At 72.3% G+C, this 54,629-nt stretch carries 59 protein-coding genes and 1 pseudogene (2 of these 60 running past the window's edge); 30 read left to right on the forward strand and 30 right to left on the reverse strand.

What is annotated here, in order from left to right; all coding sequences use genetic code 11:
* Together OG470_RS27785 and OG470_RS27790 are read left to right on the forward strand one after the other, a co-directional pair.
* A protein-coding gene (locus OG470_RS27785; protein WP_328416907.1) for an ABC transporter permease crosses the window boundary here: on the forward strand, positions 1–254 show its 3' end. 2,302 nt of this gene lie to the left of the window's left edge; 254 of the gene's 2,556 nt are visible here — the last part of the coding sequence; its start codon lies off the left edge, out of view; the stop codon is at positions 252–254.
* A 157-nt stretch (positions 255–411) separates the two neighbouring features.
* Positions 412–789 carry a carboxymuconolactone decarboxylase family protein gene (locus tag OG470_RS27790; protein WP_328416908.1) on the forward strand — a complete coding sequence of 126 codons (378 nt, stop codon included), beginning with the start codon at positions 412–414 and terminating at the stop codon, positions 787–789.
* Positions 790–833: 44 nt separating this feature from the next.
* On the opposite strand, the gene OG470_RS27795 is transcribed toward OG470_RS27790, so the two are convergent.
* Positions 834–1,487 carry an HAD family hydrolase gene (locus tag OG470_RS27795; RefSeq protein ID WP_328426645.1) on the reverse strand — a complete coding sequence of 218 codons (654 nt, stop codon included), beginning with the start codon at positions 1,485–1,487 and terminating at the stop codon, positions 834–836.
* Positions 1,488–1,608: 121 nt separating this feature from the next.
* Positions 1,609–2,349: pseudogene (locus OG470_RS27800) on the reverse strand (neutral zinc metallopeptidase); the annotation flags it as partial.
* Positions 2,350–2,506: 157 nt separating this feature from the next.
* On the opposite strand from OG470_RS27800, the gene OG470_RS27805 reads away from it, so the two are divergent.
* Positions 2,507–2,884 carry a hypothetical protein gene (locus OG470_RS27805; RefSeq protein ID WP_328416910.1) on the forward strand — a complete coding sequence of 126 codons (378 nt, stop codon included), beginning with the start codon at positions 2,507–2,509 and terminating at the stop codon, positions 2,882–2,884.
* Between the two features lie 4 nt (positions 2,885–2,888).
* Here the strand turns inward: OG470_RS27805 and OG470_RS27810 are convergent, their stop codons facing one another.
* Positions 2,889–3,098, reverse strand: coding sequence for a hypothetical protein (locus OG470_RS27810; protein WP_328416912.1), 210 nt, complete (start codon positions 3,096–3,098; stop codon positions 2,889–2,891).
* 275 nt (positions 3,099–3,373) lie between these two features.
* Here OG470_RS27810 and OG470_RS27815 point away from each other — a divergent pair, with 275 nt between their 5' ends.
* The gene (locus OG470_RS27815) at positions 3,374–3,766 is read left to right on the forward strand and encodes a YciI family protein (protein WP_328426647.1); all 393 of its coding nucleotides are present in this window, start codon (positions 3,374–3,376) and stop codon (positions 3,764–3,766) included.
* Between the two features lie 12 nt (positions 3,767–3,778).
* Positions 3,779–5,020, forward strand: coding sequence for an RNA polymerase sigma factor (locus OG470_RS27820; RefSeq protein ID WP_328426649.1), 1,242 nt, complete (start codon positions 3,779–3,781; stop codon positions 5,018–5,020).
* 41 nt (positions 5,021–5,061) lie between these two features.
* Here OG470_RS27820 and OG470_RS27825 read toward each other — a convergent pair whose 3' ends face one another.
* On the reverse strand, positions 5,062–6,162 hold the full coding sequence (locus tag OG470_RS27825; protein ID WP_328416914.1) for a calcium:proton antiporter: 1,101 nt from the start codon (positions 6,160–6,162) through the stop codon (positions 5,062–5,064).
* 169 nt (positions 6,163–6,331) lie between these two features.
* On the opposite strand from OG470_RS27825, the gene OG470_RS27830 reads away from it, so the two are divergent.
* Both OG470_RS27830 and OG470_RS27835 read left to right on the forward strand, forming a co-directional pair.
* Positions 6,332–6,694 (forward strand): metalloregulator ArsR/SmtB family transcription factor, encoded by a 363-nt coding sequence (locus OG470_RS27830; protein WP_328416916.1) that lies wholly within the window; start codon positions 6,332–6,334, stop codon positions 6,692–6,694.
* On the forward strand, positions 6,691–7,215 hold the full coding sequence (locus OG470_RS27835; protein ID WP_328416918.1) for an SRPBCC family protein: 525 nt from the start codon (positions 6,691–6,693) through the stop codon (positions 7,213–7,215). Before OG470_RS27830 ends, OG470_RS27835 begins: the two co-directional genes overlap by 4 nt.
* On the opposite strand, the gene mug is transcribed toward OG470_RS27835, so the two are convergent.
* A complete protein-coding gene (gene mug, locus OG470_RS27840; RefSeq protein ID WP_328416920.1) occupies positions 7,212–7,787 on the reverse strand; it encodes a G/U mismatch-specific DNA glycosylase in 576 nt (191 codons plus the stop codon). The two genes, OG470_RS27835 and mug, sit on opposite strands and share 4 nt — an antisense overlap.
* Before the next feature lie 104 nt (positions 7,788–7,891).
* Between mug and OG470_RS27845 the strand changes: the two genes are divergently transcribed.
* From OG470_RS27845 to OG470_RS27855, 3 genes are all read left to right on the forward strand, one after another.
* Complete coding sequence (locus OG470_RS27845) at positions 7,892–8,632, forward strand: SAM-dependent methyltransferase (RefSeq protein ID WP_328416921.1); 741 nt, start codon at positions 7,892–7,894, stop codon at positions 8,630–8,632.
* 122 nt (positions 8,633–8,754) lie between these two features.
* Positions 8,755–9,585, forward strand: coding sequence for a CPBP family intramembrane glutamic endopeptidase (locus OG470_RS27850; RefSeq protein WP_328416922.1), 831 nt, complete (start codon positions 8,755–8,757; stop codon positions 9,583–9,585).
* 27 nt (positions 9,586–9,612) lie between these two features.
* Positions 9,613–10,275 carry a class I SAM-dependent methyltransferase gene (locus tag OG470_RS27855; RefSeq protein WP_328416923.1) on the forward strand — a complete coding sequence of 221 codons (663 nt, stop codon included), beginning with the start codon at positions 9,613–9,615 and terminating at the stop codon, positions 10,273–10,275.
* Positions 10,276–10,294: 19 nt separating this feature from the next.
* On the opposite strand, the gene OG470_RS27860 is transcribed toward OG470_RS27855, so the two are convergent.
* The 4 genes from OG470_RS27860 to OG470_RS27875 all read right to left on the reverse strand — a co-directional run bounded on the left by OG470_RS27860 (position 10,295) and on the right by OG470_RS27875 (position 14,093).
* A complete protein-coding gene (locus tag OG470_RS27860; RefSeq protein WP_328416925.1) occupies positions 10,295–10,879 on the reverse strand; it encodes a hypothetical protein in 585 nt (194 codons plus the stop codon).
* Positions 10,880–11,018: 139 nt separating this feature from the next.
* The gene (locus tag OG470_RS27865; protein WP_328416927.1) at positions 11,019–11,810 is read right to left on the reverse strand and encodes a phosphatase PAP2 family protein; all 792 of its coding nucleotides are present in this window, start codon (positions 11,808–11,810) and stop codon (positions 11,019–11,021) included.
* Positions 11,811–11,985: 175 nt separating this feature from the next.
* Positions 11,986–13,629, reverse strand: coding sequence for an MDR family MFS transporter (locus OG470_RS27870; protein WP_328416929.1), 1,644 nt, complete (start codon positions 13,627–13,629; stop codon positions 11,986–11,988).
* Positions 13,626–14,093, reverse strand: coding sequence for a MarR family winged helix-turn-helix transcriptional regulator (locus OG470_RS27875; RefSeq protein ID WP_328416931.1), 468 nt, complete (start codon positions 14,091–14,093; stop codon positions 13,626–13,628). Before OG470_RS27875 ends, OG470_RS27870 begins: the two co-directional genes overlap by 4 nt.
* Positions 14,094–14,202: 109 nt before the next feature.
* Here OG470_RS27875 and OG470_RS27880 point away from each other — a divergent pair, with 109 nt between their 5' ends.
* The 4 genes from OG470_RS27880 to OG470_RS27895 all read left to right on the forward strand — a co-directional run bounded on the left by OG470_RS27880 (position 14,203) and on the right by OG470_RS27895 (position 18,726).
* Entirely contained in the window at positions 14,203–14,823 is a 621-nt protein-coding gene (locus tag OG470_RS27880) for a TetR/AcrR family transcriptional regulator (RefSeq protein ID WP_328416933.1), read from the forward strand.
* Positions 14,824–15,071: 248 nt separating this feature from the next.
* On the forward strand, positions 15,072–16,643 hold the full coding sequence (locus OG470_RS27885) for an MFS transporter (RefSeq protein ID WP_328416935.1): 1,572 nt from the start codon (positions 15,072–15,074) through the stop codon (positions 16,641–16,643).
* Positions 16,644–16,712: 69 nt separating this feature from the next.
* Positions 16,713–17,693 (forward strand): Lrp/AsnC family transcriptional regulator, encoded by a 981-nt coding sequence (locus tag OG470_RS27890; RefSeq protein ID WP_328416937.1) that lies wholly within the window; start codon positions 16,713–16,715, stop codon positions 17,691–17,693.
* Positions 17,694–17,805: 112 nt separating this feature from the next.
* Positions 17,806–18,726, forward strand: coding sequence for an NAD-dependent epimerase/dehydratase family protein (locus OG470_RS27895; RefSeq protein ID WP_328416938.1), 921 nt, complete (start codon positions 17,806–17,808; stop codon positions 18,724–18,726).
* 195 nt (positions 18,727–18,921) lie between these two features.
* Here OG470_RS27895 and OG470_RS27900 read toward each other — a convergent pair whose 3' ends face one another.
* From OG470_RS27900 to metH, 4 genes are all read right to left on the reverse strand, one after another.
* Positions 18,922–19,362, reverse strand: coding sequence for a VOC family protein (locus OG470_RS27900; RefSeq protein ID WP_328416940.1), 441 nt, complete (start codon positions 19,360–19,362; stop codon positions 18,922–18,924).
* Positions 19,363–19,637: 275 nt separating this feature from the next.
* A complete protein-coding gene (locus OG470_RS27905) occupies positions 19,638–20,063 on the reverse strand; it encodes a DUF6924 domain-containing protein (RefSeq protein ID WP_328416942.1) in 426 nt (141 codons plus the stop codon).
* Between the two features lie 61 nt (positions 20,064–20,124).
* A complete protein-coding gene (locus OG470_RS27910; RefSeq protein ID WP_328416944.1) occupies positions 20,125–20,484 on the reverse strand; it encodes a hypothetical protein in 360 nt (119 codons plus the stop codon).
* A gap of 272 nt (positions 20,485–20,756) precedes the next feature.
* Complete coding sequence (gene metH / locus OG470_RS27915; RefSeq protein ID WP_442931219.1) at positions 20,757–24,257, reverse strand: methionine synthase; 3,501 nt, start codon at positions 24,255–24,257, stop codon at positions 20,757–20,759.
* A gap of 275 nt (positions 24,258–24,532) precedes the next feature.
* Between metH and OG470_RS27920 the strand changes: the two genes are divergently transcribed.
* The 3 genes from OG470_RS27920 to OG470_RS27930 all read left to right on the forward strand — a co-directional run bounded on the left by OG470_RS27920 (position 24,533) and on the right by OG470_RS27930 (position 27,795).
* On the forward strand, positions 24,533–25,402 hold the full coding sequence (locus tag OG470_RS27920) for a PAC2 family protein (RefSeq protein ID WP_328416948.1): 870 nt from the start codon (positions 24,533–24,535) through the stop codon (positions 25,400–25,402).
* Between the two features lie 165 nt (positions 25,403–25,567).
* Positions 25,568–26,359 (forward strand): GntR family transcriptional regulator, encoded by a 792-nt coding sequence (locus tag OG470_RS27925; protein WP_328426651.1) that lies wholly within the window; start codon positions 25,568–25,570, stop codon positions 26,357–26,359.
* A gap of 776 nt (positions 26,360–27,135) precedes the next feature.
* The gene (locus OG470_RS27930) at positions 27,136–27,795 is read left to right on the forward strand and encodes a C39 family peptidase (RefSeq protein WP_328416950.1); all 660 of its coding nucleotides are present in this window, start codon (positions 27,136–27,138) and stop codon (positions 27,793–27,795) included.
* 238 nt (positions 27,796–28,033) lie between these two features.
* On the opposite strand, the gene mshC is transcribed toward OG470_RS27930, so the two are convergent.
* From mshC to OG470_RS27960, 6 genes are all read right to left on the reverse strand, one after another.
* A complete protein-coding gene (mshC, locus tag OG470_RS27935; RefSeq protein WP_328416952.1) occupies positions 28,034–29,272 on the reverse strand; it encodes a cysteine--1-D-myo-inosityl 2-amino-2-deoxy-alpha-D-glucopyranoside ligase in 1,239 nt (412 codons plus the stop codon).
* Between the two features lie 66 nt (positions 29,273–29,338).
* Entirely contained in the window at positions 29,339–30,157 is an 819-nt protein-coding gene (locus tag OG470_RS27940) for an SCO1664 family protein (protein WP_328416954.1), read from the reverse strand.
* The gene (locus OG470_RS27945; RefSeq protein ID WP_109819168.1) at positions 30,154–30,738 is read right to left on the reverse strand and encodes a DUF3090 domain-containing protein; all 585 of its coding nucleotides are present in this window, start codon (positions 30,736–30,738) and stop codon (positions 30,154–30,156) included. The genes OG470_RS27940 and OG470_RS27945 overlap by 4 nt, the downstream gene beginning before the upstream one ends.
* A 118-nt stretch (positions 30,739–30,856) precedes the next feature.
* The gene (locus OG470_RS27950; RefSeq protein ID WP_328416959.1) at positions 30,857–31,579 is read right to left on the reverse strand and encodes an MSMEG_4193 family putative phosphomutase; all 723 of its coding nucleotides are present in this window, start codon (positions 31,577–31,579) and stop codon (positions 30,857–30,859) included.
* A gap of 349 nt (positions 31,580–31,928) precedes the next feature.
* Complete coding sequence (locus OG470_RS27955; RefSeq protein WP_328416961.1) at positions 31,929–32,765, reverse strand: undecaprenyl-diphosphate phosphatase; 837 nt, start codon at positions 32,763–32,765, stop codon at positions 31,929–31,931.
* Positions 32,762–33,814, reverse strand: a complete 1,053-nt coding sequence (locus OG470_RS27960) for an LLM class F420-dependent oxidoreductase (protein WP_089021139.1) — start codon at positions 33,812–33,814, stop codon at positions 32,762–32,764. The genes OG470_RS27955 and OG470_RS27960 overlap by 4 nt, the downstream gene beginning before the upstream one ends.
* 187 nt (positions 33,815–34,001) lie before the next feature.
* Between OG470_RS27960 and OG470_RS27965 the strand changes: the two genes are divergently transcribed.
* The gene (locus OG470_RS27965; protein ID WP_328416966.1) at positions 34,002–34,973 is read left to right on the forward strand and encodes an aldo/keto reductase; all 972 of its coding nucleotides are present in this window, start codon (positions 34,002–34,004) and stop codon (positions 34,971–34,973) included.
* 13 nt (positions 34,974–34,986) lie between these two features.
* Here OG470_RS27965 and OG470_RS27970 read toward each other — a convergent pair whose 3' ends face one another.
* The 3 genes from OG470_RS27970 to OG470_RS27980 are packed head-to-tail and all read right to left on the reverse strand — an operon-like array spanning position 34,987 to position 37,294.
* A complete protein-coding gene (locus OG470_RS27970; RefSeq protein WP_328416968.1) occupies positions 34,987–35,895 on the reverse strand; it encodes a hypothetical protein in 909 nt (302 codons plus the stop codon).
* Positions 35,896–35,915: 20 nt separating this feature from the next.
* Entirely contained in the window at positions 35,916–36,965 is a 1,050-nt protein-coding gene (locus OG470_RS27975) for a WXG100 family type VII secretion target (protein WP_328416970.1), read from the reverse strand.
* The gene (locus OG470_RS27980; RefSeq protein WP_328416972.1) at positions 36,962–37,294 is read right to left on the reverse strand and encodes a hypothetical protein; all 333 of its coding nucleotides are present in this window, start codon (positions 37,292–37,294) and stop codon (positions 36,962–36,964) included. Before OG470_RS27980 ends, OG470_RS27975 begins: the two co-directional genes overlap by 4 nt.
* A 94-nt stretch (positions 37,295–37,388) precedes the next feature.
* Here OG470_RS27980 and OG470_RS27985 point away from each other — a divergent pair, with 94 nt between their 5' ends.
* The 3 genes from OG470_RS27985 to OG470_RS27995 all read left to right on the forward strand — a co-directional run bounded on the left by OG470_RS27985 (position 37,389) and on the right by OG470_RS27995 (position 38,914).
* On the forward strand, positions 37,389–37,808 hold the full coding sequence (locus tag OG470_RS27985) for a YbaB/EbfC family nucleoid-associated protein (RefSeq protein WP_328416974.1): 420 nt from the start codon (positions 37,389–37,391) through the stop codon (positions 37,806–37,808).
* Positions 37,805–38,602 (forward strand): SseB family protein, encoded by a 798-nt coding sequence (locus tag OG470_RS27990; RefSeq protein WP_328416976.1) that lies wholly within the window; start codon positions 37,805–37,807, stop codon positions 38,600–38,602. Before OG470_RS27985 ends, OG470_RS27990 begins: the two co-directional genes overlap by 4 nt.
* Before the next feature lie 120 nt (positions 38,603–38,722).
* The gene (locus OG470_RS27995; RefSeq protein ID WP_252414786.1) at positions 38,723–38,914 is read left to right on the forward strand and encodes a DUF5703 family protein; all 192 of its coding nucleotides are present in this window, start codon (positions 38,723–38,725) and stop codon (positions 38,912–38,914) included.
* A gap of 89 nt (positions 38,915–39,003) precedes the next feature.
* On the opposite strand, the gene OG470_RS28000 is transcribed toward OG470_RS27995, so the two are convergent.
* Entirely contained in the window at positions 39,004–39,666 is a 663-nt protein-coding gene (locus OG470_RS28000; RefSeq protein WP_328426653.1) for a hypothetical protein, read from the reverse strand.
* 58 nt (positions 39,667–39,724) lie between these two features.
* Positions 39,725–41,047 carry a M20/M25/M40 family metallo-hydrolase gene (locus tag OG470_RS28005; RefSeq protein WP_328416980.1) on the reverse strand — a complete coding sequence of 441 codons (1,323 nt, stop codon included), beginning with the start codon at positions 41,045–41,047 and terminating at the stop codon, positions 39,725–39,727.
* A 174-nt stretch (positions 41,048–41,221) separates the two neighbouring features.
* Between OG470_RS28005 and OG470_RS28010 the strand changes: the two genes are divergently transcribed.
* The 3 genes from OG470_RS28010 to OG470_RS28020 all read left to right on the forward strand — a co-directional run bounded on the left by OG470_RS28010 (position 41,222) and on the right by OG470_RS28020 (position 43,198).
* Positions 41,222–41,824: a hemerythrin domain-containing protein gene (locus OG470_RS28010; RefSeq protein WP_328416982.1), complete on the forward strand. Its 603-nt coding sequence runs from the start codon at positions 41,222–41,224 to the stop codon at positions 41,822–41,824.
* Positions 41,825–41,909: 85 nt separating this feature from the next.
* Complete coding sequence (locus OG470_RS28015) at positions 41,910–42,881, forward strand: LysR family transcriptional regulator (protein ID WP_328416984.1); 972 nt, start codon at positions 41,910–41,912, stop codon at positions 42,879–42,881.
* Between the two features lie 71 nt (positions 42,882–42,952).
* Entirely contained in the window at positions 42,953–43,198 is a 246-nt protein-coding gene (locus tag OG470_RS28020) for a hypothetical protein (RefSeq protein ID WP_328416986.1), read from the forward strand.
* Between the two features lie 53 nt (positions 43,199–43,251).
* Here OG470_RS28020 and OG470_RS28025 read toward each other — a convergent pair whose 3' ends face one another.
* From OG470_RS28025 to OG470_RS28035, 3 genes are read right to left on the reverse strand one after another with little or no spacing between them, the layout of a single operon-like run.
* Positions 43,252–43,602 carry a DUF3140 domain-containing protein gene (locus OG470_RS28025; RefSeq protein WP_328416988.1) on the reverse strand — a complete coding sequence of 117 codons (351 nt, stop codon included), beginning with the start codon at positions 43,600–43,602 and terminating at the stop codon, positions 43,252–43,254.
* On the reverse strand, positions 43,602–43,805 hold the full coding sequence (locus tag OG470_RS28030; protein WP_328416990.1) for a hypothetical protein: 204 nt from the start codon (positions 43,803–43,805) through the stop codon (positions 43,602–43,604). The genes OG470_RS28025 and OG470_RS28030 overlap by 1 nt, the downstream gene beginning before the upstream one ends.
* Positions 43,802–46,354, reverse strand: a complete 2,553-nt coding sequence (locus OG470_RS28035) for an ATP-dependent Clp protease ATP-binding subunit (RefSeq protein ID WP_328416992.1) — start codon at positions 46,352–46,354, stop codon at positions 43,802–43,804. The genes OG470_RS28030 and OG470_RS28035 overlap by 4 nt, the downstream gene beginning before the upstream one ends.
* A 141-nt stretch (positions 46,355–46,495) precedes the next feature.
* Between OG470_RS28035 and OG470_RS28040 the strand changes: the two genes are divergently transcribed.
* From OG470_RS28040 to OG470_RS28060, 5 genes are all read left to right on the forward strand, one after another.
* A complete protein-coding gene (locus OG470_RS28040) occupies positions 46,496–46,888 on the forward strand; it encodes a hypothetical protein (RefSeq protein WP_328416994.1) in 393 nt (130 codons plus the stop codon).
* Between the two features lie 152 nt (positions 46,889–47,040).
* Positions 47,041–47,301, forward strand: a complete 261-nt coding sequence (locus OG470_RS28045) for a hypothetical protein (protein WP_130400840.1) — start codon at positions 47,041–47,043, stop codon at positions 47,299–47,301.
* Between the two features lie 6 nt (positions 47,302–47,307).
* Positions 47,308–48,336, forward strand: a complete 1,029-nt coding sequence (locus OG470_RS28050; protein WP_328416995.1) for a hypothetical protein — start codon at positions 47,308–47,310, stop codon at positions 48,334–48,336.
* Positions 48,329–51,004 carry an FtsK/SpoIIIE domain-containing protein gene (locus OG470_RS28055; RefSeq protein WP_328416997.1) on the forward strand — a complete coding sequence of 892 codons (2,676 nt, stop codon included), beginning with the start codon at positions 48,329–48,331 and terminating at the stop codon, positions 51,002–51,004. The genes OG470_RS28050 and OG470_RS28055 overlap by 8 nt, the downstream gene beginning before the upstream one ends.
* Positions 51,001–51,666 (forward strand): hypothetical protein, encoded by a 666-nt coding sequence (locus tag OG470_RS28060; RefSeq protein WP_328416999.1) that lies wholly within the window; start codon positions 51,001–51,003, stop codon positions 51,664–51,666. Before OG470_RS28055 ends, OG470_RS28060 begins: the two co-directional genes overlap by 4 nt.
* 102 nt (positions 51,667–51,768) lie before the next feature.
* Here the strand turns inward: OG470_RS28060 and OG470_RS28065 are convergent, their stop codons facing one another.
* Together OG470_RS28065 and OG470_RS28070 are read right to left on the reverse strand one after the other, a co-directional pair.
* On the reverse strand, positions 51,769–53,043 hold the full coding sequence (locus OG470_RS28065; RefSeq protein ID WP_328417001.1) for a cupin domain-containing protein: 1,275 nt from the start codon (positions 53,041–53,043) through the stop codon (positions 51,769–51,771).
* 9 nt (positions 53,044–53,052) lie between these two features.
* Positions 53,053–53,358, reverse strand: coding sequence for a hypothetical protein (locus OG470_RS28070; protein ID WP_328417002.1), 306 nt, complete (start codon positions 53,356–53,358; stop codon positions 53,053–53,055).
* A gap of 156 nt (positions 53,359–53,514) precedes the next feature.
* Here OG470_RS28070 and OG470_RS28075 point away from each other — a divergent pair, with 156 nt between their 5' ends.
* Entirely contained in the window at positions 53,515–54,303 is a 789-nt protein-coding gene (locus OG470_RS28075) for a DUF72 domain-containing protein (RefSeq protein ID WP_328417003.1), read from the forward strand.
* 34 nt (positions 54,304–54,337) lie between these two features.
* Here the strand turns inward: OG470_RS28075 and OG470_RS28080 are convergent, their stop codons facing one another.
* Positions 54,338–54,629 carry the 3' portion of a DUF2267 domain-containing protein gene (locus tag OG470_RS28080; protein ID WP_328417005.1) on the reverse strand. It continues 137 nt past the right edge of the window, so 292 of the gene's 429 nt are visible here — the last part of the coding sequence; the start codon falls outside the window, past its right edge; its stop codon occupies positions 54,338–54,340.

Genomic DNA, 54,629 nt, shown 5'->3' on the forward strand with positions numbered 1-54,629 from the left:
CCATGGGCATGATCACCGTCGAGGCGGTGGTGATCTCGGTGTTCGGCGCGCTGCTCGGCGTGGTGGTCGGCACCGGCCTCGGCGCCGCGGTGGTCGAGGCGCTCAAGGACGAGGGAATCACCGACCTGATCCTGCCCTGGGGTCAGATGGGGGTGTTCCTCGGTCTCGCCGCGATCATCGGGGTGGTGGCCGCGGTGCTGCCGGCGATCCGGGCGGCCCGGATCAACGTCCTGGGCGCGATCGCCCACGACTGACCGGCTACCCCGAGACCCCCGGTGCCGCTCGCGGTGCCGGGGGTCTCGCACGTTCGGCCTCGGCTGAATCGTCCTCTGGGCCGACGCCGAGCTGCCACGATGGCGGTGCCGGCCGGCCAGCGGCCCCGGGCGGCGGTGGCGAGCCGGGAAGGGTGACATGACCGATCAGGACGCGTACCAGCAGGCCCTGGACAACGCCGAACGGCTGCTCGGTCAGCCGCTCGTGCTGCCGCTCGGCGCCGGCGAGCCCTCGGTGGGGCAGGATTTCCGCCGCCTGGCCACCGTGCAGACCTTCGGCGAGGCATGGCCCCGGGAGGGATTGGACCTGCGCAGCCGTTGCCTGGTCTCGGTGGCGATCGCCGCCGCTCTCGGCACCCACGAGCCGTTGCGCGGTCAGCTGCGCATCGCCCTGCAATCGGGGGTGACCAGGGAGGAAATCGTCGAGCTGTTCATCCACCTGGCCGCCTACGCGGGCGCCGCGCGGGCGTTCGACGGCTACCAGGTGGTCACGGCGGTCTTCGCCGAGCGCCCCTGACCCGCGCCGGTCGCGGTCAGTCCGTCGCGGTCAGCCGGCCTCGGTCAGTCGGTCGCGCTGGCGCGGTTGACCAGCAGCACGGCGAGCAGCTCCAGGTCCGCGCCGGTCAGGCTCTCCAGCTGACGTACGCCGGCCATGACGGGCAGCGCCTCCACGGGTACGGCCAGCACCGCCGCGCCGGCGGCGAGCGCGCTGGCCACCCCGGTCGGTGAGTCCTCGATCGCCACGCAGCGGCCGATCGGCACGCCCAGCAGCCGGGCCGCGGTCAGGTAGGGCTCCGGGTGCGGCTTGGCCGCGACGACCTCGTCACCGCAGACCACCGCGTCGAAGCTGTCCCGGCCCAGGGTGTCCAGGGCGATCTCGACCAGCGGCCGGCCGCTGGAGGTGACCAGCGCGGTGGGGATGTCGGCGGCCCGGACGGCGCGCAGCAGGGCGAGCGCCCCCGGACGCCACTGCAGCCCGGTGCGGAACAGCTCCAGGATCCGGGTGTTGATCCACGCCGCGCTGAGCGCCGGGTCACGTTCGGGCTGCCCCAGGTCGTCGTGCAGGATCCGCATCGAGTCGGCCATGCTGGTGCCGACGATCGACCGCCGGGCGGCGATGGAGAGTTCGCCGCCGTAGTCGCGCGCGAGTTCCTGCAGCGCGACGTCCCACAGCTTCTCGCTGTCGACCAGCGTGCCGTCCATGTCGAAGAGCACGGCGGCGGGGTGTTGGCTGCTCAGCGGATCCTCCAGGGTCGTGGCCGACACCGGCGATCCTGCCAGGGTCGGACGCGGCCGGTGGCGGCGGCGGCCGAAGGGGTGATCCGGGCAACCCCGGTCAGCCCAGGTCGCAGGCCTCCAGGGAGCGCTCGTAGCCGCGGAAGAACGACTCGGTGCGCTGCTCGGCGGTGCCGTGCGAGCCTTCCGCGAACCACGGCTGGTCCGGGTCGTCGCCGACCGCCGCCAGCCCTTCTCGGAACTCGTCCAGATCACCCTCGGCCAGGCTCAGGGCGCCGGAGCGCACCGAGTCACCGAGGTACGCCCCGGCCATGCAGTCGGCCTGCAACTCCTGCTGGATGGTGAAGTTGTAGCGGATGCCGAGCCGCACCTGGACGCCGTGCGCGTACTCGTGGCCGAGCAGGTAGAACACGAAGGCGTCACCGACCTGGCGGAACGCCGCCACCGACCAGGTGATGTCGTAGGCGATGAAGTCGCCCTGCGAGCAGTAGACCGCGTTGTTGCGCGGCAGCGGCTGGCCGCCGCAGGACACCTCACCCGCCCGCTGGTACGGGGTGATCCGGCGGATCGCCTGGAAGCTCTGCCCGGAGGCCTTGAACTGGGCCGCCCAGTACCGCTCGGCGATCGCCTGCGCGTCGGCGACGTCCTGCTCGAACTCGGCGACGCTGGTGGTGCTGTCGGCCCGGGTGGTGCTGGGCCCCGGCGAGGCCGCCGAAGGTCGCTCACCCTCCGGCTCGGCCAGCCCACCGCCGGCGCAGGCTGCCGACACCAGTACGGCGATCAGCAGGCCCGCCAGCGGACCCCACCCGTCGCGTCCTGACCGTGCCCACACTGCGCCTCCCTTGGTCGTCGGTGCTGCGCTGGCAGTACCCCGACAACACGACCGTAACGCCCACCATCACATTCACGCATGTCGGTGCCGGACGGTTCACATGTGCCGGACGGTTCACGGCGCGGCCGTCGGGCGGCCACAATGGGCCGGGGCGGGTGTCCGTCCGGTGAGGAGGGTCGTGGTGCACGAGCTGGGCAGCCGTCTGCGCAGCCAGCCTGCCCCGGCGCACATCGTGTGGCGCTCGCTCAACGACCCCTACGAGGCCGGCAGCCGGCCCTGGCTGGAGTTGCGCGACGACGAGGTGCCGCCCCGGGTGGTGGCGGGCAACGCACCGGTGCTGGTGGTCTGGTCGTCGCTGTGGCCGCACCGGCCGCTCGACCGGATCCGCTTCGACCTGACCCCCCAGCCGCCCGGCCAGGGCTGCACGCTGCGTTGGACGCTCACCACGGACGGGGACCTGCCGGGCGAGAGCACCCTCGGGTATCTGCGGCACCGGCTCAACTATCTGATCAACGACCGGCTCCGGCTCTCCTACGGACAGTGACCCGTCAGCCGCTGCTGTCGCGCCCGCGCTGCCAGGTCTCGCCCTGGTCGCCGTGCCGCTCGGCCTCGTACCTCTGCTGCCTGGCCCGGGCGTCCCGGCCGGCGGCATCGTCGTCGGCGGAGCTCAACCGCCCCCGATCACGCCACACCACCACTCCGAACGCCCCACCCGCCACCACAACAAAAACCCCCACCACCACCCACACGGTAGTCATCCCGCCACGCTAACCACCCCCCGCCAACCCGCGCCCCCGCGCCCTCCCCCGCCCCGCCCCACTCCGCCCGGCGATCATGAGGTTGTTGCCCCGTGGCGCGGCGTGTCGTGACGCTAACTTCATGATCAACCGACGGTGAGGGGGTAGAGCCGGCGGTGGGGGGCGGAAACCGGTGGGGTGGGGTCGTAGTTTGTCCGGGTGGGGTTGGTGGTTTCGACGTCTCTGGTGAGGCGGCGCCGTCGTGGCGCCGGAACAGGAGGACCACCGTGAAGTACATGATCATGCTCTATGGCTCGCAGCAGGACTACGACGTGCTGTCCGGCCGGGCGACCGACCGGCCGGCCATGTCGGCCGAGCAGATCGCGGCCATGCACAAGCACATGGAGACGTACCACCAGGCGCTCGCCGAGTCCGGGGAGCTGGTCGACGCCCGGGGCCTCAGCGAGCCGGTGCACGCCCGCCGGGTGCAGGTGCGCGAGGGCGCGCCGGTGGTCACCGACGGCCCGTACCCGGAGACGCAGGAGGTGCTGGCCGGTTACACGATCGTGGAGTGCGCCAGCTTCGACCGGGCCACCGAGATCGCCGCCGGCCTGGTCGATCCGGACGAGCCGGGCGGGTACGTGGACGTGCGGCCGGTGCTGGACGGCGTCGAGGACCTGGCCGGCTGACCGGTGCCGGAGATCGTCCCGCCCGTCGAGGACCTGCTGCGCGAGCTGGCGCCGCAGGTCCTCGGCGCGCTGGTACGCCGCTATGGGCACTTCGACACCGCCGAGGACGCCGTCCAGGAGGCGCTGATCGCCGCGGCGGGTGGCTGGCCGCGCGACGGCGTACCGGAGAATCCCCGCGGCTGGCTGATCACCGTCGCGTCCCGCCGGCTGACCGACCTGCTGCGCAGCGAGCAGGCGCGGATGCGACGGGAGGACGTCGTGGCGCGGTGGGTGCTGCCCGAGCAGTGGCGCGCTCCCGCCGCCGACCGGCCGCCGGCGGACGCCGACGACACGCTCATCCTGCTGTTCCTGTGCTGCCATCCGGCACTCTCGCCGGCCTCGCAGATCGCGCTCACGCTGCGCGCGGTGGGCGGCTTGAGCACCGCCGAGGTGGCCCGCGCGTTCCTGGTGCCGGAGGCGACGATGACCCGGCGGATCAGCCGGGGCAAGCAGCGGATCCGGGACAGCGGGCTGCGGTTCGCCCCGCCCACCGGCCCGGAGCGCGCCGACCGGCTCGCCGCCGTGCTGCACGTGCTCTACCTGGTCTTCACCGAGGGGTACGCGCGCACGGCCGGCCCCGGTCTGCTGCGCGCCGACCTGACCGCCGAGGCGATCCGGCTGACCCGCCTGGTGCGTCGGCTGTTGCCGGACGATCCCGAGATCGCCGGGCTGCTCGCGTTGATGCTGCTCACCGACGCCCGCGCACCGGCCCGGATCGGCCCGCACGGCGAGCTGGTGCCGATGGCCGAGCAGGACCGCGGCCGGTGGCGGGCCGACCAGATCGCCGAGGGGGTCGCCCTGATCACCGGGGCGCTGCCGCGCGGGGTCGTCGGGCCGTACCAGCTCCAGGCGGCCATCGCGGCCGTGCACGACGAGGCGCCCAGCGCGGCGGCCACCGACTGGGCGCAGATCACCGCCCTGTACGAGGTGCTGCTGGGCATCTCCGACAACCCGGTCGTGGCGCTCAACCATGCGGTGGCGGTGGCGATGAGCCGGGGCGCGCCGGCCGGGTTGACGCTGCTCGCCGAGCTGGCCGACGACGCCCGGTTGGCCGACGACCCGCGACTGCCGGCCGCCCGAGCCCACCTGTGGGAGCTGGTCGGCGAGCGTACCGCCGCTCGGGACGCCTACCGGACGGCGGCGGCGCGGTCGACGAACCTGGCCCAGCAGCGCTACCTGAACGCCCGCGCGGAGCGCCTCGCAGACGACGTTTGACTGAGCCGACGCCGGTCGCGGCCGTCGCTACGGTGGCCGGGTCAGGGGCTCGCGGCCAGGAAGACGAAGGCGGCCAGCAACACCAGGTGTACGCCGCCCTGCAACACGTTGGCCCGGCCCGGCACCACGGTCAGCACCGCGGTCACCGCGGTGAGCGCCAGCAGCGCGAGTTGGGTGCCACCGAGGCCGAGCAGCAGGGGGCCGTCCAGCCAGATCGAGGCGATCGCGATCGCCGGGATCGTCAGGCCGATGCTGGCCATCGCCGAGCCCAGCGCGAGGTTCAGGCTGATCTGCACCCGGTCGCGGCGGGCGGCGCGGGCCGCGGCCAGGGTCTCCGGCAGCAGCACCAGCAGGGCGATGATGACGCCGACGAACGCGTGGGGCAGGTTCGCCGCCGCCACCCCGGCCTCGATGGTCGGGGAGACGGTCTTGGCATCGCCGACAACCGCGATCAGCGCCACCAGCAGCAGCCCCAGGCTGACCAGCGCCGCACGGGTGGTCGGCGGCTTGGCATGCTCCTCCTCGTCGATCACCCGGCCCTGGCTGTCGACCGGCAGGAAGTAGTCGCGGTGCCGGCCGGTCTGCACCAGCACGAACAGCCCGTACAGCGCCAGCGATGCGACGGCGGCGAAGGCGAGCTGGGCCGGGCTGAACTCCGGGCCGGGCCGGGCGGTGGTGAAGGTCGGAATGACCAGGCTCAGGGTGGCCAGGGTGATCACGGTGGCCAGCGCCCCGCCGGTGCCCTCGGGGTTGAACACCGCCACCCGGCGGCGCAGCGCCCCGAGCAGCAGGGACAGGCCGAGGATCCCGTTACAGGTGATCATGACGGCGGCGAAGACGGTGTCCCGGGCGAGCGACTGGGTCTTCTCCGGTCCGCTGATCATCAGCGTGACGATCAGGGCGACCTCGATCACCGTGACCGCGACGGCGAGCACCAGGGACCCGTACGGCTCCCCCACCCGGTGGGCGACCACCTCCGCGTGGTGCACCGCCGCGAGCACCGCGCCACCCAGCAGCACCGCGACCACCACGATGACGGGTCCGGGCAATTCTCGTCCCCAGGTGGCCATGAGCACCAGCACCGCGAGAACGGGTACGGCGACGGTCCAGTCGGACAGGCGGAAGCGACGGAGGGTGGCCATGCATAAAGAGTGCCAGGTCAGGTGATCATGTGCCCACCATCGACGCAGCCACGTCGGTGTCGGAGGTCTCCCCAACGGTCAAGGGCCGTGATCGGCGACCGCCTTGATGCCACCCGAGCAGGGCTTCCTGCACCCACCGAAACCGTAACTCATAGGTTACGCTTTGGCGGTGGACGAGGTGGCCGCCGCGATCGCGGACCCGGTACGGCGCCGCATCCTGACCATGCTGCGCGACGCACCGCTGGCTGCGGGCGACATCGCCCAGCGGTTCGCGATCAGCCGACCCGCGATCAGCCGCCACCTGCGGGTGCTGCGGGACAGTGGGCTCGTCCGCGACGAGTTGGTCGGCCGAAACCGGATCTACCGGCTCGATCCCGGCCCGCTCGCCGAGCTGGTCGACTGGCTCGCCGAGCTCGTTGCCGCCGAGCGGTGGGAGCGGCGCCTCGACGCGTTGGAGACCGAGGTCTATCGCACCCGCCGAGAGCGCCGCAGTCGCGGCCCGGCGGAGCATCGAAGGGAGCACACGGCATGACGCGTACACCCGCCGGACGACTGTTCCGCACCGCCACCGGCCACGATCTCGTCCTCACCCGCACGTTCCGCGCCCCGGCGGCGGACGTGTGGGCCAGCCTGACCGACCCGGAGCGCACGGCCCGCTGGTTCGGCCCCTGGGAGGGCGACGCCGCGCCCGGCCGGACCATCCGGGTCCAGATGGCGTACGAGGAGCAGCAGCCCTGGTGTGAGGTCCGCATCGACGCGTGCGAGCCGGAGCAGCGCCTCGCCGTGTCGATGGTCGACAGCTACGGGACCTGGTTGCTGGAGATGGCGCTGTCCGAGACCGACGGCAGCACCGAGCTGCGGTTCGTCCAACACCTGACCAGCGTGGAGGGCATCGCCGAGGTGGGCGCCGGCTGGGAGTACTACCTGGACATGCTCGTCGCCTCCCGGGACGGCTCACCCCGTCCCGAATTCGACGAGTACCACCCCGCGATGCAGCCCTACTACCAGGCGCTTGCCGCCGAGGAGACGCCCGACGCCGCCCAGCACGCCTAGGCGCGGCGGCGCGTCTCCTGGTGCAGCGCCGCGAACTCGGCGGTCAACGCCGGCAACGGGAAGTGCGCGTTCAGGCCACTGGGGTTGGGCAGGACCCAGACCCGGGCTGGGCCCAGCCGATCCGGCTGCGGGCCCAGCCCGGCCCGAGGCCGAGCAAAGGCGATCCGGTACGCGGTCACCCCGAGGATGGCCACCCACCTCGGCTGGTACCGCTCGGCCTTGATGGCCAACCCCGTCACCCCGGCCACCAGCTCCGCCGGCGTCAGCTCGTCGGCGCGGGCGGTGGCCCGGTTGCTCAGGCTGGTGATACCGAGGCCCTGCCGCAGCAACTCATCGCGCTCCCACGGGTGCAGCTCCCGGTCGGTGAAGCCGGAACGGTGCAGGGCCGGCCAGAAGCGGCTGCCGCGCCGCGCGAAGTGCTCCCCCACGGCGGCCGAGTAGAGGCCCGGGTTGAAGCCGCAGAACAGCACCCGCAGACCGGGACCGATGACGTCCACCAGTCCCCGGCCGGCCGCCGCCGCCACCTCCTGCGGCGTCGGCCGCCGGAACGGCCCCGACCCGCCCACGTCCATACCACCGATCCTGCCGGATGGCCCGACACCCGGTTACGGCTTCCGACGTCGCCTGGCACCGGACCCGGCGTGCGCCGTCGATCACGGCTTGACACCCTCAACGGATGCAGTCAACCGACGACCTCGCCGCCAGCCGCTACGCACGGATGCGCTGGAACACTCCCCTGTCCGAGGAGCACGCGGCGCTGCTGCTGCAACGACTCGACGTCCGCCCCGGCGCGCGCGTACTCGACCTCGGCTGCGGCTGGGGCGAGCTGCTGCTCAGGGCGGTCGCCGCCGGCGGTGTGGCCCCGGTCGCGACGAGGGGCGTCGGGGTCGACACCGACGACACCGCACTCGCCCGGGGGCGGCGGCTGGCCGCGGGCCGATCCCTGAACCGGCACGTCGCCTTCGTGATGGGGGAAGCGGCGGCCTGGCAGGAGCCGGCCGACCGGGTCCTGTGCATCGGCGCCGCGCACGCCTTCGGCGGCACCGGCGCGGCCCTCGACGCGCTCGCCACCGTGGTGCGGCCAGGGGGCCGGCTGCTGTTCGGTGAGGCGTACTGGGACCGTCCCCCCACGACGGAGGTCGAGCAGATCTTCGGAACGGAGGTCACGGATCTTCCGGGCCTCGTCGAGGCCGCCCGCGAGCGCGGCTGGCGGGTCCTGCACGTGAGCACCGCCGACCAACGGGAGTGGGACGACTTCGAGTCCACCTGGCTCGCGGGCCGGCAGGAGTGGCTGCTGAAGTACCCGGAGGATCCCCGCGCGGCGGGGGTCCGCGCGGAACTCGACGACCGGCTGCGCCAGTACGTCGGCGGCTATCGCGGGGTTGTCGGCCTCGCCTACCTCGTCCTCGGTCGCTGACGCCCGAACGGCACGTACGCCGGCTGCTGGCCCTGACCACCGTCTGCCTTTGACGCCGGTGGCTACGCTGCGCCTTGCGGAGCGGTCCGCCATGCCGGGCCATTGCTGGGAGCGAGCCTGACGTGTCTGATACCCGGACGTCCCCCGACTCTCGTCTCGCCCTGCACTGGCGAATCCTCATCGTGTTCACCGGCACCGTGCTGGTGTGGCTGTTCCTCTACCACGGCCCCCTGCTCGGCCGCGACTACGACCGTCCGACCCATGTCGCGAGGGCCATCCTCACGACAGTGCTCGTCGTCCCCCTCGTGGTGGCTGCCCGCCGCCTGCTCGACCGCCGCCCCTGGACCGGCCTCGGGTTGCCCTCCCTGCGCACCGGCTGGCGGCGACTGCTGCTCGGGATGGCCTGCTGGCTCATCCCCGCCGCCATCGGGTTCGCGCTCTGCCTCGGCTTCGGTTGGGTCGAGATCAGCCTGCGAACCTCCGCGACGGAGGCCCTGCGCGTGGCGGCGCTGCTGGTCGTACTCGTCTTCCTGTACGAGGCGTTGCCGGAGGAGCTCGTCTTCCGCGGTTACCTCCAGCGCAACCTCGCCACCCGGTTGCCGGCATGGCAGGCCGTCATCGGACAGGCCGTGTTGTTCACCCTGTTCGGGTTCCTCGTCGGTGCCGCCGCCTCCCTCGACAGACTCCTGCTCTTCTTCGTCTTCGCACTGCTCCTGGGCGGCTTCCGTGTCGCCACCGGCGACATCTGGGCGGGCATCGGCTTTCATCTGGCCTTCCAGACCGTCGCCCAACTGTTCGGAGACGTGGGCGCCGTCTTCGACGTGACCGGATCCGACGTCCTGGGAGTCGTCGCCATGGGCGCCATACCGTTCTCGCTCGGCTGGATGGCCATGGAACGGCTCCACCGGAACCGCCTGAACTGGCAGGCACGGGATCCGGAGCCGGTCCGTTGACGAGCACGCGAGGGAGAGGTGGCTACCGTGAGTGAGCTGGACGAGTTACTGCGTACGCAGGCCGCGTACTACCGGGCGCACGCCGGCGAGTACGACCTGGCATACGAGACCAACGAGGAGTTGCGCTCGCTGGAGGTGCTGGCCGCAGGACTTCCTATCGGCGGGGATGTGCTGGAACTGGCGTGCGGTACCGGCCAGTGGACCCGACTTCTGGCAGCCCGTGGCCGGAGCGTGACCGCAGTCGACGCCGCCCCGGAGATGGTCACCAGGGCACGAGACCGGACCATCGGCCTGGACGTGGAGTTCATCGAGGCGGACCTCTTCGAATGGCGGCCGCCTCGCCGGTTCGACACGGTGTTCTTCGGGTTCTGGCTGTCCCACGTGCCGCCGGAGCGGTTCGGCGCCTTCTGGAGGCTGGTGGGCGACGCGTTGGCCCCGGCGGGGCGGGCCTGCTTCGTCGACTCGGCCCCGGGTGACATGGCAAACGAGGAAGTTCTCGCCGATCAGCCGGTCCAAGCGGTACGGCGTCGACTGGAGGACGGCAGCGCACATCGGATTGTGAAGGTGTTCCGCGACCCGCACGGTCTCACGCAGGAGCTAGAGGGGCTTGGTTGGTCGGCGCACGCGTGGCCGGTCGGGGCGACACTGATGGCTGGACTGGCCGCTCCACCGACGCCGGCCGAAGGGTGACCGGTCGGTTCGCGGGAGGTCAGGAGTCCGCTGGCACCCCGGCTTCGAGCTGGCCGATCATCGGTGCGAGGAGCTCGTTGAGTTCCCGAGTCAGCACCGTGACGGCTCTGCGCGCCGCGGTCGCCACGGAATCATCCGGACCGTCGGGAGCCGGCGGTAGATCATCGAGCGGGACCGGTGCGTCAACCTGAAGCATCGCGCGTAGATGCGGGCTGCGCGTCTGATCCTGCTCCGAGGGTGTCGTGTACTGGCCGAACAACTGGGGCCAGTCCCGCCAACCACGGTCGCGCTGCCACTGCTTCGTCCAGGTGAGCTCAGCCGGCCAGCGGGAAATCACCGTTACCGCGCAGACCATGCTTCCGTCCCACGGGCTTCGCGTGCAGGTCGCCGAGACGATCCGCCGGTGCCAGCGGACGAAGCCGGGTGACAGCTCGGTGGCCAGCCGCCACGCTGTCGCCGCGAAGGCGACCGGTGCGATGTCGCCCCAGGTGTCGGTGAACTCGTCGATCCGACCGAGCACCTCAGCCTCGTAGCGACCACGCCCGTCGGCGCCGCGCTCGCGGTCGAACTGCTCGTCCAGCCAGAAGGCGCGCGGTTCAGGCATCCTCATCCCCGTTCAGAGCCGTGGCGTCCATTGCTCCCGTCGGCCCGACCGTTTGCGCGGACCGCACGACGGTCGGACGGCCGTTTCGAGACACCCCAACGCTAGCGCCGGCCGCTACTCGGCGCCGCCTCCTGGCCGGTCACGGTGTTCGAAGGACGTCACCGGCGTCGGCGCGCGGGGGCAGTTGGCCGGACGGCGCCTGCGGAACCCGCATGCGCTGGCGGGGCCATCTGGTCGGACGCCGCGTCGGCGGGCCGGTCGACTGGCGATCGGTACGGGGCGTGGGCAGCACCAGGCAGACGACGGTGAGCAGCATCGCCGCGACGATGCCGTCGAGCCAGTAGTGGTTGCCCGTGCACACGACAACCAGCGAAGTGACGAGCGGGTGTGCCAACCACAGCCACCGCCAGCGCCGACCGGTCACCGCCATGAGCGCGATGGCGACAGCGAGTGCCCAACCGACGTGCAGCGAGGGCATGGCGGCGTACTGGTTGCTCAACGTGTCCGTGTCGGGTGGGCCGTAGACGGCGGGCCCGTATCGGCTGCCGGTGTCCACCATCCCGGTCAGGGCGGTCAGTCGCGGCGGCGCCAGCGGAACCAGGAGGTGCAGCACCAGTGCCGCCGCGGTGAGCCCGGCGAGCATCCGACGCGTCCAGAGATAGTGCACCGGGTGTCGCACGTACAGCCAGATCAGACAGATGGCCGTGGCGGGGAAGTGCACGTACGCGTAGTAGCCGTTGGCCAGGTGCACCAACAACTCGTGGGAGAGCACGGGATGTTGGAAGGCGGCCTCGTTGGGCAGGTGGAACAGCCGCTCCACCCGCCAGATCCATTCCCCGTTTTCCACTGCGGTCGATCCGCGGTCGGCCCCCGCCACCCGCGCCGCCTTGTAGACGAGGAACAGCGCGGCGACGAGCGCCAGCTCGCGCATCGCCCGACGCAGTGCAGCGGCTCGCCGCCCGGGTGCCGCCGGCCGCGCCGCTGACAGCTCCGCGATATCCACAGACTCCTCGATTCGGTGACGTTCACTCGTGCCGGGCCTCGCTGGACAGACCGGGGCCGCCGCCGTCCTCGGACGGCGGCGGCCCCGGGTCTTCGGCCCGGCGTCAGCGCCGGTGGGTCGCTCCGCCCTGCGCGGCGTCGACGTGCACCTGGTCGAAGGCGGGAGCGCCGTCGACCGCGTCGGCGGCGACGGCCGCCGACGTGGCGGCGTCCGGCAGGTCGAGGCTGGTCCGCAGGGTGACCGGCTTGAGCAGGAGCGCGGCGATGACGCCGACGACCCCGATGGCGGCGGAGATGAGGAAGATGTGTCCGGTGGCATCGCCGTACGCGGCCCGGACGATTTCCTGGATCTGCTCGGGCAGCGCGGTGATGTTGAGGTTGCTGCTGCCACTCCCGCTGCCGGAGGCGGGGATCCCGGCGGCGGCGAGGTCGTGGGTGATCTGGTCGCTGACCCGGCGGGCGAGGACGGCGCCGAGCACGGAGACGCCGATGGTGCCCCCGAGCGACCGGAAGAACGCGACGCTGGAACTGGCCGCGCCGATGTCCTTGAGCGTGACCGTGTTCTGTACGGCAAGAACGAGGTTCTGCATGGTCATGCCGACGCCGATGCCGACGATGAACATGGCGGCACCGACCAGGACGAGCGACGTCTCGTGGTCGATGGTGCCGAGCAGTGCGAACCCGGCGACGAGGAGGATCGAACCGGCGACGATGTACGGCTTGATCTTCCCGCTCTTGCTGATCAGCCGGCCGGCGACGATCGAGGAGCCGAGCACCCCGGCCATCATCGGGATGGTGAGCAGGCCTGCCTCCGTCGGGCTGTAGCCGCGCCCGATCTGGAAGTACTGGCCGAGGAAGACAGCACCGCCGAACATGGCCATGCCGACCGCGAGGCTGCCGAGAATGGCCAGCGCGGTGGTGTGCTGGCGCACAATGCCGAGCGGGATGACCGGCTCGGCCGCACGCGACTCGACCCAGACCGCCAGGGCAAGCAGGACGAGCGTGCCGCCCACCATGGCCGCGGTCTGCCAGGAGGCCCAGGCGAACGAGCTGTCGACGAAGGAGATCCAGATCAGCAGCAGGCTGACGCCGGCGGCGATCAGGCTGGCGCCCAGGTAGTCGATCTTGACGTTCTCGCGCCGTACGGTCGGCAGGTGCAGGGTGGCCTGGAGCAGGATCAGCGCGATGGCGGCTACCGGCACACCGACGAAGAAGCACCAGCGCCAGCCGAGCCAGGACGTGTCGACGATGAGACCGCCGAGCAGCGGGCCGCCGACCGTCGCGACCGCCATGACGCCACCGAGGTAGCCGTTGTAGCGGCCCCGCTCGCGCGGCGGGATCATGGCCGCGATCGCCACCTGGACGAGGGCCTGCAGGCCGCCGACCCCGATGCCCTGGAACGCGCGGGCGGCGATGAGCTGGCCGGCGCTCTGCGAGAAGCCGGCAATGACCGAGCCCAGCAGGAAGACCACGATGGCGACCTGGATGAGGACCTTCTTGTTGAACAGGTCGGCCAGCTTGCCCCAGATCGGGGTGGTCGCGGTCGCGGTGAGCAGGGTCGCGGTGACCACCCAGGTGTACTGGTTCTGCGAGCCGTTCAGTGATCCGATGATCTTCGGTAGCGCGGTCGAGACGACCGTGCCGCTCAGCATCGCGACGAACAGCACCAGCAGCAGACCACTGAGCGCCTCTAGCGTCCGCCGATGGGTCATCGGCTCAGCGCCGGCCGTGATGGTGGGTGCGCTCATCGCGCGGCCTCCAGGTTGTCGTGGTTTCCGAGGGCGACCTCAATGTCGCCGGTGAACCGGCCGAGGGCGGCGCTCAGTGCGGCCAGCTCGTCGGGAGTCCAGTCGGCGAGCGCTCGTTCGAGCACCTCGCCGTACCAGCCGTGGGTGTCGGCCAGGGCAGCCTGACCAGCCGGGGTGACCGCCAGGAAGGTCGCCCGCTTGTCGGTGGGGTCGGGCCGCCGCTCGACCAGGCCGTGCGCGACGAGCGCCGCGACGGAGCGGCTGACGGTCGACGGGTCGAGCCGAGTGCGGTGGGCCAGTTCGCGGGCGTGGCAGCCGCTGGAGAGCTGATCGATCTGCACGAGCATGCCGAGCAGGCCCGGCGGAATCGCCGGCCGCTCGTCGGCCCGGCGTTGCTTCAGCAGCCGAACGGTTTTGATCAGGTCGTACAGGCGAAGGCCGAGTTCACGAGCGCCGCTGTCCACGTCTGCTCCCACACGCGAGTTGGTTGCCGCAAGCAAGCATCTACCGATCTTGCCCACTAGGCAAGTTTGCACATTGAGAAGTCCGTCACCCCCACGTACTCTCGGAGCGATGGACGAGACCACCGGGCTGCGGGAGCGCAAGAAGGCGGCGACCCGCCTCGCCCTGCACGAGGCGGCCCTCCGCCTCGCCGCCGAACAGGGAATCGACGCGGTGACCGTCGAGGCGATCGCCGACGCCGCCAACGTCTCCCGGCGGACCTTCTCCAACTACTTCTCAGGCAAGGAACAGGCGCTCTTTCACGGCGACACCATGCGCCTGCACCGGCTGTTGCAGCTGATCCGCGAACAGCCCGTCGACGAGCCGCCGTGGACCGTGCTGAGCCGGGCAGCCGAGCGCCTCACCGAGGAGGTTTTCGGAGGGTCTGAGCCTTCCTGGCTGACCCAACGCCGGAAGCTACGCGGGCACCCCGGCCTGGCCCCACACCAGGTCGCGGCGTACGCCGCGATCGAGCGCGAGCTGGCCGCAGAACTCGCCCACCGGCTCACCGGCGCCGACGTTGCACTGCGCTCCCGCCTCCTGGCCGCGACCTTCCTGGCCATCCTGCGGGTCGCCGTCCAGCACTGGATCGAGCACCCGGGCGACCCGCTGCGGGAGACCGTCCGGACCGCGCTCGTCGCAGCCGCTCCCGCGGCGACCCCCGGAGGCCACCGGACCAGCACCGGCACCTAGCGCCAATCTTGGCCGATTTCCCCGCGCGGACGCCCCGTGGACCGTCTCGCCGGAGGGCTCCCGTCGCTTCGGTTCGCCCGCAGCTCCGGCTTCCGCTGAGGCGTACGGGGTGTCGGAAAACCCCGGATCACGGGGCCTACCCGTCGGTATTCCGGCATTCGGCGCGATCGGTTAGCGGTGCACCTCAAAGGCCCGGATGCTGACATGTCGGCCGGGCACTCGGTCCGCCGAAGAGGAGCTGCGCGTAGATGGCAACAACGGACAAGGCGTCGGGAGACCGGCTCGGCGCGACACTGATCATGGCATGCCTGGGGGTGTTCGTCGCATACCTGCCAGTGACGACAGTGTCGGTGAGCCTGCCAGCGATTCAACGCGGGCTGAACGCGTCGACCGCCGACCTGTCCTGGGTGTCGGACGCCTTCGTACTGCCGATGGCCGCCCTGATCCTGACCGCCGGCGTCTTCGGCGACGTTCACGGGCGCAAGAAGGTGTTCCAGGCCGGCCTGCTGTTCTGCGCGATCGGCGCGGCCGTCGCGCTGTCCGCACAGTCGATCGCGATGGTCTGGGTCGGCCAGGCGCTCGCCGGTGTGGGAGCGGCCGCTCTGCTGCCCGCCACGCTGGCGCTCATCAGCCACGCCGTGCCGGACTCGAGGAAACGCGGCAAATACATCAGCCTCTGGGCCACCTCACTGATGCTCGCCCTCGCGCTCGGCCCCCTGCTGGCCGGGGCGATCCTCGAGCACGCGTCCTGGCGCTGGATCTACCTGCCGGCCATCCCGCTCGCGCTGCTCACCGCCCTGATCGCCATTCCGCTGGTGACCGACTCGCGGGCCCCGGGAAAGCGGCACCTGGACTGGCCGGGACAGATCACCGCCGCCCTGGCCATCGTCGCCCTGGTCTTCGCCGTCATCGAGGGCGGCGCCGGCTCGTTCAGCGACCCCATCGTGCTCCTGGCCTTCGCCGTGGCCGCGCTCAGCCTCGCCGCGTTCGTCGTGATCGAGCGGCGTAGCGACTCGCCGATGCTGAGCCCCGCCCTGTTCGCCAGCCGCGGCTTCAACGCCACCGCCGTGATCGCCATGGTCAGCTTCATGGGCGTGATCGGCAGCATCTTCGTGCTCAGCCTCTACCTCGGCCTGGTCCAGCAGCTGTCGACCATGGACGCGGCGCTGCGACTGCTGACCAACACGGCAGTGCCGGTCGTCGTGGGGCCACTGATCGCCCGCCTCATGCACCGCGTGCAGGTGCGCTGGCTGCTCAGCGCCGGCCTGTTCATCGCGGCGATTGCCCTGTACTTCCTCAGCACCGTCGACGCCGACACGTCGTTCGGGCAGCTGAGCTGGCGGCTCGCCCTGTTCGGACTGGGCCTCGGCGCGGTGCTGACCCCGATGACCGCCACCGCGGTCAGCTCCGTGCCGTTCCCGCTGGCCGGCATGGCCGCCGCGGGCAACAACGCGTTCCGCCAGGTCGGCGGCGCGCTCGGCCCCGCCGTCCTGGGCGCCCTGCTGACCAGCAAGGCGGCCAGCGCCCTGCCGGGTCACCTCACCGACGCCGGGGTCAGCGGGGAGCACCAGCAGGCCGCCACCGCGGCGATGGACGACAGCGGCTTCCAAGCAGTCGCCGCCGTCGACTACGGCGCTCAGCAGGACGGCGCGCTGAACGCCCTCAACAAGGCGTTCCTCGACGGCTTCCAACTGTCCCTGACCGTGTCGGCCACACTGATGGTCATCGCCGCGCTGGCCGCGATCGTCCTGCTGGGCCGCCCGCGCCCGGTGCGCGACCCGCAGCCTGCGGCCCAGCTACCAGAAACCGTCCCGGCCTGACCTCCCAACCCAAAGACGGCGGCGTCACCGGCTCTTACGCTGGTGACGCCGCCGACGATCAGGAAGACCGTGACCCCTTCCCTGGACCAACTCGACCTGCAACTGCTGCAGGCCCTGCAACTCGACGGTCGCGCCCCGTTCAGCCGGATCGCGGCCGCCCTCGGTGTCTCGGACCAGACCGTCGCCCGGCGCTTCCGCCGCCTGCACACGAAGGTGGGCCTGCGTGTGCTGGGCATGGCCGACGAGAGCCGGCTCGGCCGCTCCAACTGGTTTGTCCGGCTGCAGTGCACCCCGGACATGGCCGAGCGGCTGGCCGACGCGCTCGCCCGCCGCCCGGACACGTCCTACGTCGCACTGATTTCCGGCGGCAGCGAGGTGGTCTGCGCGATGAAACCCCGCAGCCACACCGTCCGAGACGAACTTCTACTGGGTCGGTTGCCGCGCACCCAGCGGGTGATCGGATTCAGCGCGCACTGCCTGTTGCACCGCTTCTACGGCGGCCGCCTCGGCTGGCTGCAGAAGGTCAACGCCCTCACGACCGAGCAGGAGGCGGCACTTCGACCCCCACCGGTCGAGGCGGCGCCCGGCACCGTCACGATCGACGACACCGACGAGGAACTGCTTGCCGCGCTGTTCCGGGACGGCCGGGCCGGCCTCGCCGAACTGCAGACAGCATGCGGCCAGTCCGAGGACGTGGTGCGGCGCCGCCTCGACCGGCTGCGGGACAGCGGCGTCCTCTACTTCGCGGTGCAGTACTCCCCGGAACATCTCGGCCACGAGGTGGGCGCGCTGCTGTGGCTGACCGTGGCGCCGTCTGCGCTGGCCGAGGTGGGGAACGCGCTGGCCGAGCACGCGGAGGTGGAGTTCGCCGCCGCGGCCACCGGCCGGGTGAACATCATCGCGGCCGTCCGCTGCCGGGGCACCGAGGAACTGTACGCGTACCTGAACGACAAGATCGGCGCTCTGGACGGCATCCGTACCGTTGAGACCGCGCTGATCCTGCGCCAGATCAAGCAATTGGCACTCGCGCCGGGAGCCGTTCCGGACTGAAGAAACCAGCAACGGTGCCAGCGGAGGCCAGGAGGTCTCCGGGCTCGGCCTAATTCCGCCGGATGCTGATCGTGCCTTGACAAGCGGTGGGCTCCACGGTGGACGATTCACCGTGCGAATTCTTGTGGTCGGCGGCAGTGGTCTGATCGGCGCCCATGTCGTGGACGTGCTGCGCGAGCGAGGTCATGCGGCGACCACGGTGGCGCGTACGGCCCATCCGGGTGTCGATCACCTGATCGATGTCTCGTCCGCCTCGATCGATGAGCTGCGAACGCTGCTCGCCGGTCATGACGGCGTCGTCTACGCCACCCGCACGGACGAGCAGCGACCGCTGCGTAAGCCGATCTATCCGGTGTTTCGCCGAGACAACGTCGAGCCGGTGGTGCGGCTGTTCACTGCCGCGCGCCTGGAAGGTCTCACCCGCGGGGTCGTCATGGGCTCCTACTACACCTACTACGACCGGCTGCACCCGCAGTGGCGCCTCACGGGCCGCCACACGTACATCCGATGCCGAGTGGAGCAGGCCCGGGAGGGACGGGAGGCCGCCGGCCCCAATTTGCCGGTTGCCGTACTCGAGTTGCCCTTCGTCTTCGGCCGGGCCGGTGACCGACTGCCAAACTGGGCGGGCCCACTGGACCGGTGGGCGCGGTCCCGTACACCCCTGGTCGCCCCCACCGGCGGGAGCGCCGCAGCCTCGGCACGCAGCGTGGCCGAGGTCGCGGTGGACGCTCTGGAGCAGCGCCGCGGTGCGGACATCCCGGTCGCTGACGAGAATCTCACCTGGAACGACATGATCGGGCGCATCGCCGAGGCGGTCGGCCGACGCCGCCGGGTCGCTCGCCTCCCGTCCGCCGCGGCAAGGGCCGCCCTACGGCTTGGCGGCGCGCTGCAGGCACTCAGCCGCAAGGAATCGGGCGTCAACCCGACCTACCTCTCCGACCTTTTCCTCGCTGAGCTGTTCATCGAGCCGACGACCGGCCGATCGCTGGACCCGGCGCTGCGCGAAACCTTCCCCGACCACGGAGCCGCCTAGCATTCGGTCGGGGCACTGATTCGTCACACCTCCACCGGCCGGGGTGCTCGTCCCAACTACCGTCGCGGCCCCGCACCACGCCGCCAAGATCCGCACAACTTCAGGGATGTAGGGGTCTCCGCCGCCCGTGAGGCCCCTACATCCCTGAAGTTGCTGCCACGGCGGATCGCGGCGGCACGCCACGGCAGGTGCCCCTCAGCTGAGCTGTTCGGCCAATCCGACGACGATGCCCTCGGGGCCGCGGACGTAGCAGAGCCGATAGCTGTCCTCGTACTGCTCCAACTCCCCGACGAGTTCGGCCCCGTGGGTGCGCAGGCGGGCAATCACGTCCTCGATGTCGTCAACGGCGAACATGATGCGACGAATGCCGAGCGTGTTCGCCGGTGCATCCTTCGGCTCTGCGCTGATCGCCTTCGGCGTGTGGAACATCGCCAGCTCGACTCGACCGTGACCGTCCGGGGTCCGCAGCATCGCGACGTCCTGTCGGACGCCATCGATCCCGATGACACGCTCCACCCAACGGCCCTCTATCGGCCCCTTGCCCTCCAGTTCCATGCCGAGTTCAACGAAGAACGAAATAACAGCGTCAAGGTCTTCGACAACGACGAGGACGTTGTCCATCCGCTGGATCGCCATGCTGGATCTTCTCCTTGGTGTGGTACGGCCACCGTGACCGCATCCTCCCCTGAGACGGAGCCGCCGGGCCGTTATCGACATCCTTCGCGACACCTTCTTGGAGCTTCCTGACGTGGCAGGGCCCGTCACGCGCCAGTCGCACACCCGTCAGGCGTGGGTGACAGATCGACGCGGCGCGGCGTGCGGCGCCGAGCGTCACTACAGATCCATCACGCGCTGCGACGCCCGGTCAGCGGCAGATCGGTACATCCAGGAGCGGCGATGCGTCGGCCGGCTCAGAAGCCTCGAAAGACGCCGTCGGGGCCTGCCGACCGCGCGAACTCAAAGAAGTCCATGTTCGCGAGAGACAGGTTGTTCTCGATCGCCTGGACTTGCCGTGGCAGTGTCCTAAACGGTCCCGCCTCGTCTCTGTCGCTCAGATTGACGACGAGAAGGGGATGCTCCGGCAGCGAGACGGTGACGGCGTCGACGACGAACACGACCGGGTGCCTGTACTGATGCGGGTAGGCACGAGGATAGCCGGCTGCGATTGCCGTATCGCTGAGGTCAATCAACGTTCGATCCTCAACGAACTCGACACCGGCCACGAAGCCCTCTTCTGTGGGGCTGACGATCTCGTCCTTGAGCCGCTCCCAGATACCGTCGTCGCGAAAGTCCGCGCGTACGACCGGAACACACCACGTCTCTGGCAAATGGGCCACGGGCAAAGGGTAGCGAGACCGGACGTTACCGGGATGACACGAGCCTCGATTGATCAACTAGCTAGCCAGGACCGGTGGAGAAGTATCCAACGACAGCAATGCCGAGAATCAGCGCCAACCCGCCGGCCCAGCCTGCCATCAGCCCCAGGCTGAAGCGTGGCACTCCGAACCCGGACGAGATGAGGAAACCGCAGCCCAGCAGGAACCCCTGCCCGACGGCGAACATACATAGCATCATCCAAAAGGCGGCAAACCCTCCCCCGCCGTCCAGGTCCTTCGTACCGGCGTCGTACCACTCATAAGGGAGCCATGCCGCGCCGATGGCGAGCCCATGGCCGAGTATCGCCACCGCAATGCCACCGATAACCGGCCACCAACCGGGGCGAGTCTGCGCCCCGGAACCGCTTCGCATCTCTGCCACACACACCCTCACTCAACCGCCGCTCCAAACCACCGGGGCAGCCCGCAGCAACTCGACAAGATCGCAGAAGCTTGGCCGACGCTAGCTAGGGAACGCAACCGTCATCCCGGCTGCCATCGATTCGCCCGTTGGGGAGCGAGCCGCCGCCCGGCCCGTCAGGTCAGGCGAGCCTTGACGCATGTTCGGGCGCTGGCAGGTGGATATGGCCTACCGCGATCACCTACTGACCGCGGCGAGCCGGGTGAAAGTACGGGTCAGAGCACTTGCCCCGATTATTTGGCGTTGAAGTAGCTGGCCTCCGGGTGGTGGACCACGATGGCGTCGGTGGCCTGCTCCGGCATGAGCTGGAACTCCTCGGACAGCTCCACCCCGATCCGCTCCGACCCGAGCAGCTCCACGATCTTCGCCCGGTCTTCCAGGTCCGGGCAGGCCGGGTAGCCGAACGCGTACCGGCAGCCCCGGTAGTCGTTGCGCAGCAGGCCGGCCAGGTCCGCCGGGTCGCCATCAGCGATCGTGCGACCGTCGGGCAGGGTCAGCTCGGCGCGGATGCGCCGGTGCCAGTACTCGGCGAGGGCCTCGGTGAGCTGCACGGAGAGCCCGTGCACCTCCAGGTAGTCGCGGTACTCGTTGCGGGCGAACAGCTTGGCCGCGTACTCGCTGACAGGCTGGCCAACGGTGACCAGCTGCAACGCGACCACGTCGAGCTGGTCGCCCTTGGGCCGGAAGAAGTCTGCCAGGCAGAGCCGCCGCTCCTGCCGCTGCCGGGGGAAGGAGAACCGGGCCCGCTCCGCGTGCCCGTTCTCGTCCAGCACCACCAGGTCGTTGCCTTCGGAGTACGCCGGGAAGTAGCCGTACACCACGGCGGCCTCCAGCACCTGGTCGGCGATCAGCCGGTCCAGCCAGTAGCGCAGCCGCGGGCGGCCCTCGGTCTCCACCAGCTCGTCATAGGACGGTCCGTTGCCGCCCCGGGCGCCGTTCAACCCCCACTGCCCGCGGAAGGTGGCCCGCTCGTCAAGCAGCGCCGCGTAGTCGGCCATCGGCACACCCTTGACCACCCGGGTGCCGAAGAACGGCGGGGTGGGCACCGCCACGTCCGCGGCCACGTCGGAGCGGACCGAGGAGTCGTGCAGCTCCGGCAGCGACTCGGTGACCATCGACCGCTGCCGTTCCCGGCGGGCCCGACGGGCCGCCAGGGCCGCTTCGCGTTCCGGGTCGATCACCGGGGCGCCGCCGCGCTTGGCGGTCATCACCCGATCCATCAGGGACAGCCCCTCGAACGCGTCCCGCGCGTAGTGCACCTGCCCGGGGAACATCGACCGCAGGTCGTCCTCGACGTACGCCCGGGTCAGCGCCGCACCGCCCAGCAGCACCGGCCAGCGCTCCGCGACGCCGCGGGTGGCCATCTCGGCGAGGTTCTCCTTCATGATCACGGTGCTCTTGACCAGCAGCCCGGACATGCCGATCGCGTCGGCCCGGTGCTGCTCGGCGGCGTCCAGGATGGCGCTGATCGGCTGCTTGATGCCGATGTTCACCACCTCGTAGCCGTTGTTGGACAGGATGATGTCGACCAGGTTCTTGCCGATGTCGTGCACGTCGCCGCGTACGGTCGCCAGCACGATGCGGCCCTTGCCGCCGTCCTCCGCGGTCTCCATGTGCGGCTCCAGGTAGGCCACCGCGGTCTTCATCACCTCGGCGGACTGGAGCACGAACGGCAGCTGCATCTGCCCGGAGCCGAACAGCTCGCCGACCACCTTCATGCCGTCCAGCAGGATGTCGTTGATGATCGACAGTGGGGCCCGGCCGCCGGCCATCGCGGCGTCCAGGTCGGCCTCCAGGCCGTTGCGCTCACCGTCGATGATCCGCCGCTTGAGCCGCTCGTCCAGCGGCAGCGCCGCCAGCTCCTGCGCCCGGCTGGCCCGGGCGCTGGTCACGTCGACTCCCTCGAAGAGCTCGAGGAAGCGCTGCACCGGGTCGTACCCCTCGCGGCGCCGGTCGTAGACCAGGTCCAGGGCGACCTCGCGCTGCTCGTCGGGGATCTTCGACATCGGCAGGATCTTGCTGGCGTGCACGATCGCCGAGGTCAGCCCGGCCTGTACGCACTCGTGCAGGAACACCGAGTTGAGCACCTGCCGGGCCGCCGGGTTGAGCCCGAAGGAGATGTTCGAGATGCCCAGGGTGAAGTTGACCCCCGGGTATTGGCGGGCGATCTCCCGGATCGCCTCGATCGTCTCGATGCCGTCGCGGCGGGTCTCCTCCTGCCCGGTGGCGATCGGGAAGGTCAGCGCGTCGATCAGGATGTCGGCGCGGTCCATCCCCCAGCGGCCGGTCAGGTCGTCGATCAGCCGCGCCGCGACCCGGACCTTCCACTCCCGGGTACGCGCCTGCCCCTCCTCGTCGATGAGCAGCGCCACCACCGCCGCGCCGTGCTCGCGGACGACCGGCATCACCCGCGCGTAGCGGGAGTCAGGACCGTCGCCGTCCTCGAAGTTCACCGAGTTGACCACGCACCGACCGCCGAGCATCTCCAGCCCGGCCTCGACGACGCCCGGCTCGGTGGAGTCCAGCATGATCGGCAGCGTCGACGCCGTGGCGAACCGGCCGGCCAGCTCCCGCATGTCCTGGGTGCCGTCACGGCCGACGTAGTCCACGCACAGGTCGAGCAGGTGCGAGCCGTCGCGCGCCTGACTGCGGGCGATCTCCACGCAGGCCCGCCAGTCCCCGGCGAGCATCGCATCCCGGAACGCCTTGGAACCGTTGGCGTTGGTCCGCTCCCCCACCATCAGCACCGACGCGTCCTGGGCGAACGGCACCGGGTGGTAGACCGAGGAGACGCCCGCCTCGTGCTGCGGCTCGCGGGCCGTGGCGCTGACGCCGTGCAGCCGCTCGGACAGCACCCGGATGTGCTCCGGGGTGGTGCCGCAACAGCCGCCGACCAGCGACACGCCGTACTCGGTGATGAACCGCTCCAGCGCGTCGGCCAACTCGACCGGGGTGAGCGGGAAGTACGCCCCGTCGGCGGTCAGCACGGGCAGGCCGGCGTTCGGCATCACCGACAGCGGGATCCGCGAGTGCTGCGACAGGTACCGCAGGTGCTCGCTCATCTCCGCCGGGCCGGTGGAGCAGTTCAGCCCGATCAGGTCCACTCCGAGCGGCTCGATCGCCGCCAGCGCCGCGCCGATCTCGCTGCCCACCAGCATGGTGCCGGTGGTCTCCACGGCGACGTGGCAGATGATCGGCACCGGCTGGCCCAGCTCGGCCATCGCCCGCTTCGACCCGACCACCGCCGCCTTGACCTGGAGCAGGTCCTGGCAGGTCTCGATGATCAGCGCGTCCGCGCCGCCGGCGATCAACCCCGCGGCGTTCTCCTGGTACGCGTCACGCAGGGTGGCGTAGGCGGCGTGCCCGAGGGTGGGCAGCTTGGTGCCCGGACCGATCGAGCCGAGCACGAACCGGGGTCGCTGCGGGGTGCTGGCCGCGTCGGCGGCCTCCCGGGCGATCCTGGCCCCCGCCTCGGACAGCTCCCGGATGCGGTGCGGGATGTCGTACTCGGCGAGATTGGCGAGGTTGGCACCGAACGTGTTGGTCTCCACGCAGTCCGCGCCGACGGCCAGATAGGCGTCGTGCACCCCGCGCACCACGTCCGGCCGGGTGACGTTCAGGATCTCGTTGCAGCCCTCCAGCCCGTCGAAGTCGTCAAGCGTGAGGTCCGCGGCCTGCAGCATCGTGCCCATCGCACCGTCGGCGATGAGGATCCGGTCGGCCAGCACATCCATCAACGAAGTCCGCACCCGTTCAGGTTAGTGCGGGCTCCGCCGTACCAACTGCCCTCCACCCCCGATCCCATATTGTGTCAGGGGGATCACCTGTCCAGTTCGCCACTGTATGACCGCTTGACGGTCTGCCCGACCGGCGCGGCCGACGGGCCGCACCCCCGCCCGCCACGTAGGCTGACGGACGTGAAGCACAACAGGGACACCGCCGTGCCCGACGGCCCGATGACCGGGTGCGGTCCCGGTGCCGGCCGCGACGAGCAGGGTGAGGTGACGGCGTGACCGAGTTCGACGGACTGCCGGTGCTGCGGTCCCCGGTGGCCATCGCCGCGTTCGAGGGCTGGAATGACGCCGCCGACGCGTCCACCGCTGCCGTCGAGCACCTCGAGCAGGTCTGGAACGCCCGGCAGGTCGCCGAGCTGGATCCGGAGGACTTCTACGACTTCCAGGTCAGCCGCCCCACCATCACGATGGCCGACGGGGAGACCCGTCGGGTGGAGTGGCCGACGACCCGGTTCATGGTGGCCAGCCCGGAGGGCACCGAGCGGGACGTGGTGCTGATCCGCGGCATCGAGCCGAGCATGCGCTGGCGGACGTTCTGCGAGCAGGTGCTGGAAATCTGCCACAGCCTTGAGGTGGAGCGGGTGGTCCTGCTCGGCGCGCTGCTCGCCGACGTGCCGTACACCCGGCCGCTGCCGATCAGCGGCAGCGCGTCCGACGCCGAGGCCGCGGAGCGCTACCAGCTCACCCCCACCCGGTACGACGGGCCGACCGGCATCGTCGGCGTGCTGCACGACGCGTGCACCCGCGCCGAGGTGGACGCCGTCTCGTTCTGGGTGCACGTGCCGCACTACGCCAACAACCCACCCTGCCCGAAGGCCACCCTCGCCCTGCTGCACCGCGTCGAGGAGGTCGTCGACCTGCCGGTCCCGATGGCCGACCTGGCCGAGGAGGCCGCCGAGTGGGAGCAGCGAGTGCGCAGCGCCGCCGAGCAGGACGCCGAGCTCGGCGAGTACGTCCGTGAGTTGGAGGAGCGGGTCGGCGACGAGGGAATCACCCCGCTGACCGGTGACGAGATCGCGCAGGAGTTCGAGAAGTACCTGCGGCGCCGGGGCGGCTCAGCTGGCCCCACCGCCGGTTCCTGGTAGCGACTCCCACCCCGTCTCGTGCGGGCCCCGGACCTGTGTCCGGGGCCCGTTTTCGTGTCCGAGGACCCGTTTTCGTGTTCGCGGTCCTGTTTTGGCGTGTCTGGGGTGGCGGCGTCACACCCGCTAAGGCATCCTAGGAACCTAGCTGTGATCAAGGAGGCGGATGTGCAGATCAACCCCGGGGCCGCCGAGTTCCCGCACCGACAGATCGCCACGCAGCTCAAGGCCCAGGTCCGCCGCGGCGACTGGGGGCCGGGCGAGCGACTGCCGTCCATCCCGGCCATCGCCGAGATGTTCGGCGTCGCCAAGCAGACCGTGCAACGCGCCGTCGACCAACTGCGGGTCGAGGGCATCCTGATCACCAAACCCGGATCCGGTACGTACGTCCGGGGCACCCGCCGCCGGCTCAACCGGCTCTCCCGCGGCCGGTACGGCGGCTTCCGCGGCTACCACACCGATTTGGCGGCCCGGTACCGCCAGCAGCTCGTCTCGGTCGGCCGCTCCCCCGCCCCCGCCGAGGTGGCCGACGCGTTCGGAGTGCCTGACGGCACCGACCTGCTCTGCCGTCGGCACCTGGTACGCACCGACGACTCCCCCGTCGAGGTGGGCGCCTCCTGGTTCCTGCCCGCCGACACCGCCGGCACCTCGCTGGAGCGCGCCGAGGCGTTCGGTCGACCGCTCTACCAGGAAGCCGAGGAGGCCACCGGGAGGCGCTACGTCTCGGCGACCGACACGATCAGCGCCCGCCAACCCAGCCGGGAGGAGGCCGAGACCCTCCAGATCCGGCCCGACACGCCGGTGCTGCACCTGCTGCACGTCGCCTACGACGGTCACCGCAAGCCGATCGAGGTCGCCCAGGCCACCTGGCCCGGCCCGATGACCACCCTCACCGAGGAGTACCAGGTCCCCGGCCCCACCCCCGACCCGGAACCCGACCCCGGCCTGGTCCTGGGCTAACCCTCGCAGACCGGCCTTTCGCCCGCGCGCCGCGCGCCATCGGGTCGATCCCGGCCCCCCGGCCGCTAGCGCCGTGTTGGAAGACCAGCAGCCGGGCGCGTCAACGACGGGGCCATCCGCACTGTTGAGCGTGATACCTCAGAGTCATATTGATACCTCACAGTCATCACGCTCAAAAGCACACCCGCCCGGCGCGCGGCGGCGGCCTCCTAGGTCTCTGCGCACTTTCCGGGAAGGCGTGGCCTCGGCGTCGGCAGGCGACACTTTCCCGGAAGTGCGCGGCTCAACGCCGGTCGACGTGGGCGGGCGGGTGGGCGTGGTGTCCGGTTCGGGATCGAGCCCGAGGGTGCGACGCGCTCGGGCAGACCGCCGGTGGGTCCCGGTTGTGGGGGCGGACGGGCGGGATGGGGTTGTCGGCCCCTGACGGGCTGGGGTGTCGTCCCGTTTGGGGTGGGTCGTCCCGTGGTCGGGGCCACCCTCAGCGTGGAATCGGGGGCCGGCCCGGGTCGTTATACCTGGCATGCGACCGTGGCCCCCTGGCCCGGTGCGCGGCAGCCGCCGGGAACACCCGACCGGCCGCCCCGGTTACATCCCCCCGTAGCCAGCCGCCAGCCCGCCGGGAACACCCGACCGGCCGGCACGGTTACATCCCCGGAACCCCGAGCAGGTCCCCCCGATCGCCGGACAGTTCCCCCCTTCTTGAACTCCCCTCGTGCGGCCCACCGCTTCCCCCTTGTCGTGTGCCGCGCACCCCCGATGCAGAGGAGCACGCCATTATGCGTACCGATCTGATTCGTAAGACCGCTCTGACCGCTGCTGGACTCGCCTTCACCGGCGGCGCCATCGCCGGCCCCGTCACCGCCGCCTACGCCGCATCCGATGCCAAGCCCGCTACGCAAACCCAGTCGGACCGGAAGCCGTCGGGTGAGCGTCAGCTGGGTGTGCGCTACGAGGCGCAGCCGAACTTCTACTACTGCGGTCCCGCCGCCGCCCGTAACGCCCTGTCCGTGCAGGGTAAGGACATCAGCGTGGATGCCATGGCCAAGGAGATGGGTACCACCGAGGCTGGCACGAACTCCATCAACGACATCACCCCGGTGCTGAACAAGGAAACCGGTAAGAACGACGCCTACCGCAGCGTCGAGATCAGCACCCCCGCCGCCGACGGCAAGCAGACCGACAAGCTGCGCGCCGACGTGGTGAAGACCGTGGATGACGGTCGGGCTGTGGTGGCGAACATCGCCGGCACCAGCGTCGACGTCGACGGCACCAGCCACTCGTTCGAGGGTGGGCACTACATCAGCGTCGTCGGCTACCGCGACAACGGCAACATCGTCAAGATCGCCGACTCGGCCGACCCGAACCAGGCCTCCTACGAGGTCACCGTCGAGCACCTCGCCGACTGGATCGCCACCCGCGGCTACGCCACCAGCTGACCCTGAAGCGAACCAACCAACGAAGGGCCGGACCCCGTTAGGGGTCCGGCCCTTCGTCGTCGTTTCCCCGTTGGGTATCCGGCATCGGCTCGACCGCCGCCAACCGACGGGCCCGTCGGCGAAGCCACCAGGAACCGGCGAGCACCGCGAGAACCAGCCCAGCCCAGGAGATGTCCTTGAGCCAGTGCTCGGCCGCCCGGCCCGTCAGATCGGTGGGCGCGCGGGGGCCGGGCAGGTGTTAGAGGCGGATGCCGAGGAGGGCATCCACGGTGTTGGCGAAGAGGGCCGGGGCGTCGGGGTCGTCGGCAGCGCCGGCGAGGGTCGCGTCGGCCCACCGGTCGGCAACCGCCAGGGTACCAGGTGTGTCGAGGTCGTCGGCGAGCCGCTCGCGTACCCCGGCCAGCAGCTCGGCACCGGACGGCCCGGCGGGCGCGGCGGCGGCCCGCCGCCAACGGCCCAGCCGCTCCTGCGCCGCGCTCAGCAGCTCGTCGGTCCAGGTGCGGTCGCTGCGGTAGTGCCCGGAGATCAGCGCCAGCCGGATCGCCATCGGGTCGAGCTTGTCGGCGCGCAGCCGGGAGACGAAGACCAGGTTGCCCCGGGACTTGGACATCTTCTCGCCGTCCAGGCCGATCATCCCGGCGTGCACGTAGTGCTGGGCGAACGGCGCCTGGCCGGTCAGCCGCTCGGCGTGCGCGGCGGACGCCTCGTGGTGCGGGAACAGCAGGTCGTTGCCGCCGCCCTGCACGTCGATCCGGTCGCCGAGCAGGTTCAGCGCGATCACCGCGCACTCGATGTGCCAGCCTGGGCGGCCCGGGCCCAGCTCCCCGCCCGGCCAGGACGGCTCACCCTCGCGGGCGCCGCGCCACAGCAGCGGGTCCAGAGGGTCGCGCTTGCCGGCGCGGTCCGGGTCCCCACCGCGCTCCGGGAAGATCTCCAGCATCTGCTCGCGGGTCAGGTTGGACTCGTAGCCGAACCGGGGCGTGGAGGAGATGTCGAAGTAGACGTCGCCGGTGCCATCGTCGAGCCGGTACGCGGCCCCGTCCTTGAGCAGCACCTCGACCTTGTCGGCGATGTCCGGGATCGACTCGACCGCGCCCACGTAGTGCGCCGGCGGGATGATCCGCAGCGCCTCCATGTCCTCCCGGAACAGGGCCGTCTCGCGCATCGCCAGGACCACCCAGTCCTCGCCGTCCCGGGCGGCCCGCTCCAGCAGCGGGTCGTCGATGTCGGTGACGTTCTGCACGTAGCGCACCGGGCGGCCGGCGTCGCGCCACATCCGCTGCACCAGGTCAAAGGTGATCATGGTGGCGGCGTGGCCGAGGTGGGTGGCGTCGTACGGGGTGATGCCGCAGACGTACATGCTTCCCGCGTCGACCGGCTCACTGGGGTGGACACCCTGCCGCGCCGAGTCGTACAACGCCAACGGCTCGCCCCTGCCCGGCAGCCGTGGCACCTCGTGTCCCGCCCAAGACTCCATGACCTCAGCCTAGCCAGCCCTAAGGCGACCCCGTGCCGCCCCACGGGTGATCAAGATGACAGTGGATCACATGGGCGGCCAGGGCACCGCCGGCCAGTCCTCCGGCGGCTGCGGGAAGCGGCCGGTCTGCCGCAGCTCGTCGACGCGGGCGGCCAGCTCGGCGATCTCGCTGATCGTCAGGTGGTCGGCCAACTCCGCGCCGAGCGCTCCGGCGACCTGCCCGGCGAGCCCGTCGAGCATCTCCACGGCATCCGCCGGCAAATGCTTCCCGGCCCAGCCCCAGAGCACCGTGCGCAGCTTGTCCTCGACGTGGAAGCTCACCCCGTGGTCCACGCCGTAGATCCGGTCGTCGGCGCCGACCAGCACGTGGCCGCCCTTGCGGTCGGCGTTGTTGATCACAGCGTCGAGCACCGCGAGCCGGGCCAGCCGGGGGTCTTCGGCGTGCGCCAGCACGTACGCGGCGCCGTCGTCGTCACGGGCCGCGGCGATCGGGAACCAGCGCGGTGGCAGCTCCTCGGCGGGCACGAACCCGACAAGCGGCTCGGCGTCCGCCGGCTCGTCGATCCAGAGCTGGCAGGAGCCCGGGCCGAACGGGCCGTCCCGCAGCACGGTGGGTGGCACCAGGTCCCAGCCGGTCGCCCGGGACACCAGGTACGCCGAGACCTCCCGGCCCGCGAGGGTGCCGTCCGGGAAGTCCCAGAGCGGGCGCTCGCCACGGACCGGCTTGTAGACGCAGCGGGCGGAGAGCCCGTCCAGCGTCAGGATGCCGCGGAGGGTGGTGTTCGACGCGTCGACCAACCGCCCCTCCAGGTCGAGCGTGCCGTCGCGCAACAGTCGCAGCGCGGCGTCGCCGTCCTGGCGAGGCTGGAGGCCGGACGAGGTCACCGGTGATAACCGTTGTGCCGCGGGCAGAGGTGCCCGGCGGGGTCCAACGGCTGGCCGCAGAGCGGGCACGGGGGCCGGCCCGCGTTCACGACTCGCCGGGCCCGCTCGATGAACTGGCGGGTGGCCTGCGGGGTGAGCCGGACCCGGAGCCGGTCCAGGTCCTCGTCCGGCTCGTCGTCCTCGTCGTCGTCCTCGTCCTCGTCGTCCTCGTCGCCCAGCTCGACTTCGGCTTCCACCTCGCCCGCGGCGATCGCCTCGATCACCACGGTCGCGGTGTCCACGTCGAAGGCCAGCCCGAGGGTTCCGACCCGGAACTCCTCGTCGACCGGAGTGTCCAGTGGCTCGTTGTCGCCCACGACCGGCGCCAGCTCGGGCAGGTCCACCCCGAAGCGCCGTTGCGCCTCGGTGAGTAGCTCCTCCAGCTTCTCGGCGAGCAGGGACACCTGGACCTTCTCCAGCGCGACGCTGACCAGCCGGCCGCCGCCACGGGCCTGCAGGAAGAACGTGCGCTCCCCCGGCGGCCCGACGGTCCCGGCGACGAACCGCTCCGGCGGTTCGAAGGCGTGCACCTGGTGGGTCATACCCACGACCCTATCCGGCCCGCCATGGCATCGCGCACCCCACCGACGCGAATCACCGCGCGGCCCGCCGCGCCCGGCGCACCGGGCCTCGCACCCGGGCGTGGCGGACGCCGGCCGGTCACCGGCCCGCCCCCGCGCCGCCGCCGACCGGCGCGTCGGATTCGGCCGCGCCGGCCGCCCGCGCCGCCCGGCGGCGCCGCTTGCTCGGCGGCGGCACCAACCCGGCCAGGTCGCCCCCGGTGTCGTTGAGCCGCACCAGGAACGGCCGCAGCGGGGTGTACCGGATCGCCGTCACCGACGCCGGGTCGGCCACGATCCGCTGAAAAAGATCCAGGTGTACGCCGAGCGCGTCGGCCACGATCGCCTTGATCACGTCGCCGTGGCTGCAGGCCAACCAGATTGCCTCCGGACCGTGCTCGGCCGTGACCCGGGCGTCCCAGGTCCGCACCGCCGCGACCGCCCGTGCCGCCATCGCCGCCATCGCCTCCCCCTCCGGGAAGACCGCGGCGCTCGGGTGCTGCTGGACGACCGGCCAGAGCGCCTCCTTGGCCAGCTTCTTCAGTGGCTGGCCCTCCCAGGCTCCGTAGCCGCACTCGATCAGCCCCTCCTCCACCACCGGGACCGCCTCGGGCAGCGCCAGCTCCAGGGTCTGCCGGCACCGGATGAGCGGGCTGGTCACCACGGCCGCGAGCGGCACCGGCCGCAGCCGCTCGCCGACCGCGGCCGCCTGGGCCCGGCCCGTCTCGTCCAACTCGACCGGCTGGCGGCCGGCCAGGCCGCCGTCCGCGTTCGCGGTCGTCCGGCCGTGTCGCAGAAGCAGAAGGGTCGCCACGGGGACCACCCTATGACCTGCGCCCGACCGGGGGCGCCGCCCTCCGGCGTGCGCCATGTCCGCGCCGCCCGGTGCCGTCTCGGTGCGAAAACGGCAGGAGACGCCAACACACCGGTAAAATACCTAATGCCTGGCTTGTCCGGGTCCTCGCCTGGAGGGTGTGTGGACTGCGATGGGGGACTCGGCATCCGCGCGGTCCCATCCGGGAGGCAGCCCGATATCGAGAGGATAGGTACGCTAGATCCGACTTGTGCTAAATGACCGAAAGGCCGGGTACGGTCACGGCTGCCGGCCCCGACACGGACCGGCCCCCGTTCCCTCAGCGGGGACGGGGGCCGGAGCCACGACTACTGCTGGATCAGGTGGCGCTGATGGTGCCCGTCATCAGCAACGCGAGCACCAGAGTGCCCAGCGCGACCCGGTACAGCACGAAGACGTACAGGGTGTGGTGGGCGACGTAGCGCAGCAGCCAGGCGATGGCCGCGTAGCCGATGCCGAACGCGATCACCGTCGCCACGATCATCTGAGCGACGGAGGGCGCGGACGTGCCCGGGGCGGACGGCTCGAAGACGTCCCCGAGGCTGAACACGCCGGACATCACCACCGCCGGGATGGCCAGCAGGAACGAGTACCGCGCCGCCGCCTCCCGGGTCAGGTTGAGCAGCAACCCGGCGGTGAGCGTGCCCCCGGAGCGGGACACCCCGGGGATCAGCGCCATGGCCTGGGCGAAGCCCATCACCACGCCGTCCTTGAGCCGGAAGTTCTCCAGGGTGCGGGTCTGCCGTCCCCAGTACTCGGCGAACGCCAGCACGAACGCGAACACGATCAGCGTGGTCGCCACCACCCACAGGTTGCGCCCGGCCGTCTTGATCTGGTCCTTGAACAGGAAGCCGAGAAGCCCGATCGGGATCGAGCCGACGATGACGTACCAGCCCATCCGGTAGTCGAGGCTGGAACGGACCGACTTGTCCCTGATGCCGACCAGCCAGGTCCGGGTGATCCGCCAGATGTCCTTGGCGAAGTAGATCAGCACGGCCGCCTCGGTGCCGAGCTGGGTGACCGCGGTGAACGACGCCCCGGCGTCGCGGTCGAAGAAGATCGCCGAGGTGATCCGCAGATGCCCCGACGAGCTGACCGGAAGGAACTCCGTCAGGCCCTGGACGATGCCCAGGACGATGGCCTCGACCCAGGTCACTCGCCGACTCCCGAGAGGTCGAGCGCCTCGGCGACGGTACGCAGCGTCTGCACGCCGCTGTCCCGGTCGGCCACGAACAGGGTCACCGACAGGGTGGTGACGCCCGCGGCGGCGTACTCCCGCATCCGCTCGGCGATGCGCTCCTTCGGGCCGAGCAGCGAGGTGCGGTCGATGAACTCCATCGGCACCGCCGCGGCCGCGTCGCGCTGCCGCTTGGCCAGGTACAGGTCCTGCACCTCGCGGGCGGCGTCGCCGTAGCCCATCCGGGTGGCGAGCTGGTTGTAGAAGTTCTGCTGCCGGCTGCCCATCCCGCCGACGTACAGCGCGGCGTACCAGCGGACCAGCTCGGCGCACGACGCCACGTCGTCGCCCACGACCACCGGCACCGAGGGCACCACGTCGAAGCCGGCCAGCTCCTTGCCGACCTTGGCCCGCCCGGCGCTGACCGAGGCGAGCTGCTCATCAGCGAACTCGGGCGCGTAGAACACGGCCAGCCAGCCGTCGGCGATCTCGCCGGCCAGCTCCAGGTTCTTCGGGCCGACCGCGGCCAGGTAGATCGGGATGTGCTCGCGGGGCGGGTGGAAGCCCAGCCGCAGCGCCTTGCCGGGGCCGTCCGGCAGCGGCAGTGTGTAGTGCTCGCCGTCGTACGCCACCTCCTTGCGGGCGATGGCCAGCTTGACGATGTCCACGAACTCCCGGGTCCGGGCGAGGGGCTTGGCGAAGCGCACACCGTGCCAGCCCTCGGAGACCTGCGGGCCGGAGACACCCAGGCCGAGCCGGAACCGGCCGCCGGAGAGCGCGTCGATGGTGGCCGCCGTCATCGCGGTGGCCGCCGGCGTACGAGCGGGGATCTGCATCACCGCGGCGCCCACGTCGATCCGTTCGGTCTGGCCGGCCATCCAGGCGAGCATGCTGGGCGAGTCGGAGCCGTAGGCCTCCGCCGCCCACACCACCGAGTAGCCGAGCCGGTCCGCTTCCTGGGCTAGCGCCAGGTGGTCTGCTGGCGTGCTCCACGCCGTCTGGTAGCCGAGGCTGAGCCCGAGTCGCAATGGTCCTCCCCCATTCGTGGCACAGGTCGCACCAGGTTACGCAATGCCGATAACAGTCCCGATCACCGGCTCGACACCAATGATCCCTCGTCCGTCGAGGTACCCGCCGAGGGCGGAACCGGCAGAACCGGCAGAGATGACGGGAGCGAGGATATCGGTGGCGGCGGGTTCGAAATAAGGTTCACCCATGCAACAGCGACCGCTCGGCCGAAGCGGGCTGGCGGTTTCCCGGCTCGCGCTCGGCACCATGACCTGGGGCCGGGACACCGACGCCGACGATGCGGCCGCCCAGCTGAAGAGTTACCTGGACGCGGGCGGCAACCTGATCGACACCGCCGACGTGTACGGCGACGGGGACGCCGAGTCGGTGATCGGCTCGCTGCTGGGCACCCTCGTCTCCCGCGATGACCTGCTGATCGCCACGAAGGCCGGGTTGCGCCCGGGCAGTGGCCGGCGCCGCGACGGCTCCCGAGGGCATCTGCTGCGCACCCTGGACGCGTCGCTGCGCCGGCTCGGCACCGACCACGTCGACCTGTTCCAGGTGCACGGGTACGACCCGGACACCCCACTGGAGGAGACCCTGGCGGCGCTGGACCACGCGGTGGCCAGCGGCAAGGTCCGCTACGTCGGCGTGTCGAACTTCTCCGGCTGGCAGACCGCGCGGGCCGCCGCCTGGCAGACCGCCTGGCCGGGCCGGACGCCGGTGGTCGCCGCCCAGGTGGAGTACTCGCTGCTGGAGCGGGGCGTGGAGCGGGAGGTGCTGCCCGCGTGCGACGCGCTCGGCCTCGGCGTGCTGCCCTGGTCGCCGCTGGGTCGGGGGGTGCTCACCGGCAAGTACCGGCACGGGCGTCCGGCCGACTCCCGGGCCGCCTCGCCGCACTTCGAGCGGTTCGTCGCGACGTATCTGGAGCCCCGCTGCTCCAGCATCGTCGAGGCGGTGGCCACCGCGGCCGGCGGGCTGGGCGTGTCGCCGCTGGAGGTGGCGCTGGCCTGGATCCGCGACCGGCCGGGGGTGACCGCGCCGATCCTCGGCGCCCGGACCGTCGGGCAGTTGCTCGGTGCGCTCCAGGTGGAGCGGATCACGCTGCCTGAGGAGATCACCACCGCGCTGGACGACGTCTCGTCGGTGCCGATCGGCTACCCCGAGCGCGACAGCTGACCCACCCGCCGGTTCACGGCGTCGGGCGCTGGCCGGGAAGATCGCGGATCGCGGTCAGGAACCGGGACTGGTCGTCGCGCAGTGCGGGCTGGGCAATCCGGATCCACGAGCCGTCGTCGAAGAAGATGGTGGACGAGAACTGCACCAGCCCGGCCACGCCTCGCTCGGAGTCGACTCGGGCCACCCGGCCGCGCTCCACGCTCCACAGCACCCGTGGCTGGCGCCGGTCGGGCCGGTCGGCGTCGGGGCGGGACCCCATCCGCAGCAGGTGCAGGTGGGTGTCGGTCACCGCCAGCGGTGTGCCCGTGTAGCGCTCCAGGAAGAGCAGCAGGCTGCCGGCGAGGGTGGCGAGGTCACCGCTGAAGACGTACCGGCGCCGGTAGGCGATCTCGGCGAGCTGGTCGGCCAGCGGACGGTACAGGCTGAGCCGGAACAACGCCCGGAACGCCTCCTGCTCCTCGGTCAGCGGAATCGGCTCCCGCTGCACCGGCTGGTGTGGCGGGCCCGGCTCCGGCTCGGCCGCCTCCGGCAGGCCCACGGCGATGGCACCGGCCTTGCCGGGCAGCAGCAGCACGCCCGCCGCCAGCCGGACCGGCGTCAGCACCGCGTCCACCCAGACCACCGGGTTGACGATGTTGAGCAGCCCGAACAGCACCGTGGGGTCGAGCGCCTCGGCCATCTCGCCGGCCACCCGGTCGGTGAGCTGCCGGCCGGCCTTGTGCGTCTCCGGGGTACGAACCGGGGCAAGCCCCACATAGCGGAGCTCCTGCCCCGGCAGCAACGGCGCGACGAGGGCACGCTCGGGCTCGTCGCTGGTGCGGAACTCGTCGCGCAGCTCGCGGGCCTTGTCACGGGCGACCCGCGCACCGCCGAGCACCGCGTCGGTGAACCGACCCAGCCGACCCCGCTGCCCTGACGTCACGCGTTACCTCCTCGATCGGCCTAACGGCCAGCGGGCGGCTGCCCGAAGACATTCTGGTCAATCCAGTCGGCGCCGCCCTGCACCGCCTGGTCGATCTGGTCGCCGACCTGGTCGCTGCCGGGAACGGAGAGCCCGGTGGTGAACGCGACCGACCCCCACGTGACGCCGTGCACGATCGAGTTCGGCACATTCCACGGCAGGTTGGTCGCCCAGTCCCGGGCGATGACCCGGGCGCCGTCGGCGGCGCCGTGCGCCCGCAGCGCGCCGGCCCGTTCGAGGGCGCCCATGTCGAACGGCGAACCGGACTTGCCCAGCTTGTAGGTGCCCTTCGTCGGATCGAGGAACTTGTGGTGCCACTTGTCGGCCTTGCCGGCGGCGCGCCGCTTGTCGGCGTACTTCTGGCCGGTGCGCAGTTTCTTCTGCATGTCGACCAGCTTGTCGAGGTGGGCGCGCAGCTTGCGCAGGTACAGCAGGACCCGCTGGAGCAGGCGGATGACCTTCTGCAGGTGCGCCGCCAGCGGCCGGATGACCTTCAGCATCCGGGTGGCCACGATGAGGCCCCTGGTCACGGCCACGCCCACGCCGGCCGCCCAGGACGCCCCCATGGTCACCGGCGCCATCAGCAACGCCGTCACGAGCGTCACCAGGAGCCAGTTCACGAACTCGACGCAGAGATCGACGAGCACGTCGTGCACGGTCTGCAGGCCGTCGGCGACGCCGCGCAGGTACTCGGCGGTCGCGGTGAACTGCTCGGCGACGTCGAGCAGTTGCTGTTCGACCTCGGCCATTCGTTGGCCGTACGCCTCACCGGCGGGCGAGCGCCACCCGGCCTGGGCGGCCTCGCGGGCGCCGCGGTGCCCCTGCGCCAGGTCGCGGACCTGCGCGCCCAGCGCGTCCCACTCGGCGGCTTTCGCGCGCAGGACGGCGGGCTCGCCGTCGACCATGTCGACGATCTGGATGAGCGGCCAGGCGAGGGTCCGGCAGACGCTGTTGACCGCGTCCTGCACCCCGGAGAGTGCGCTGTCCAGGCCGTTCCACAGCTGGACGGCGCTGCCGGCCGGCCCGCTCATCCGGGCATCCCCGCCTGGATGGCCTTGAACCCGGAGTCGAGGTCCTGCTCGGTGCGCTCGTACGCCTCGGCCGTGTCGGCCAGCGCGCTGGCGACCCGGCCGAACGCGGCCTGCGCGGCGGCGAACAGCTCCAAGCCGCCGCCGACCTGTTCGGCGTACTGGGCGCGGAGCATGTCACTGGCGAACGGCAGATGGCCGAAGGCGCCCGACGGCACGTCGCCGGCCGAGGCGAGCTGACCCTCCAGCGCGGCGAGCGAGCTGGTGACCTGCTTGGCGGCTGTCTCCAGTCGACGGACCGCCTGCACGTCGACATCGATGTCCGGCGGCATGCCGTTCCTCCCCCATGTGTCGAGCGCACCGACGATACGATTCCCCGGCCACCGGGCACCACCCGGGTGCACCGTCCACGGGGGAGGGATCTCAATGGCTGACCCGATGTCCGCGTTCGACGCGCTCGCCGGGCGGATCGCCGACGTCGAACGCCGGTTCGCGGGGCTCCGCGACGACCTGGCCGACCTGTCCGGCACCGCGACCGACGAGAGCGGGCTGGTCTCGGCGACCGTCGACGCCACCGGTGCGCTGACCGGCCTCACCGTCGCGCCCGCCGCCCTGCGCGCCGGCACCGAGGGGTTGGCGGAGCTGGTGCTCGACGCGTACCGGCAGGCCCGCACGGCGGCCACCGAGAACGTCGAAGAGCACACCGAGGGGTTGGACGTCGCGCTCGGCGCGGGCCTGACCGATCTGTTCGGCAAGCCCGGCGACTTCTCGGCGCTGGGCCGTCTGGAGGAGGCCGTCAGCCGGCTGGGGCGGCTGGACGACCGCCTGCCGGGCTCACCGGCGTGACCTCGCCGACCTGGCCGGAGATCGTCGCGCGGCTGCGGGACACGGTCGCCCGCTGCAGCCGCGACACCGACCTGGAGCTCTCCGCCGGTTCGCGGAGGATCAGGCTGCTGGTGCGCCGCGACGTCGTGCGGGTGGTCTGCCCGGGCTACGACGAGGCACGCCTGGCCGCGCTCGGCTGGCACCGCCCGACCGGCGACGGGGACTGGTGGTACGAGGGGCCGCGCGCCGCGGAGCACCTGAAGCCGCTCAGCGTGTTCGTGGCCCGGACCGCCGCCGAGGTGCTGACCGACAGGCCGGGAGCGCTCTCCTGCCGGCCTGTGCGACCGGCCACCGGCCCCACACCGGCGGCGCGGTCGGCCCCGCCGGCCACCCACCCGCCGGCACCCGCCCTGCCGGCCACCGCCCCGGCACCCGCCGAGGCGGAGCCCGCGGTGGTGGCGCTGCTCGCAGCGGCCGCCGACCGGCGCGACCTTTCCGGATACCTCGGAGTGCTGGCCGGCGCCACGGTGTGCGTCCCGCTCGCCGGGGAACCGGCGGCGGACGCCGACTTCCCGTGGACGGTGGTCGGCGACGCGACCAGGGCGGCGCTGCTGCCGGTCTTCACCTCCCCCCGGGCCCTCGCCGCGTTCGCCGGGGACGGCGTGCCGTTCGTCGCACTGCCCTGCGCCGAGCTGCTCGAGGATTGGCCGGACCCGTCGTGGGGGCTGGCGGTCGACCCGGGCAGGGCCCGGACGGTCGCCCTGGCCGCGCCGGCGCTGGCGGCCCTGCTCACGGCGAACGCCCCGCCCGGCTAGCGCCCGGCGCAGCGAGGAACACGCGGCGGCACCCAGGGTGGCACGAACCACCCACGGCAGCGGCGTCGGTCACCCCGCAGGGGGTGGCGAAGGGCCGCTGGGCTGGGCAGCATGGATGGCATGGACTACGAATACGCGCCGCTCCGGTTGCCGCCGAACGTCGACCGGTTGACCGCCGCGGCGCAGCTGGCGATCCAGGCGGAGTTCTCCGGATGGGAGTTGGCCCGGGTGCGGTTGTTCCGGGACGGCACCCGGCAGGTGGTGCTACGCCGGCGGAGGGTCAACCACCCGCAGCCGGGTCTGTCGTACTGAGGCCCGCCGAGCCGAGCCGGTGAACGGCCGGCCGACGGCACGTGCCCCGGGCCCGATCAGCGCTCGATCGGGCCCGGGGGTGCTCGTCGCTAGTGCTGGTGCCCGGCGTGGTCGTGGTCGTCGTCGAGCTCCAGGAACGGGTGCTCGTCGAGCCTGCCGACCAACCGGTCGTCGGCCGCCGGCTGGAACGGACCGGCCGGGTCGTCGTCGTCGAACGACTCCAGGTCGACCGGGGTGCCCACCTCGCTGACCATGACCACCCCGTCGAGCGGCTCCAGCTCGGGGACGTCCAGCGCGCCGAGCGAGCCGTCACCGCTCTGCAGCAGCTCCAGCACCGCCTCGCCGACCCCCTCCACCGGCGCCGGCTCGTCGTCCTCGGGGGTGCCCTCGCGGCGAGCCACCTCGGCCACCCGCAGCAGCGCGGACACGCTCGGCACCCGGTAGTCGCGGCGCTGGCGTACCGAGATCACCCGGGGGTGCGGGTCGCTGGCCTCGGCACCCTCGACACCTCCGAAGCGCTCGTCGGCCTCGTCCGGGTCGATCGAGTCGACATCCCACGGCGTCACCTCGCCGAAGGCGTCGAGCAGCCGCTCGTCGTAGGCGTAGGACGCGTTGTTCAACGCCACGTACGCCTGCCAGACGTCGTCGTCGTCGACGCGGCCCTGCGCGGCACGTACGGCGGCCAGGTGGTGGCGGGCCGCTTCGATCACCCGCTCGAGAGCGGCGTCCAGCTCACCGTGCTGGTCGGTCATGTGGGGCAGTCCCTTCACGATGGGGAGGTTGCGCGTCGGCTGCAGCTGCCGGACGCGGCTAGCAGGTGCGGAGGAACCGGTCGAGCACCCGCACGCCGAACTGTAGTCCGTCCACCGGAACCCGCTCGTCGATGCCATGGAACAACGCGGAGAAGTTCAGATCGGCGGGCAGTCGCAGCGGGGCGAACCCGAAACAGCGGATGCCGAGCTGGGAGAACGCCTTGGCGTCGGTGCCACCGGAGAGCATGTACGGCACCGGCCGCGCTCCCGGGTCCTCGGCCCGCAGCGCCGCCGACATGGCCTCGACCAGATCGCCGTCGAAGGTCGTCTCCAGCGCCGGCTGCCGCTGGACGTACTCGATGGCGATGTCCGGGCCGACCAGTTCGCGCAGCTGCCGCTCCAGCAGCTCCGACTGGCCGGGCAGGCTGCGGCAGTCGATGGTGGCGGTGGCCCGGCCGGGAATGACGTTGTCCTTGTAGCCGGCGTTCAACCGGGTCGGGTTGGCCGTGTTGCGGATGGTCGCGCCGATGATGTTGGCGATCGGGCCGAGCTTGGCGATCGCCGCCTCCGGGTCCTCCGGGTCCAGCTCGACGCCGAGCACGTCGGAGACCTCCTCCAGGAAGGCCCGTACGGTGTCGGTGACCACCACCGGGAAGCGGTGCCGGCCGATCCGGGCCACGGCCTCGGCCAGGGCGGTGACGGCGTTGTCGTCGTGCATCATCGAGCCGTGCCCGGGGCGGCCCTTGGCGTGCAGCCGCAGCCAGTCGATGCCCTTCTCGGCCGTCTCGATGAGGTAGAGCCGCTGGCTTTCGTCGACCGAGTAGGAGAAGCCGCCGACCTCGCCGATCGCCTCGGTGCAGCCGTCGAAGAGGCCACGGTGGTTATCCACCAGGAAGCGTGCGCCGTAGTCGCTGCCCGCCTCCTCGTCGGCCGTGTACGCCAGCACGATGTCGCGCGTGGGCCGGACGCCGGTGCGCTGCCAGTGCCGCACCACCGCGAGCACCATCGCGTCGAAGTCCTTCATGTCGATCGCGCCCCGGCCCCACAGGTAGCCGTCGCGCAGCTCGCCGGAGAACGGGTGCACCGACCACTCGTCGGCGTCGGCGGGCACCACGTCCAGGTGCCCGTGCACCAGCAGCGCTCCCCGGCTCGGGTCGGTGCCGAGGATGCGGGCCACCACGTTCGCCCGGCCCGGAGCGGACTCGTGCAGCACGGACTCCACGCCAACCTCGGCGAGCTTCTCCGCCACGTACTCGGCCGCGCGGCGCTCGCCGACGCTGGTGTCGTTGTCCCCGGTGTTGGTGGTGTCGATGCGCAGCAGGTCGCGGCAGAGGTCCACGACCTCGGCGGTGGGGTCCGGTCGGGGGGAGTCGCTCGTCATCGCCTCTTCATACCAGCCCCACCGGGTCGGCGGGCCGGCGCACCGGCGCGGCGGACCCGGGCATCCAGACCGGCGGATGCGGGTGACGGTTTCGCGGGTCGCGGGATCGGGTACCGCCGCCGACGACCGCACGTTGCCTGCCGGAGCTTCCGCCCGCCAGTCGAGGAGGGCACCATGTCCGCCGTTCCCCTGCCGCCACTGCCGCCCACGCCCGAGGAGGGCTACCGGCCCGGTGGGCGCAGCATCGCCGACATCGTGGACCGGGAGCACCAGCAACTGCTGGCGCTGCTGGCCCAGTTGAACGGCCCCGACGCCACGCCGCAGGAGGGGCTGCCCGTGCTCACCGCCGCGCTGTCGCGGCACCTCTCCGCCGAGGAGCAGTACCTGCTGCCGGCGGTGCGGTCCGCGCTGCCCGACGTAGCCGAGCGGGTGGACGCCGAGATCAACGCCGACGCCGCGCTGTTGGCCACCCTCAAGGGGTTGACCGACGAGACGCTGACCGAGGTCGCCGCGCGGGTCCGCCGGCACGTCGAGGGCGTGGGCGGTCTCGTTGCCGAGCTGCGCGCGGTGGCCACCGAGGAGGAGCTGATCCGGCTGGGCAACCGGCTGGAGATCGCCGAGGAGGCGGCGCCGACCCGGCCCCACCCGGGCACCCCGGCCACCCCGCCGTGGAACCGGATCGTCGAGCCGGCGGTCGGGGTGGTGGACAAAGTCCTCGACGCGGTGACCCGGCGACCGACGTACCTGGCGGACCTGCCGGAGCCACCTCGCGACTGAGGCGCGGCGACACCAGCCATATATTCAATCTCACCGATCCGCCCGGACCCTTCCGCCGGCTGCGGCGTGGTCCTACCGTCACCGTATGAACCTGGAGCTGCGACACCTGCGGGTGGTCTGCGCGATCGCGGAGACGGGGAGCGTGACCAAGGCGGCGTCGGCGCTCGGCCTGGCCCAGCCGGCGCTCACCGCCCAGCTCCAGCGAATCGAGCGGACACTGGGCGGGCCACTGTTCGACCGGGACCGGCGCGGTGCCCGGCCCACCGCGCTCGGTGAGCTGGTGCTGGCCCGCGCCCGGGTGCTGCTGCCGGCGATGAAGGGCCTGCAGGATGAGGCGGCCCGGCTGGCCGGTGCCGCTGAGGCGCCCCGCTGGTACCGGTTCGGCGGGGTGAACAGCCCGATCCTGGGGCGGTTGGTGCACCGACTGGCCGCCGAGCAGCCACCCGCGCAGATCACCACGTACGCCTCCTGGTCGGTGGACGAGTTGGCGCAGCTGGTGGCCGGCGGCCGGCTGGACTTCGCGCTCACCGGGGTGTGCGGCGACGCCGTCCCGTCGGCCGAGTCCGGGCTGAGCTGGCGGGAGGTGGCCGTCGACCCCGTGCTGGTGCTGCTGCCGGAGACCCACCCGCTCGCGGAGCGCGACGAGGTGCGCCTGGTGGACCTGCGCCACGAGCAGTGGGTGGCCGCGCCGGGCGACGGCTGTTTCGGCGACTGCTTCGCCGCCGCCTGCGCCCGTGCCGGCTTCACCCCCCGCAAGCTGTACGAGACCGACGTGCGCGGCTGCGTGGACCTGGTGGACGCCGGCGAGGCGGTGGCGCTCTGCCAGGCGACGTTCCGCCCGGTGGCGGGGCTGGTCACCCGCAGGCTGGCCGGGATACCGCTGCGCTGGCGGCTGCTGCTGGGCTGGCACCCGGACTCCCCCGCCGCCCAGGGCGCCGAGCTGGTGCTGGAGACGGCCAAGGCGGCGTACACCGACTCGCTGGCCCCGCATCCCGCCTACCTGGCCTGGCAGCTGCGCAATCCCGGGTTCGGCGTCCGGCAGCCCAGCGGGGTGTGACCCGGGTGGGCAGGCGGTAATGGGCCGGCCGGTGGCGGTGCGAACCGCCGTTGGCCGGGTATCTGGCGGATATGACCGACCTCTACCCGCCAGCCGACGACCGGGAGCTGCTCCGCCAGGCGGCCGCCGCGCACACCGCCGCCACCCGCGAGGTGGAGGCGTTCCTGCGCCGGCTGCCGGAGGTGCCCGACCCGGCCGACGTCACCGAGTACGCCAACCTGCTCAGCCGGGAGGACCGGACCCGCGGCGAGCGGGACGCCGCCGCCGACGCGGCCGGGCTGACCATCAGCAGCATGGAGCCCGACCAGGGCCAATAGCTTGACGCGACGGTGCCGTCCCTGCGTGGGGACGGCACCGTCGGCGTGGCCGGTCAGCGTTCGACGAGGGGGTCGTGGCCCAGGTCGAGCAGGGAGTGCCGCCAGTCGTCGTCGGCGTTGCCGCGCGGTGGCTTCGCGTCCATCAGGCCGCGGATCCGGTCGATCGCCTCCCGCATCACCTCGATGTCCTCCGGTGTGAGGTCGACCTTGCGCTTGTTCAGCACCTTGAGGATCTCCCGACCCGGCTGTGGCAGGTCGAGGTCCGGGTTCGACCCGAACGACTCCTCGCCGGAACCCCGGGTCAGCAGCCAGGTGCGCAGCTGCTCCGACGGAACGTTGACCTCGGCGTGGAAGTCCTCCCAGAGCACTTCCACCTCGGGGTCGAGCCGAGCCTCGCGTACCATCAGGTCTCCTCTCCGGGCGGCGGCCCGGACGTCTCCGGGTCGTCCTGGTCGGTCTTCGGGTGCAGGCCCTCGGCCGGCACCCGCGTCCTTCTGGGGTTCGCGGTGGGCGGCGCCAGGATCGGGTCGGGATGGTCCTCCTCGTCCCGGGGTTCCGCGGGCTCGCGCGGTTTTTCGGGTTCCGGTCGCCGCGCCGCCCCGCTCATCGCGGGTGCGAGGTCGTGGCGGCGGTGTACCCCCGCTCGCCCGCGGTCACGTCGAAGGTGAGCTGGCCGTCGCGAGCGTCCACGATGACCTTCTGCCCGGGTGAGATCGCCGACTCCAGCAGCATCCGCGACAGGTGGTTGTCCACCTCCCGCTGGATCACCCGGCGCAGCGGGCGGGCACCGAACTCCGGCTGGTAGCCGTGCTCGGCGAGCCAGTCGATGCCGGCGGCGGAGAACTCCACCTGGATGTCCTGGGCGTGCAGCCGGCGGCGGGTCTCCTCCAGCAGCAGTCCGGTGATCTGGCGTAGCTGCTCGGCCTCCAGCCGGCGGAAGATGATGACCTCGTCGATGCGGTTGAGGAACTCCGGCCGGAAGTTCTCCTGCAGGCGGCGCATCAGCCGCTCGCGCAGTTCGTCGCTCTCCTGCTCGCTGCCCGGCGCGCCGGTGCCGAACCCGACGCTGCGCTGGCTGCCCGTGATCAGCTCGGAGCCGAGGTTGCTCGTCATGATCAGTACGGTGTTCTTGAAGTTCACCGTGCGGCCCTGACTGTCGGTCAGCCGCCCGTCGTCGAGCACCTGGAGCAGGATGTTGAACACGTCGGGGTGGGCCTTCTCGATCTCGTCGAGCAGCACCACCGCGTACGGGCGGCGGCGCACCGCCTCGGTGAGCTGGCCGGCCTCCTCGTAGCCGACGTACCCGGGTGGGGCGCCGACCAGCCGGCTGACCGTGTGCCGCTCCTGGAACTCGCTCATGTCCACCCGGACCATCCGGTCCGCCTCGCCGAACAACGCCTCGGCCAGGGCGCGGCCCAGCTCGGTCTTGCCCACACCGGTCGGACCGAGGAACAGGAAGCTGCCCATCGGCCGCTCCGGGTCGGCCAGACCGGCACGGGAGCGACGGACGGCCTCGGCGACCGCGGTGACCGCGTCGTCCTGGCCGATCACCTTCTGGTGCAGGTGCCCCTCCAGGCGGAGCAGCCGGTCCCGTTCCTCCTCGGTGAGCTGGCTGACCGGGATGCCGGTGGCCCGGGAGACCACCTCCGCAATCTCCTGCGGACCCACCTCGGGCACCTGGGAGGTGCCGCCGTCGTCGCCGTTCGCGCGGCGCACCTGCTCCTCCAGCTCGGCGATCCGGTCGCGCAACGTCGAGGCCCGCTCGTACTGCTCGTCGGCGACGGCCTGTTCCTTGTCCCGGCGTACCTCGTCGAGTTGCTGCTCCAGCTCCCGCACGTCGGAGGCGGGGGTGCGGGTGCGCAGCCGGACCCGGGCGCCGGCCTGGTCGATGAGGTCGATGGCCTTGTCCGGCAGGAACCGGTCGGTGACGTACCGGTCGGAGAGCTCGGCGGCGGCGACCAGCGCCTCGTCGCTGAACCGCACCTGATGGTGCGCCTCGTACCGGTCGCGCAGCCCGCGCAGGATGGCGATCGTGTCGTCGACGCTCGGCTCGGGCACCAGCACCGGCTGGAAGCGCCGGGCCAGCGCGGCGTCCTTCTCGATGCTCTTGCGGTACTCGTCCAGCGTGGTCGCGCCGATCACCCGCAGCTCGCCGCGGGCCAGCGCCGGTTTGAGCATGTTGGACGCGTCCATCCCGCCCTCGCTGCCGGCGCCACCGGCCCCGACCAGGGTGTGGATCTCGTCCATGAAGATGATCAGCTCGTCCCGGTGCGCCCGGATCTCGTCGATCACCTTCTTCAGGCGCTCCTCGAAGTCGCCCCGGTAGCGGGTCCCGGCGACCAGGCCGGCCAGGTCGAGTTGGACCACCCGTTTGCCGAGCAGGGTCTGCGGCACGTCCCCGTCGCAGATCCGCTCGGCCAGGCCCTCCACGATGGCGGTCTTGCCCACGCCGGCCTCACCGATCAGCACCGGATTGTTCTTGGTTCGTCGGGAGAGGATCTCCACGGCCTGCTCGATCTCGTCGGCACGCCCGATCACCGGGTCGATCTGGTCGGCGCGGGCCAGGTCGGTGAGGTCCTGCCCGTACTGGTCCAGGGTGGGGGTGCCGCGGTCGGGCTTCGGCCCGGTCATCGGCCCGCGCTCGGCGTTGGCGGCCTGCAACGACTCGGGCTGGATCCGGCCGGCGGCCAGCATCCGCCCGGCCGGCGACTCCGGGTTCAGCGGCAGCGCCATCAGGATGTGCTCGGGACCGATGTAGTTGGCGCCCATCGCCCGGGACAGCTGGTGGGCGTCCAGCAGCGCCCGCTTGGCCGCCGGGGTCAACGACAGGTTGGGCGGCACCTCTCCGCGCGGCGCGCCGTCGCCCCGCCCACCGAGCGCGTTGAGCAGGGTGTCCGGGTCGGCGCCGGCCCGGCGAACGAGGTCGCGCAGGGGTTCGCGTTGCAACGCCGCCCAGAGCAGATGGTCGGTGTCCAGGTCGCTGCTCTGCCGTTGCGCGGCCCGCCGGGCCGCGTCGGCGAGCATCTCCCGGGCGTCGGCCGTCATCAGCCGGGTGATGTCGACCCGGTGCGCAGGTCGGCGTCCTCCCTCACCCCGCCCGAAATACCGGGCCAGGAATTCATCCCACGGGTCGGAGCCGAAGTCACCGGGTCCCATTGTGTCTCCTCCGCAGTTGGGCGCGGCACGGTCGCCAGGGGCTACCCGGCGCTCGCCCTGACAAACGCCGCACGTGGGCGGCGCACCGACGTTGTGGAGTGGCGGCGGGACTGCGCCGGCCGGTAGTGGGAGGCTGGCGGCATGAATGAAACCCCGTTGCTGATCGTGGACGGCGCCAACGTCGTGGGCTCCCGCCCGAACGGGTGGTGGCGGGACCGGGCCGGGGCCGCCGCCCGGCTGCGCGACTCCCTCGCGCCGGTGGCCAGCACCGGGCTGCCGGCCCGGTTGGCCGCCCCGATCGAGGTGGTGCTGGTCCTTGAGGGGGCCGCGCGGGACGTGCCGGGCACCGACGGCGTCCGGGTGGTCTCCGCCGCCGGGTCGGGGGACGACAGCGTGGTCGAGCTGGTGGAGGCCGCCCCGCAGCGCCGCCGGCTGGTGGTCACCGCCGACCGGGAGCTGCGCGACCGGGTCACCGCCCTGGGCGCCGAGGTGTACGGCCCCCGGTGGCTACGCGACGCACCCGCCACGAGTTGACAAACTCTCGCACTGGGACTCCCACAGAACGGACTCCCGGCGCTTCCAGGTGACAACCGGACAGCCGGGCAGGAACACCGACAGGGCGGATGTTCTCCCACGGACGCCGATAGGCTCTAATGGAGACCTCCCCGCCCCCAGGAGGTTCCGCCGTGGCGAGCGTCGCCGAGCTGAAGGCTGCCATCGATGTCGCCCTCCAACAGATCGGGGACGGGCAGACAGCCGTGCAGGCAGCCGGCGAAAAGCTGTCCGAGGCGCAGCAGACCCTGGCCGGCGCGCTGGAAGGCAGCGGGCACGAGACGGTGGAGGCGGCCCAGGCGTCGCTGACCCAGGCCAGCCAGGAGCTGGAGGAGTGTCTCGCCGCGACACTGGTCGCGGTGGAGCAGGCGCAGCTCTACGTCGCCACCCTGTAGGCCGCCGTGTCCATCATCGAGGACGTCGGTGGGCAGGTCCGGGCCGCCAGCGAGGAGTTTCCGGTGGGCCTGCTCGGGCAGGCGCTGGAGAAGTTCGGCCTGGCCGCCGAGCGGCTGCGCTGGGTACGGCAGGAGTCGGCCAACCCGATGGGGGTGCCGGAGCTGTCCGCCGCCACCGAGCACGCCGAGAGCGCCGGTTACGCGCTGCGGGTGGCGCAGGAACAGCTGTCGGCGTACCTGACCGCGATCGGGCTGGGCGCGGACGGTGCGCAGGCGCCTCGCCCGCAGCCGCGCGAACCCCGACACGACACGCCGCCGGCGGGCGGCCCGACCACCGTGGCTCCGGAGCCCGCCGAGCAGGTCCGGCTGCGCCGCTGGTGGTCGGTGCGGGTGGCGGAGCTGACCGGGGGGCGTGACAGCGGCACCGACGAGCCCGACGAACGGCTGGACGATTCCCAGGAGCTGCTGCGCCGGGTCGTGCGCGGGGTACGCGCCGGCGACCGGGACCGGCTGCGCACCGAACTGCGCCGCGCCCCGGCCGACGTGGGGCTGGGGATGGCGGCACTGACGCCGCCGCTGCTGCGCGAGCTGGCCGGTGAGCTGCTGGGGCACCCGCCGCGCGCCACCGACCTCGGCCGGCTGCGCGGGGAGCTGGACGGGCGGGTCCGCGACCTGCTGCCCGGGCTGCCGCCGCCGGTGCTGGAGACGCTGCTGACCCGGGTGTGCCGGATGCCGCCGCCGCGCGACTCCGGCCAGCCGGCGCATGCCGCGGACTCGGCGGTGACCGCCGGGGTGGCGACCGGGCTGCTGCTCGCCCGGCTGGGCCGCGACCTGCCCACCACCAGCCCACAGCCCACCGCCGACCCGCAGCCGGCCACCGTCGGGCAGCCCGGTGGCGCGGAGCAGCGCCCCGGCGGGGCGGTACGGCAGCCCGGCGGTGTCGGCCGGCAGCGCTCCGGTTCGCTGCCGCCACGCGCCGGCAGCCCGTGGCGGGACGCGCCGGCACCGCAGCGCCGCCGGGGCTCCGATGGCTGACCGGCGCGGCCAACTGGCCGCCCGGGTCCGGGACTCTCTCGCCGAGGCGCTGGGCGCCACCCGTACCCGGCTGTCCGCGGCGCAGGCCGAGCTGACCGCCGGGCGGGAGCGGCTGGCCCGGGTCCGTCGGGCGGCTACCGCCGTACCGGAGCGGGTGGGCGGCCAACGGGACCGTCGGCTGGGCGAGATCGACGCCCGGCACTCCACCCGGATCGCCGAACTGGCCCGCCAGGCCGCCGACGCCGCCCGCCGGGAGGCACCCGGCTGCGCCGGCGCCGACTGGCCGGGGTGGACGCCGACGCCGACCAGACGCGCCGAGCCGCCCGGAGCGCTGCGGATCGGCACAGTCCGGATCGACGACGTCGACCCGGTGCCCGCGCTGGTGCCGCTGCTCGACGCCGGGCACGTGCACCTCTCCGGGGACGACCGCACCGGCTGCGACGCGGTGGTCTCCGCGCTGCTGCTGCGGGCCGTCGGCCGCGCCGACCCGGGCGCGGTCCGGCTGATCGGGTACGACCCGGAGCACCTCGGCGGCGGCCTGGCCGGGTTCGCCCCGCTGGGCACCGCCGGGTTGCTGACCTTCGTCGGCCCGGGCGGGCTCGGCCCGCTGCTGGACGACCTGGTCGAGCAGATCCGCCGCATCAACGAGACCGTGCTGGCCGGCGAGCACGGTTCGCTGCGGGAGCTGGCCGCGGCGACCGGCCGCCGACCCGAGCCGTGGCGGGTGGCCGTGCTGCTCGGCGGCGACGAGCTGAACCGGCACGAGCGCGGGCAACTGGAGCGGGTGGTGCGGGCCGGCGCGGCCTGCGGGGTGCACCTGGTGGTCCGGGGCGTGCCGCTGCCGGAGGATCCGACGGTGACCCGGGTGGTGGCCGAGGCGTCCGGCGCGTGGGTCGGCGGCCCGTCCGGCCTGCCGGTCCGGCTGGACCCGCCACCGCCGGCGACGCTGGTCACCGAGACCTGCCGGGAGACCGCCGCCCGGGTGAACGCCGGCCCGCCGCCGACGCCGTTCGCCGACCTGCTGCCGCCACCGGAGCTGATGTGGCGGGAGGACTCCTCCGGCGGGCTGTCCGCCCCGATCGGCGAGGGGCCACAGGGCCGGCCGGTGCGGCTGACGCTGGGCGACTACCCGCCGCACGCGCTGATCGGTGGGCCGTCCGGCACCGGCAAGACCAACCTGATCTTCGCCTGGATCGGCGCGCTGGCAGCCCGCTACTCCCCCGCCGAGCTGGAGTTCTACCTGCTGGACTTCAAGGAGGGCGTGTCCTTCGCCCGGTTCGCGCAGGGCCGACGCGACCCGAGCTGGTTGCCGCACATGCGGCTGGTCGGGATCAACGTCAACACCGACCGGGAGTTCGGGCTGGCCCTGCTGCGCTTCCTCGCCGAGGAGCTGCGTCGGCGGGCCGACGCGGCCAAGAAGCACGAGGTGACCAAGCTGGCCGAGCTACGCGCGGTCGACCCGACCGGCCACTGGCCACGGATCGTCGCGGTGGTCGACGAGTTCCAGATGCTGCTGGCCGGCCGGGACGTGGTCGCCCGAGAGGCGGCCGACCTGCTGGAGGACCTGGCCCGGCGGGGCCGGTCGCAGGGCATCCACCTGGTGCTGGCTTCGCAGGACGTGCGGGGCATCGAGGCGCTGTGGGGTCGCCCGGCGCTGGTCGCCCAGTTCACCCTGCGGATCGCACTGCCCAAGGCGTTGCGGATCCTCGCCGAGCGCAACGACGCGGCGCAGTCGCTGCCCCGCTGGCACGCGGTGGTCAACGCCGAGTCGGGCATGGTGGAGGGCAACGAGATCGCCCGGATCCCGTCGGCCAGCGACTGGGAGACGTGGAGCGGTTTGCAGAACCGCCTGTGGCGGATGCGTCCCCCGGACGCGGCGCCGGCCCGGCTCTTCGACGGCGACGCGATCCCCCGGCTGGTGGAGGCCCCGGACTTCCGGGCGCTCACCGCGCCGCCGGACGGGACCGCCCCGCGCAGCCCGGTGGCCCTGCTCGGCGAGATCATCGACGTGCAGGCCCGCTCGGCGGTGCTCCGGCTGCCACGCGCTCCCGGGCGCAACCTCGCGGTGCTGGGCACCCGGGTGGACGAGGCGTGCGCGGTGCTGGACGCGGCCGCTCGATCGCTGGCCCGCCAGCACCCGCCGGGGACGGCCCGGTTCTCCATCGCCTGCCTGGACTCCGACGCCGACCCGATGGCCCGAGCGCTCTACGACGACCTGGCCGACGACGCCGCCTGGTACGACGAGGAAACCGTCGGCGAGCTGATGGCCGAGACAGCCGACGGGCTGACCGGCCCAGGCAGCCCCCACTACCTGCTGCTGTTCGCGGTCGACGCGGCGGCCGGCGCGCTGGCCGCACGGTCGGGCCAGCGGACCGGCCTGGAGCAGCTGCGCCGGATCCTGCACGACGGCCCGGAACGGCGGACCCACGTGCTGGCCTGGTGGCGGGGGGTGGCCCGGATGCGCGCCGACCTGGGCGGGCCGGCCGCCCGCACCGACCAGATCGGCGCCTGGGTGGCGCTGGACGCGCACGGCGGCGAGCTGGGCGCATCGCTCTACCCGGGCACCGGCGGCCCGGACTGGTATCCCCGCCCGTGGCGAGGGCTCTTCTTCGACCGGGCGGTGCACCGCACCGGACAGGTGGTCATCCCCTATGGACCGTCCCGATGAACCAACCGGTGGCCAGTGAGACGTACGCGGCACAGCTGCGGCGGCTGGCGGAGCTGACCGCCCGGGTGCGCGAGCAGCGCGCCGAGGCGCACACCTGGTGCGACCGGCAGTGTGCAGCCGCCGACCGGGCCGTCGCCGACGCCGTCGAACAGGTCCAGCGGGCCGAGGAGGAGTTGGTCGCCGCCCGGGAGGAGCAGGAACGGGTGGACGCCGAGGTGGCGCACCTGTGGCAGCAGCTACGCGAGCGGCTCGGCGCCGGCGCCCGCCGCCTCGGCGGCCCGCCCGCCCCGGCCAACGGCGGGGCCACCAACCCGGCGCTGCTGCTCAGCCGAGCCCGTGACCTGCTCGACCGGGCCGGTCAACCGGGCGAGCTGCCGGGTTCGGTGAACCCGCTGCTGGCGCTCTGCGGGGTGGCCGGCGCCATGCTGGCGTACGCGCTGGGTGCCGGCGCCCGAGCGCTCGGCGTCGGGTACGGCGGCGATCTGGCGGTCGGGATGCCGGTGCTGGCGCTGGTGGTGACCCTGATCGGGCCGCTGGTCGGCGTGGTGCCGGCCCGGGTGCTGGCCGACCGCCGGCACGCGGTGCTCGGGCCCCGGCCGATCACCGTGGTGCTCGGCGCAGGCCTGCTCGCCACCGCGCTGCTGCTGATCCTCGGCCGCTGATCCGACGTTGGGCGGTTCCCGGGGCAGCCGCCACCCGACACTGCGACCGGCACGCTGTGTCGGGCACGTTCACCCGCCACGCCGCCGAATCGCGACAGTTGGTCAGGCCGGGACCAGGACGGCCTCGCGCAGCAGTCGACGGGCCAGGGTGACCCGGTCGGCGTCGTCGGGCAGCCCGGGCAGGTCGCCGACGCGGGTGGCCACGCCGGTGAGCAGCGCGCGGGCCGCCGGCTCGCAGTCGGCGGGCAAAGTGATGGTGCGGTCGAACAGCCGCAGTGCCACCGTGTCGGGCCCGTGTGGCACGAGCTGCCAGCGCAGGCCCGGGCGCAGCGTGAGCCGGGAGTCGGCGTCCAGTGCGGCCAGCGCGCCGGCCTGGGCGAGCGGCCGGATCGGCGCCGGTCGGGCGGCCGGCCAGGAACGCTGGCGTAGCCGCGCCGCGACGGCGACCGGATCGGCGCGCAGCAGCCAGTCCCGCAGTGCCTCCACGGTCTCGGTCAGCTCCGGCTCGATGGCGTCGGGGTCGGCGACGTCGGTGCCGAACGGCAGGCTGGCCCGCAGTCGCTGGTCCTCGGCGGCCAGCGCGAGCAGCTCCTCGACCAGGGCGTAGCGGGTCAGTGCCCGGATGCCCACGGTCAGGTGCAGCGAGCTGGCGTCCTGCGCCTGCGCGCTGTGCAGCCAGCCGCGCGGCAGATAGAGGGCGTCGCCGGGGGCGAGCACCACGTCGAGCGCGGCGGGACCCTGCGCGGTGGCCCCGACCTCGTCGGCGCGTCCGCCCCAGGGCTGCTTCTCCAGTGGGTCGGGCAACACCGGCGGGTGGATCCGCCAGTGCTTGCGGCCGTCGACCTGGAGCACGAACACGTCGTGGGTGTCGTAGTGGGTGGCGAAGCCCTGACTGCCCGCCGGGGTGAGGTAGGCGTTGATCTGCAGCGGTTGGCTCAGCGCGAGGCCCAGGTCGCAGGCGAAGTCGACCAGCGGCGGCCAGATCCGGTGCAGGCCCTGCAGCACCAGGGTGGCGCCGCTGGCGTACTGCTCCAGGACCCGCTCGTCGAGCACCTGGTCGCCGATCTCGGCGCCGGCGCCGCCGCCGCCGGTCCAGTGCGCCGCCGGGACCAACTGCCCGTCCTTGGCGACGCGCAGGAACGGGGTACGCAGACCGCGCCGGCTGAGCAGCTCGTCGGCGTCGGCGGGGCTGAACAGGTCGGTGAAGCCGGCCGTATCGGGCAGCTCGGCGGCGCGGGACAGCAGCGGCGTGCGGCCCCAGTGCGCGGCGGCGAACTTGGCCGGTTCGACCGAGACGCAGCGGGCAAGCGCCGCGGCGGCGGTCACGGACGGAACCGCCGGGCGGTGGTGCCCGCCCGGCGGGTCGAGGTGCGTCACGACGGCGCCTTACCGGGCGCTGCCGTCAGCGCCACCGTCCTGCTGGCCAGGGGTCGCACCGCCGTCGGCGGGACCCTCCGCGCTACCGTCCGCGCCACCGTCCTGCTGGCCAGGGGTCGCACCGCCGTCGGCGGGACCCTCGGCGCTGCCGTCCGCGCCACCGTCGTGTTGACCAGGGGTCGCACCGCCGTCGGCGGGACCCTCCGCGCTACCGTCCGCGCCACCGTCGTGCTGACCCGGCGTCGCACCGCCGTCGGCCGGGCCCTCCAGACCGCCGCCGCCAGTGGTCTGCATGTCGTCATCGTTGAGTGCCATTGGTACTCCCTCGGATGTGCCGCCCCGCCGTACGCCGGGGTCCGTCGTGCAGCGGGTGGTACCCCACTCGCGATCTTCTCTAACCCCACCGTAGACGTCGAACCGGGGCGACACGGGCGGTTCGCCGGCGGCGGGGGTCGGTGCCAGGATGGAGGGGTGATCCTGGTGGGCACGTCCGGCTGGCAGTACCGGGACTGGCGGGGCCACTTCTATCCGGAGCGGCTTCCGCAGCGACTCTGGCTGGAGCACTTCGCGACCGGGTTCGCCACCGTCGAGGTCAACAACGCCTTCTACCGGTTGCCCGAGCGGGACACCTTCGCCGCCTGGCGGGCTCGGACACCGGCGGATTTCTGCGTGGCGGTGAAGATGAGCCGCTACCTGACCCACATCAAGCGGCTGCGTGACCCGGCCGAGCCGGTGGCCCGGTTCCTGGGCCGGGCCACCGCGCTCGGTGACCGGCTCGGCCCGGTGCTGCTGCAACTGCCACCGAACCTGCGGGCGGACGTCGACGCGCTCGACGCGACGTTACGGCTGTTCCCGGCCGAGGTGCGAGTGGCGGTCGAGCCACGACACGCGTCCTGGTGGACCGACGCCACCCGGGCGGTGCTGGAACGCCGGCGGGCGGCGCTGGTCTGGGCGGACCGGATGGGTCGCCCGGTCGCCCCGCTCTGGCGCACCACCGACTTCGGCTACCTGCGGTTGCACGAGGGGCGGGCTCGGCCCTGGCCCCGGTACGGCCGCACCGCGCTCGGCTCCTGGGTACGCCGGCTGGCCGATGTCTTCGACGCGGACGAGCCGGCGTACGTCTACTTCAACAACGACCCGGGCGGCGCCGCCATCGTGGATGCCGTCGCCTTCGCCGCGCTGGCCCGTCGGGCCGGCCACCCGGTGTCCCGGGTGCCGTCCGCGGCGCCGCGATCCGGCGGCGACCCGACCGACGGCTGAGCCCGCCCGACGGCTGTCGGGCGGGCTCACGGCGTCAGGGCATCATCCTGGCCAGGTCCTTGGGCATGGTGTCCTTCACGTCCTGCCACTCGCCCTGGGTGACGTGCCGGCGCAGCGTGTCCAACACCACCTGGGTCACCCGCTCCGGGCCGCCCTCCACGTCGTACGGGAAGCCCTGGCGGACCTCGTAGAGGAAGTCGTCCCGGTTGAGCTTGATCGGGACGTCCGAGGGGTTCCAGCCGTCGAAGTAGATCCCCCGGACCAGCACCGGCAACTGCTGGGCGAACTCCACGCTCTCGTTGACCGGCAACCGGTCACGCAGCAGG

The organism is Micromonospora sp. NBC_00389 (genome assembly GCF_036059255.1).
Lineage (GTDB): Bacteria > Actinomycetota > Actinomycetes > Mycobacteriales > Micromonosporaceae > Micromonospora.

What these genes read in the sequence shown, in the direction of transcription:
- OG470_RS27815 (WP_328426647.1), top strand. Translation starts at nt 3,374, where the DNA reads ATGATCATGCTCTATGGCTCGCAGCAGGACTACGACGTGCTGTCCGGC.
- mshC (WP_328416952.1), bottom strand. Translation starts at nt 29,272, where the DNA reads ATGGAGTCTTGGGCGGGACACGAGGTGCCACGGCTGCCGGGCAGGGGC.
- OG470_RS27880 (WP_328416933.1), top strand. Translation starts at nt 14,203, where the DNA reads ATGGACGAGACCACCGGGCTGCGGGAGCGCAAGAAGGCGGCGACCCGC.
- OG470_RS27930 (WP_328416950.1), top strand. Translation starts at nt 27,136, where the DNA reads ATGCGTACCGATCTGATTCGTAAGACCGCTCTGACCGCTGCTGGACTC.
- OG470_RS27985 (WP_328416974.1), top strand. Translation starts at nt 37,389, where the DNA reads ATGGCTGACCCGATGTCCGCGTTCGACGCGCTCGCCGGGCGGATCGCC.
- OG470_RS27835 (WP_328416918.1), top strand. Translation starts at nt 6,691, where the DNA reads ATGACGCGTACACCCGCCGGACGACTGTTCCGCACCGCCACCGGCCAC.
- OG470_RS27885 (WP_328416935.1), top strand. Translation starts at nt 15,072, where the DNA reads ATGGCAACAACGGACAAGGCGTCGGGAGACCGGCTCGGCGCGACACTG.
- OG470_RS28035 (WP_328416992.1), bottom strand. Translation starts at nt 46,354, where the DNA reads ATGGGACCCGGTGACTTCGGCTCCGACCCGTGGGATGAATTCCTGGCC.
- OG470_RS27810 (WP_328416912.1), bottom strand. Translation starts at nt 3,098, where the DNA reads ATGACTACCGTGTGGGTGGTGGTGGGGGTTTTTGTTGTGGTGGCGGGT.
- OG470_RS27995 (WP_252414786.1), top strand. Translation starts at nt 38,723, where the DNA reads ATGGACTACGAATACGCGCCGCTCCGGTTGCCGCCGAACGTCGACCGG.
- OG470_RS27965 (WP_328416966.1), top strand. Translation starts at nt 34,002, where the DNA reads ATGCAACAGCGACCGCTCGGCCGAAGCGGGCTGGCGGTTTCCCGGCTC.
- OG470_RS28000 (WP_328426653.1), bottom strand. Translation starts at nt 39,666, where the DNA reads ATGACCGACCAGCACGGTGAGCTGGACGCCGCTCTCGAGCGGGTGATC.
- OG470_RS28060 (WP_328416999.1), top strand. Translation starts at nt 51,001, where the DNA reads ATGAACCAACCGGTGGCCAGTGAGACGTACGCGGCACAGCTGCGGCGG.
- metH (WP_442931219.1), bottom strand. Translation starts at nt 24,257, where the DNA reads ATGGATGTGCTGGCCGACCGGATCCTCATCGCCGACGGTGCGATGGGC.
- OG470_RS28040 (WP_328416994.1), top strand. Translation starts at nt 46,496, where the DNA reads ATGAATGAAACCCCGTTGCTGATCGTGGACGGCGCCAACGTCGTGGGC.
- OG470_RS28015 (WP_328416984.1), top strand. Translation starts at nt 41,910, where the DNA reads ATGAACCTGGAGCTGCGACACCTGCGGGTGGTCTGCGCGATCGCGGAG.
- OG470_RS27980 (WP_328416972.1), bottom strand. Translation starts at nt 37,294, where the DNA reads ATGCCGCCGGACATCGATGTCGACGTGCAGGCGGTCCGTCGACTGGAG.
- OG470_RS27825 (WP_328416914.1), bottom strand. Translation starts at nt 6,162, where the DNA reads ATGGCCACCCTCCGTCGCTTCCGCCTGTCCGACTGGACCGTCGCCGTA.
- OG470_RS28020 (WP_328416986.1), top strand. Translation starts at nt 42,953, where the DNA reads ATGACCGACCTCTACCCGCCAGCCGACGACCGGGAGCTGCTCCGCCAG.
- OG470_RS28070 (WP_328417002.1), bottom strand. Translation starts at nt 53,358, where the DNA reads ATGGCACTCAACGATGACGACATGCAGACCACTGGCGGCGGCGGTCTG.
- OG470_RS27975 (WP_328416970.1), bottom strand. Translation starts at nt 36,965, where the DNA reads ATGAGCGGGCCGGCCGGCAGCGCCGTCCAGCTGTGGAACGGCCTGGAC.
- OG470_RS28005 (WP_328416980.1), bottom strand. Translation starts at nt 41,047, where the DNA reads ATGACGAGCGACTCCCCCCGACCGGACCCCACCGCCGAGGTCGTGGAC.
- OG470_RS27870 (WP_328416929.1), bottom strand. Translation starts at nt 13,629, where the DNA reads ATGAGCGCACCCACCATCACGGCCGGCGCTGAGCCGATGACCCATCGG.
- OG470_RS28025 (WP_328416988.1), bottom strand. Translation starts at nt 43,602, where the DNA reads ATGGTACGCGAGGCTCGGCTCGACCCCGAGGTGGAAGTGCTCTGGGAG.
- OG470_RS27945 (WP_109819168.1), bottom strand. Translation starts at nt 30,738, where the DNA reads ATGACCCACCAGGTGCACGCCTTCGAACCGCCGGAGCGGTTCGTCGCC.
- OG470_RS27790 (WP_328416908.1), top strand. Translation starts at nt 412, where the DNA reads ATGACCGATCAGGACGCGTACCAGCAGGCCCTGGACAACGCCGAACGG.
- OG470_RS28030 (WP_328416990.1), bottom strand. Translation starts at nt 43,805, where the DNA reads ATGAGCGGGGCGGCGCGGCGACCGGAACCCGAAAAACCGCGCGAGCCC.
- mug (WP_328416920.1), bottom strand. Translation starts at nt 7,787, where the DNA reads ATGGACGTGGGCGGGTCGGGGCCGTTCCGGCGGCCGACGCCGCAGGAG.
- OG470_RS28055 (WP_328416997.1), top strand. Translation starts at nt 48,329, where the DNA reads ATGGCTGACCGGCGCGGCCAACTGGCCGCCCGGGTCCGGGACTCTCTC.
- OG470_RS28010 (WP_328416982.1), top strand. Translation starts at nt 41,222, where the DNA reads ATGTCCGCCGTTCCCCTGCCGCCACTGCCGCCCACGCCCGAGGAGGGC.
- OG470_RS27860 (WP_328416925.1), bottom strand. Translation starts at nt 10,879, where the DNA reads ATGCCTGAACCGCGCGCCTTCTGGCTGGACGAGCAGTTCGACCGCGAG.
- OG470_RS27865 (WP_328416927.1), bottom strand. Translation starts at nt 11,810, where the DNA reads ATGCGCGAGCTGGCGCTCGTCGCCGCGCTGTTCCTCGTCTACAAGGCG.
- OG470_RS27845 (WP_328416921.1), top strand. Translation starts at nt 7,892, where the DNA reads ATGCAGTCAACCGACGACCTCGCCGCCAGCCGCTACGCACGGATGCGC.
- OG470_RS27900 (WP_328416940.1), bottom strand. Translation starts at nt 19,362, where the DNA reads ATGGCGATCCAGCGGATGGACAACGTCCTCGTCGTTGTCGAAGACCTT.